Below are 57671 nucleotides of genomic sequence, written 5' to 3'. Positions count from 1 at the left end.
GGCGACAGCGGGGTAACGGCAATAGCCGCATATGCAGGCTCTAAACGAACCGGCGATCAGCGCGTGAAAACATTTAATAACGCCAAAAATGCCGAGGCGTGGGCTTCAGGACTGAAATATGATGCGAATAATATTTATCTTGCGGCGAATTATGCCGAAACACACAATATGACGGCGCTTGCAGGCAACGATAGTGCGGTAAGCGATAAAGCAAAAAATCTTGAAGCTATTGCACAATATCAATTTGATTTCGGCCTGCGCCCATCTTTGGCTTATCTGCAATCAAAAGCAAGAAAAAATGGGCAGGTGTATACTCAGCTAAAATACATTGAAATCGGGTCATATTATTATTTCAATAAAAACATGACGGTCTATGCAGATTATAAATTGAACTTGTTGAAACATAACGATGCTTTTGTTAAGGCAAGAAATATTAAAACGGATGATATCCTTGCGCTTGGCATAATTTATCAGTTCTGATATTAAGACTGCAATGTGTTCTTTAAACTGTATCCACAGTTTATGATTTAAAAATTAACGGAGATCGTGTTTGATCTCCGATGTATGCCTGGCACAACGCATTTTTATAAAATTATTTTATGGGTTTTAATGCGGTCATTATAATCTGCAACACTGGTGATGTTGAGAACCATGCCTTTTATTACCTGCTTTGTCGTTGTTGTACATAACTCTTCGCCAGGCAAAAGGACGGGATCTGCTGCGCATTGCTCGCCTGTTTATACTTCTTACTTAAACTTACTTCTCTATTAAGATGCTTAGAGACAGAGCATTTTATGTTTGTCGGCATCAGGCAGGAAATTGATGAAAAATGCAAAATGGCTGGCGGTAATAGCCATTGCCGCCCTTTAACACCGGTTAAATCTGGTACGAGTGCAACAGCCGCAACAGCGAGTGGCTATATTTACTGGCGATGTCTGCCACCGCTCTGTTCGGGTGATGTCGTTCACCATCGACTCAGCGACGAAGCCTGTGGGGTTGCAGAACAAGGCTTACAGCCCTGCGACGTGAAGTCAAAACCCGGTACGATAAGGAAGAAAAGCGTTAATCGTCCAAAGCATGTTAAGTTAACCTGTAAGTCTGGTTTGCCAAACCAGACACGCATATGACTAACAGCTTGATCTCAGTGTATGTTTTTATATTACTGCATGTCTAAAATCCTATCTCAAAAATAGGTATTACCTATGCATGTTTTGTTTTTTGCTCAATTCCTCCCGAAATAGTTGTTAAATCCATTATTTATCAAATTATTAAACAATTTTTCACTTTGCTGTAAAGCCTTTCAGCAGAGTCTATGCTTATACAAAGTACCGGAAAAAGGGGCGGTTGCGTAATAACCCTGCGGAAAGCGGGTTGAAGTGATAATCATTATCACTAACATAGCATTATACCGTTCAGATTTGCGACGTGAGGTAAGCGATGGAATCTTTTAATCCGCAAGATTTTACGTGGCGCGGGCTGAGTATGACGCCTGCTGCCGCAGAACATATCCGTGCACTAACTGAAAAGCAGGATGGCGTACTGGGTGTCCGACTGGGCATTAAACAGACCGGCTGCGCCGGTTTTGGTTATGTGCTTGATACCGTAACGGAACCCAATGCTGATGATTTACTGTACGAATCTGATGGCGCGCGTCTTTATGTACCGCTTCAGGCGATGCCTTTTATTGACGGCACTGAAGTGGACTACGTGCGTGAAGGTTTAAATCAGATCTTCAAATTTCATAACCCGAAAGCTCAGCACGAATGCGGCTGCGGCGAAAGTTTCGGGGTATAGGCGGTACTATGTCACGTAATACTGAAGCAACAGACGATGTCAAAACCTGGACCGGCCACCTCAATTATAAAGAGGGGTTTTTTACCCGCTTAACCACTGATGAGTTGGCTAAAGGTATCAACGAAGAGGTGGTGCGTGCTATTTCCGCTAAACGTAACGAGCCGGACTGGATGCTCGAGTTTCGCCTGAACGCATTTCGCGCATGGCTGGAGATGGATGAACCCCATTGGTTGAAAGCCCATTACGATAAGCTCAATTATCAGGATTACAGCTATTACTCCGCGCCGTCATGCGGAAACTGTGATGATAACTGCGCCTCGCAGCCCGGTGCCGTACAGCAAACGGGCAGCAATACGTACCTGACAAATGAAGTAGAAGAGGCGTTTAATCAGCTTGGCGTGCCGGTACGCGAGGGCAGAGAGGTCGCCGTCGATGCAATATTTGACTCCGTTTCCGTTGCCACGACCTATCGCGAAAAACTGTCGGAGCAGGGCATCATCTTCTGTTCATTCGGCGAAGCGATTCACGATCATCCGGAACTGGTCAAAAAATACCTTGGCACAGTGGTGCCTTCCAATGACAACTTCTTCGCCGCGTTAAATGCGGCCGTAGCATCGGATGGCACCTTTATTTATATCCCGAAAGGTGTACGTTGCCCGATGGAGCTGTCGACCTATTTTCGCATCAATGCGGAGAAGACCGGGCAGTTTGAGCGTACCATCCTGATAGCCGATGAGGGCAGCTACGTGAGTTATATCGAAGGCTGCTCGGCGCCGGTTCGCGACAGCTACCAGCTGCACGCAGCGGTTGTGGAAGTCATCATTCACAAAGACGCTGAAGTGAAATACTCGACGGTGCAAAACTGGTTCCCTGGCGACAATAACACCGGCGGGATCCTGAACTTTGTAACGAAACGCGCGCTGTGCGAAGGCGAAAACAGCAAGATGTCCTGGACGCAGTCGGAAACCGGTTCTGCGATTACCTGGAAGTATCCGAGCTGCATTCTGCGCGGTGACAACTCCATCGGCGAGTTCTTTTCGGTTGCGCTGACCAGCGGTCATCAACAGGCCGATACCGGCACCAAAATGATCCACATCGGCAAGAACACCAAATCGACCATTATTTCCAAAGGTATTTCCGCCGGGCATAGCCAGAACAGCTATCGCGGGCTGGTGAAGATTATGCCGACGGCGACCAATGCGCGAAACTTCACACAATGTGACTCAATGCTGATCGGTCCGGATTGCGGCGCACATACCTTCCCGTATGTCGAGTGCCGCAACAACAGCGCCCAGCTGGAACACGAAGCGACCACCTCACGCATCGGTGAAGACCAGTTATTCTACTGCCTGCAGCGTGGCATCAGCGAGGATGATGCTATCTCAATGATTGTTAACGGTTTCTGTAAAGACGTGTTCTCCGAGCTGCCGCTTGAGTTTGCGGTCGAAGCGCAAAAATTGCTGGCTATCAGCCTTGAACACAGCGTCGGTTAAGAAGAAAGGACTAGAAATGTTAAGTATCAAAAATTTGCAGGTAAGCGTTGAAGATAAAGCCATCCTGCGTGGTCTTGATTTGGACGTACGTCCTGGTGAAGTGCACGCCATTATGGGGCCAAACGGCTCCGGGAAAAGTACGCTCTCTGCCACGCTTGCCGGGCGTGAGGATTATGAAGTCGTTGGCGGTAGCGTAACGTTTAAAGGGAAAGATTTGCTGGAATTATCACCGGAAGATCGCGCGGGCGAAGGGGTCTTTATGGCCTTTCAATACCCGGTGGAAATCCCCGGCGTCAGTAACCAGTTTTTCCTGCAAACCGCACTGAATGCGGTGCGCGAATACCGTGGCCAGGAGGCGTTAGATCGCTTTGATTTTCAGGATCTGATGGAAGAGAAAATGGCGTTGCTGAAAATGCCGGAAGATTTGCTGACGCGGTCGGTTAACGTTGGCTTTTCCGGTGGCGAGAAAAAGCGTAACGATATTCTGCAAATGGCGGTGCTGGAGCCGGCGCTGTGCATCCTCGACGAAACCGATTCCGGGCTGGATATTGATGCGTTGAAAATCGTCGCCGAGGGGGTGAACTCTCTGCGCGATGAAAAGCGCGCCTTTATTATCGTCACGCACTACCAGCGGATCCTTGACTATATCAAGCCTGACTTTGTGCATGTGCTTTCACAGGGGCGCATCGTGAAATCAGGTGATTTCACGCTGGTTAAGCAACTGGAGGAGCAGGGCTATGGCTGGCTTACCGAACAGCAGTAACGCACTACAACAGTGGCATCACCTGTTTGAGCTGCAGGGCGGTGCGCACTCCGACGCGGCACAGCAGCACCTGCAACAGATGCTGCGTTTAGGCCTGCCGACGCGTAAGCAGGAAAACTGGCGCTACACCCCGCTGGATGGGTTGCTTAACAGCCAGTTTGTCAGCGCCAGAGGCACCGTGGACGTGCAGCAGCGCGATGCATTGTCGCTGCCGGTAGACGCTATTCGCCTGGTGTTTGTTGACGGGCAGTTTAACGCAGCGCTCAGCGATGAAACTGCGGGCTGTGGTTTTGATATCTCGTTTGATGATGCTCGCCGGGAATTGCCTGCGCCGGTGCAGCCAGACGTCTTTTTGCATTTAACCGAAAGCCTGGCCCACAGCGTGACGACGATTACGGTTGCGCCAGGCCAGCGGCCGGCAAAACCGCTGCTGCTGATGCATATTACGCAGGGGCTGGCGAGCGAAGAAATGAACACGGCGCACTATCGCCACCACCTGGTGCTGGCGCAGGGGGCTGAAGCGACGGTCTATGAACACTATGTCAGCCTGAACGACAGACCGCATTTTAGCGGCTCGCGCCTGACCATGAGCGTGGCGGACAACGCTCATCTGCGCCACGTAAAACTGGCATTTGAAAACCCGCAGAGCTACCACTTTGCGCACAATGATCTGTTCCTGGGGCGGGATGCGACGGCGGAGAGCCACAGTTTCCTGCTTGGCGGCGCGGTGTTGCGCCACAACACCAGCACGCAGCTTAACGGTGAAAACACCCAGTTACGTATCAATAGCCTGGCGATGCCGGTGAAGTCAGAAGTGTGTGATACCCGCACCTGGCTTGAGCATAATAAAGGCTACTGTAACAGCCGCCAGCTGCATAAGACGATAGTCAGCGATAAAGGGCGCGCGGTATTCAATGGCCTGATTAATGTTGCGCAGCATGCTATCAAAACCGACGGTCAGATGACCAATAACAACTTGTTGCTGGGTCGCCTGTCTGAAGTGGATACCAAGCCGCAGCTCGAAATCTATGCCGATGACGTGAAGTGCAGCCACGGTGCGACGGTCGGGCGCATCGACGACGAACAGATGTTCTACCTGCGTTCCCGCGGCATTGACAGGCAGGCGGCGCAGAAAATGATTATCCATGCCTTCGCAGCTGAGCTGACCGAAGCTATCAGCGACGAGGCGTTAAAACAGCAAGTGCTGGCGCGTATCACCCGGCGCTTGTCAGGGGGCGAAGCATGAGTTTTCCTGTGAACAATGTGCGCGCAGATTTTCCCACGTTGCTGCGTGAAGTGAACGGACTCCCGCTGGCCTATCTGGACAGCGCGGCCAGCGCGCAAAAACCCCATCAGGTCATTGATGCCGAGGCGGAGTTTTACCGCCACGGGTATGCTGCCGTGCACCGGGGTATCCACACCCTGAGCGCAGAGGCGACCCAGCGGATGGAAAACGTTCGCAACCAGGCGGCGGCGTTTCTTAACGCCCGTCTGCCGGAAGAGATTGTGTTCGTGCGCGGCACGACCGAGGGCATCAACCTGGTGGCGAACAGCTGGGGGAACAGCCAGGTGCGCGCCGGGGATAACATCATCATCAGCGCGATGGAGCACCATGCCAATATTGTGCCCTGGCAAATGCTCTGCGAGCGTGTCGGCGCAACGCTGCGCGTGATCCCGCTAAACCAGGACGGCACCTTGCAACTGGAGATGCTGCCCACGCTGCTGGATGAACGCACGCGGCTGGTGGCCATCACCCATGTCTCGAATGTGTTAGGCACTGAGAACCCGGTGGCGGATATCATTACACTTGCTCACCAGTACGGCGCGAAGGTGCTGGTCGATGGTGCGCAGGCGGTGATGCACCATCCGGTAGATGTTCAGGCGCTGGATTGCGACTTTTATCTCTTCTCCGCCCACAAGCTTTACGGGCCGACGGGGATTGGCGTGCTGTATGCCAAAGAGGACATTTTGCAGGCGATGCCACCGTGGGAAGGGGGTGGTTCAATGATAGCTACCGTCAGCCTGACCGAGGGGACAACCTATGCCAAAGCCCCGTGGCGCTTTGAAGCGGGAACACCAAACACCGGCGGAATTATTGCTTTCGGTGCCGCCCTTGACTACGTTAACGCGCTGGGTCTGGAGGCTATCGGAGAGTATGAGCAGACGCTGATGCGCTATGCGCTGAACGCATTGCAGGATGTGCCGGATCTCACGCTTTATGGCCCTGTGCAACGCCAGGGCGTGATTGCGTTTAATCTTGGCAAACATCACGCTTACGATGTCGGGAGTTTCCTTGATAACTACGGTATTGCGGTGCGCACCGGGCACCATTGCGCCATGCCGCTGATGGCGTTTTATAACGTTCCTGCCATGTGTCGGGCCTCTTTGGTCATGTACAATACGCAAGAAGAGGTGGATCGCCTGGTCGCTGGCCTGAAGCGTATTCATCAGTTACTCGGCTAACGGAGGGCGAAATGGCAGCATTACCCGATAAAGAAAAATTACTGCGCAATTTTGGTCGCTGTGCCAACTGGGAAGAGAAATATCTCTACATTATCGAGCTGGGGCAGCGTCTGCCTGAACTCAGCCCTGAGGCGCATACTTCGCAGAATATGATTCAGGGTTGCCAGAGCCAGGTGTGGATTGTGATGCAGCGTAATGACGATGGTGTGATAGTGCTTAGCGGTGACAGCGATGCGGCAATCGTCAAAGGGCTTATCGCTATCGTGTTCGTGCTTTATCAGCAGATGACGGCGCAGGATATTGTGGCCTTTGATGTGCGTCCATGGTTCGAAAAAATGTCGCTTGCTCAGCATCTTACACCTTCTCGCTCGCAAGGCCTTGAAGCAATGATCCGCGCTATTCGCGCTAAAGCCAGCAACCTTAGCTAAACTTAAAAGACAGCTTTCATCCTGTGTGCGAGGCGTCCCCCGCCTCGCTGGACTTCAGCATTCTGGCACCTTGCCAGTGAATAACAGGAGCTCAGCATGAAACGCGCGTCTTTGATTTTCTTATGCCTTTTCGGCGCTCTAAGCGCCTCTTCACTGGCGCGTTCGGCGGAATTTCAGCTTTCACCGAACGGCAGCCGTCTTATCGGACAAAATCAGACTTACACAGTACAGGCAGACGATAAAAATCTGCAGGCTATCGCCCGGCATTTCGATACGGCGGCGATGTTAATTCTTGAAGCGAACGATACTATCGCCCCGGTTCCTGCGCCGGGCACGCAGGTGATAATTCCTTCCCAAATGCTGCTACCCGATACGCCCCGCGAGGGGATTGTGGTGAATCTGGCAGAGCTACGACTCTATTACTTCCCGCAAGGGGAAAACAGTGTGCAGGTGTATCCGATAGGGATTGGCTTGCAGGGGCTGGAAACACCCGTTTCTGTAACCCGGGTCAGCCAGAAGATCCCTAACCCAACCTGGACGCCTACAGCGGGGATACGCGCCCGTTCACGGGCCGCAGGTATCGAACTGCCCGCCGTTGTCCCGGCAGGGCCACACAACCCGCTGGGGCGCTTTGCGCTGCGTTTAGGAATCGGTAATGGGGAATATCTCATTCATGGCACTAATGCGCCTGACAGTGTCGGCCTGCGTGTCAGTTCAGGGTGTATTCGTATGAACGCGGCTGATATCGAAGCGTTATTTGCCCAGGTCGCTACGGGAACCCGGGTCACCATTATTAATGAACCGGTAAAATATGCGGTGGAGCCTGATGGCAGGCACTATATCGAAGTGCATCGTCCCTTATCGCAAAATGCCGGGGATAATACTCAGACGCTACCGATAACCTTCTCTCCGGCGCTTGAGAGCTTTATCAAACAGGCCGGGGGCGACAGGCAAATGATAGAGAAGGCGCTTGCACGCCGGGCGGGGTATCCGGTGGCAGTTCCTTCAGGAAAATCTGTGCCGACCAGTTTGTTATCTGTCCAGGCAGGCAACACGGTACAGGCAATGGATGCGGAAGCTGCAGGGGAGGTTATTGCGCAGTAGCAAACGCAGAGGGGAAATGTGGGGCAAAAAAAATGGCGCTCAATGAGCGCCATTTCATCACAGGAACTCTTACTTACGGTAAGAGTGAGCCTGGTTGTCCAGACGCTGGTTAGCGCGAGCTGCGTCGTCTTTAGCAGCCTGAACGTCGGAACGGATTGCGTTCACGTCGTTGCTCAGCTGGTCAACTTTAGCGTTCAGAGTCTGAACGTCAGAAGACAGCTGATCGATTTTAGCGTTGCTGGAGCAACCAGCCAGCAGAGTAGAACCCAGGATTACCGCGCCCAGTACCAGTTTAGTACGATTCATTATTAATACCCTCTAGATTGAGTTAATCTCCATGTAGCGTTACAAGTATTACACAAACTTTTTTGGGTTGAGAATATTTTTTTGATGGGAATCCACTTAAATTTGATCGTTCGCTCAAAGAAGCATCGACTTTGTATAAACAAGGCAAAAGGCGAGAGAAAACAGGGGATTTCCATCGGATTCATCTTACATAATGGCACGCTTAAATAGTGAAATCCGATTTGCTTTTTTATTTGCGCTGACTACGAGGAATATAAAAAAAGCGCCACGAGGGCGCTTTTTTTAGTAGTCTAAAAAGTCGGCTGGTTATTACAGCACGTGAACAGATGCTGTGTTGGTGGTACCGCTCGGAACCAGCGCGCCGGAGACCATAACCACGATATCGCCTTTGTTTGCCAGGCCGCTTTCCAGCGCCGCCTCTTTACCCAGACGATAGAAATCATCGGTAGAGGAGATCTCTTTTACCAGCTGCGGCACGACGCCTTTGCTCAATACCAGCTGGCGTGCGGTCACTTCATTGGTGGTCAGCGCCAGAATGGTCGCATCCGGGAAGTATTTACGCACAGCGCGCGCAGACTTACCGCCATGGGTCGCAACCACAATCAGCGGCGCTTCCAGTTTTTCGGCGGTTTCTACCGCGCCACGGCACACGGCTTCGGTGATACGCAGCTTACGGCTGTCATTGTTGTAATCCAGGCGGCTGGACATGACGCGATCGGTGCGCTCACAGATGGTCGCCATAATTGAAACGGCTTCCAGCGGATATTTACCTTTCGCGGATTCACCGGACAGCATCACGGCATCGGTACCGTCGAGAATGGCGTTCGCCACGTCGCCAGCTTCAGCACGGGTCGGGCGCGGGTTTTTGATCATGGAATCCAGCATCTGGGTGGCGGTGATAACCACTTTGCGTGCGCGGATACATTTTTCGATCATCATCTTCTGGGCGAAAATCACTTCTTCCACCGGGATTTCTACGCCCAGGTCGCCACGCGCAACCATGATGCCGTCAGACGCTTCGAGGATTTCGTCGAAGTTGTTCAGGCCTTCCTGGTTTTCGATTTTGGAGATGATTTGGATGTTATCACCGCCGTGCGCTTTAAGATGCTCGCGGATTTCAACCACGTCAGAACGCTTACGGATAAAGGATGCGGCAACAAAGTCGACACCTTGCTCGCAGCCAAAGATCAGGTCTTGCTTATCCTTTTCAGCCAGCGCCGGCAGAGCGATAGATACGCCTGGCAGGTTCACACCTTTGTTTTCGCCGAGGTCGCCGTTATTCAACACTTTGCAGATAACCTTGTTACCTTCAATCGCGGTCACTTCCATGCCGATCAAACCATCGTCAACCAGCACGGTATTGCCCACGCTCAGATCGTTGGTGAAACCTTCATAGGTCACCGCAACGATGTCAGCATTGCCGACTACGGACTTGTCAGTCGTAAAGGTGAAGGTCTGGCCGGCTTTCAGAGAAACATCGTTGCCGCCTTCCAGTTTAATGGTGCGGATTTCCGGACCTTTGGTATCCAGCAGAATTGCCGCTTTTTTACCGGTTTTGCTCATCACGTTACGCAGATTTTTAATGCGCTGACCGTGCTCAGCATAGTCACCGTGAGAGAAGTTCAAACGCATGACGTTCATACCTGCGTCAAGCATTTTCCCCAGCATCTCTTCGGATTCGGTTTTCGGACCGATGGTGCAAACAATTTTGGTCTTTTTCATGACAGTTCTGGTCTTTAAGTTTGAGTTGAGAAGGATATGTAAATCATGCTCCGGTGAGCCAGAGGCTGCGGAGACAAACTTGTGTTGCGAATGTTGTGACGTCCCCGTTTAAGGATAGGTGACATCAAAAAAGCGTGCAGAGTAATATGTGCCTGAGTTTCAGCCCAACCGGGAAGAGTGTGTTGTAAGTTATGTGTTTTACAGTTCAATCAGCTGAAACCATTCAAGAGTGAATAGGCCGCCATTATACGACGAAAAAGGGGCAATGGAAAACAAAAACACCGTTTCAAAACGTATTCGTGCAGTTTCACAATGAAGTGTTATCAACGTGTTAACTTAGCACAAAAAAGAAAAAGGTGTTTTGGCTGCCAACGTCCAGGTTTTACCCTGAAAACCGTAAAGGTTGCGGTAAAAAACGCTACATTTAGTACCGCTTCGCTTAAATTTACTGCAACCTTTATCGGCAAAAAAACGTTATGCTGTAACGTTTTAGCTGTTCAGAATGCGCAGCGCTTGCTCATGCAGATGTGGACAGCCTGATGCAAGAATTTGCCCACCGGCTTCAGGGCGATTACCGCTTAAGGTGGTCACGACGCCGCCGGCTTGCTCAATAATTGGAACAAGCGCAACGATATCATAAGGTTGCAGGGAAAACTCCAGGCATAAATCAATTTGCCCGGCGGCAAGCATGGCCATCGCATAACACTCGCCGCCATAACGGATCATTAATGTGCTGGCTTCCAGCGCGGCAAAATTCACATTTGGAAAACGCGATACCGGTTCGGGAGAGGTGGTGTGTAAAATCGCCTGATCGAGCGAGATACCTTTACGAGTCTGTAGCTGGAATGTTCCCAATGGGCCACGGTATCCGGCCTGCTGGCCATCGGCCCAGAAGCGTTCGCCGGTAAAAGGTTGATTCATCATGCCCATATGGCCGCGCCCCTCTACCGTCAGGCCAATCAATGTGCCCCACACCGGAAGACCACAGAGAAAAGGGCGGGTGCCATCCACCGGGTCCAGCACCCATCGCACCGGGCCGGAGCCGGTGGTGCCGAACTCTTCGCCCATGATCGCGTGGTCAGGATAGCGCGCCGTGATCAGCTCACGCATCACCCGCTCCGCTTCGCGATCGGCATCGGTTACGGGATCGAAACGATAGCCTTCTTTAGGCTTGCTGCTGACATGCAGCGAGCCTCTGGAGCGGAAACGCGGCAGCGTTTGTTTGTCGGCTGCATCGGCAAGTTCATGCAGAAAAGCAATATCGGGTATAACCTGGTTCATCACCTGACCTCCGGTCGCGCTTATGCGCCTGATAAATGATTTCTGATGTAATTCCTGTGCAGGTTGTAACACATAACGACGCCTGATTCCTGCACGGAAGAGTAATAACGTTTGCATCAATCCACGCTTATCTATATTTTTATGCAAATAATTTGCATAAAAAGGTGGTGTCATGTTTAAGAAATGGTTGCAGGCAGGTTGTTTTTTGGCGGCGCTCTCCGGCAGCGTTTTCGCAGCTCAACAAACTTATGTTGTGGGGGCTGGCGGCACATATCGTCCGTTTGAATTCGAAAATAGCCAGAAACAGCTGGAAGGTTTCGATATCGATATTATTAAAGCCATCGCCAAAGCGGAAAATTTTAATATCAAACTTATCAATACGCCGTGGGAAGGGATCTTCGCCACTCTTGGCTCAGGTGACCGTGACATCATTATTTCAGGCATCACGATTACCGACAAACGTAAGCAAATGGTAGATTTTTCCGCGCCTTATTTCCCGGCGGAGCAATCCATTGTGGTTCCGGCTACTTCCGACGTCACCTCACTTGCTTCGCTGAAAAATGAAAAAGTCGGCGTGGTGAATTCCAGCACGGGAGATATCGTGGTGTCGGATGTATTAGGCAAAAACAGCACGGCAATCAAGCGCTTTGATAACACGCCGCTGATGTTACAGGAGCTGTTTGAAGATGGCGTCAGCGCGGCAGTGGGTGATGTGGGCGTGGTGAAATACTATATCAAACAGCACCCGGAGAAGCAGTTTAAGCTGGTGCCAGACGCGAAATTCGAGCGTCAGTATTTCGGTATTGCCGTGGCAAAAGGCAATAGCGAATTGCAGAAAAAAATTAACAGCGGTCTGAAAAAGATAGTGGCAGACGGCACTTATGCCGCGATTTATAAAACCTGGTTCGACGATAACGTACCGGCATTACCTGCGCAGTAAATCCATTCTTTTATTACGGCTACCGTCTAACTCGTCGCTAGCCGTCTTTTTCAGGGAACATCTATGTCTGCTTTTCGCTGGGAGATTATCCAGGAGTACGCGCCGCTATTTATGGAAGGCGCCTGGATGACCATCAAATGTACGCTTATTTGTGTCATTTCCGGCACCCTGTGGGGGCTGACGCTTGGGCTTGGCCGTATGGCGCACGCCAGCCATGGGCCGTGGAAATATGTGCTGCGCTACCTGGTGCAATTCCCGGTGCGGTTTTACGTTAGCGCTTTTCGCGGGACGCCGCTCTTTGTACAGATTATGGTGGTGCACTTTGCGCTAGTGCCGCTATTTATTAACCCGCGTGATGGCCTGCTGGTAACCAGCGGATTGATGAGCAGTGATGTAGCCCGCAGCCTGCGTTCTGATTATGGCGCGTTTCTGTCCTGTATTGTCGCCATCACGCTGAATGCCGGGGCGTATGTATCGGAAATTTTCCGCGCCGGGATCCAGTCTATTGATAAAGGCCAGATGGAAGCATCACGCGCGCTGGGGATGCCGTGGTGGAAAACCATGCGCAAGGTGATTTTACCGCAGGCGTTTCGTCGCATCCTGCCGCCGCTTGGCAATAATGCTATCGCTATCGTTAAGGATTCTTCGCTGGCGTCGGCGATTGGCCTTGCGGATCTGGCCTATGCAGCGCGAACCGTTTCCGGCGCGTATGCGACTTATTGGGAACCTTATCTGACTATTTCACTGGTCTATTGGGTTATCACGTTCCTGCTCGCGCAGCTGGTCAACCGAATGGAAAAGAGGTTTGGCAAAAGTGATTCACATTAAAAATTTGCATAAGCATTTTGGCGAAAACCATGTGCTCCGCGGTATTGATTGCACCATTCAGCCCAAAGAAGTTGTCTGTGTCATTGGCCCATCCGGTTCCGGGAAGAGCACTTTTCTGCGCTGTATGAACGCACTGGAAAGCGTGAGTGAAGGGGAGGTCGAAGTAAACGGCTTTGCAGTTCACGATGTGAAAACCTGCCTTAACTCGCTGCGGGAAAGCGTGGGAATGGTGTTTCAGCGCTTTAACCTGTTTCCACATATGACCGTGCTGGAAAATGTGATTATGGCGCCGGTGAGTCTGAAAAAGATACCGCGCGCGCAAGCGGTGGCACTGGCTGAAAGCTTGCTGGCTAAAGTGGGGTTGAGTGACAAGCGCGATGCCTGGCCTGCCAGTCTCTCCGGTGGGCAGCAGCAACGCGTCGCTATCGCCCGCGCGCTGGCTATGGAACCTTCTATTATGTTGTTCGATGAACCGACCTCTGCCCTCGATCCTGAGCTGGTGGGTGAAGTGTTGCAGGTCATGAAAACGCTGGCAGCGGAGGGAATGACGATGGTCATCGTCACCCATGAGATGGGGTTTGCCAGGGAAGTCGCTGACCGGGTCATCTTTATCGATCAAGGTGTCATTCAGGAAGAGGGCAGCCCGCAACAACTTTTTAACGCTCCGGTTAACCCGCGCACGGCCACTTTTCTGAGTAAAGTGCTTCAGTAAGCATCAATTTGCGCAAGCACAGCCCGAAGCTTGCGCAATTTTCAATAGCAGAAAGTGCAAAGCATGCCGCATAGCCGTAAAAGATACTGTATATGATATATGCACAATATCTTATCTGAAGAACGCATGGAGATAATTATGTCTATTACTGTTCTCGGTTATGCTGCACAGTCAAACAAAGCGCCGCTGGTGCCGTTTCATTTTGAGCGCCGCGATCCCCGCCCTGATGATGTCGCCATAGAAATCCTCTACTGTGGCGTTTGCCATTCGGATCTTCACCAGGCACGAAACGATTGGGGGTACAGTCAATATCCCCTGGTGCCGGGCCACGAAATCATTGGCCGTGTTACTGCGGTCGGTGCCGAAGTGAATAAATTCAAACCCGGTGATTTAGTTGGCGTCGGGTGTATGGTTGATTCATGTCGTGAATGCTCGCCCTGCCAGCACGGGCTGGAACAATACTGTGAACAGGGCTTTGTCCAGACTTATAACGGAGTCGACCGGCACGATCATCGTCCGACATTTGGTGGTTATTCCCAGTCTATTGTCTGTACGCAAGATTTTGTCTTACGCATTCCGGAAAATCTGGATGTTAAATCCGTTGCGCCGCTGCTCTGTGCGGGCATCACAACCTGGTCTCCCTTGAAGCATTGGGGCGTGACGAAAGGAAGCAAAGTGGCGGTGATTGGATTGGGTGGGTTGGGGCATATGGCGTTGAAACTGGCCCATGCGCTGGGGGCGGAGGTGACGTTGTTTACCCGGTCTGCGGCAAAAGAGGCTGATGCGCGTAAGCTCGGCGCGCATCATGTGGTGCTCTCAACAGATGCCGGGCAGATGGACGCAGTAAAAGGAAAATTCTCCTTAATTATTGATACGGTTCCTTATACGCATGATATCAATGCTTATATGTCGACACTAACTCTTGACGGAACGCTGGTTTTTGTTGGGTTGGTGGGGAAAATCGAGCCAACTATGGACACCACGCCAATGCTGTTTGGCCGTCGATCCGTTGCAGGTTCATGCATCGGTGGTATTGCTGAAACGCAGGAAATGCTTGATTTCTGCGGTGAGCACAATATTACCGCCGATTCGGAAGTGATTCGAATGGATGAAATCAACGACGCGTTTGAACGACTGCTGAAAAGCGATGTGAAATACCGCTTCGTTATCGATATGAAAACGCTGACAGCATGATGAAGAGTAGATAAAAACTGGAATGGTGCGTCCGAATGGACTCGAACCATCGACCCCCACCATGTCAAGGTGGTGCTCTAACCAACTGAGCTACGGACGCACTGATAAGGAATGGTGCGTTCAATTGGACTCGAACCAACGACCCCCACCATGTCAAGGTGGTGCTCTAACCAACTGAGCTATGAACGCAATGTTGTGGGTGACAACGGGGACGAATATTAGCGGCAGGTTTGGGATGTGGCAAGTAGAAAATGGCAAAATTCTTCCCGGAACCACTCAATTGCGGAACATTTATGCAAGAATGGTCAAGGTGATGAAGTGAAAGAATAAATTTTAAACAAATGGCATGTCATTTCAGGTTGTCGCTATTTTTAACAGGAGATTACGGGTTACTTAATGACCGGCATTATTTTGTACTGCAAAAGCTTTTAAGGCCGCGTTTATTTTCTGTGCAATTAAACGTTTGGCATAAACAGTAAACCTGTAAAGCTTTTTGCAAACAGCAAAGCAGGGCGAGAGTACCTCGCCCTGGGTATAAAGGTGACTACTCTATAATATGGGTATAGTGATCACGAGCTAACGTGAAAAAGAGCGCCAGGTGTTTGTCATCAGCATCGCTGGTGGGATCATTGGTTTCTCTTTTTCTCCGGCCAGCAAGTTCAAGATTGGCGATATGTTTAACGAAAATGGGAAAACTATCGGCATTTGCCGTAATAAGATTTGCCTTCAGCATAGGGTCATTCTGGATTAAATTTCTCACGCTGGTTTCATCCAGCGATATTCCCGGCTTATAATATTTATCAATCAGTGGTAAAAAATCTCTCCACAAGGGGTTGTCTACTATATTGCCCTCATCGAGCAGTTGGTTAATTTGCTGAAGCCCGCGCTGTGCATCAGCGACGTTAAATTCGTTATTCGCAAAATCACTTTTGAACAATTTAACGTAATTGATATCAAGCGTGCTGGCAGCAATATGCGAAGCTTCGTGAAGAATCATATGTTCCTGCCGCATTTCTTTGTAATCAATATGTTCCTCACCCGGGCTACCCGGTAGATAACTGTCATTCATCACAAAAACCCGTCGGTAAGCATCACCAGGCATGACAAATGCAGAAGGTAAAGTTGCAAGGTAATTCTTGTTAGTAATTAAACTGTGGTAGAGTCCAGGAATGTCAGGGTCTGATTGTTGCCGGGTGGAAACAATGGCGAAATTAGAATAACCCATGTCGATAGAATCACCGAGGAAATCGTTCACGCGTGCCATAAGCAGTTTCAACCGTCCGGCAGTTTTATTTAATACGTCTTCATTATTTATATCGAAAGCATAAGATAAATAGTCACGAATTGTTTTTTTGTAGTTTTTATTATTGAGTTTGGCAAGAGCCTTATTGAGGCTGGATCTTGCTTTATCTATGTTTTCAAGAAGCTGGATACGCGTTTTTGTTATATATGCAGGTGCACGTAACGCGGCATCTTCGCTTGTGGCAAGACCATAAAAAATATCGTAAGGTTGATCGTGAAAATAAAATGATAACGATTGTTTTATTAAATTTTCAATTGTCTCAAAGTGGAAATATGAGTTTGTTTCCGCAAGGGGCAAGAAACCCTGAAGAGAGTGGTCGGACTTCAATGCTTCTCCCTCAATCTGCTGATCGAATGTCCAGCGAGCAGAGGGCTGTTCCGTACAGTAATAGCGGCCTGGTTCGTTCGAAGCGAGATCTACGGATAATTCATCGGGGAACAATGTTGGACTTTCTTTTTCCGTACGACATGTGTAAAAATGAAGGTCTATTTCGCCCTCCTGGTATATTTTGGATGCCGCTTCTACCAGATCAGTTGAATGTGCAGATGAAGAAAAGAGTTGAATAACATTTTTGTTGTAGCGTTTTGCAAGGTGGTAATGATTGACTTCAGCGCCTGAAAAAGAAGTGATTATATAATTACTCATTTCTTCGCCAGCTGCAATTTCTTCCGTGGGCATGATTTTTCCGGTTAAAAAATCGTCAGCGTTTCCTCTATAGGGATATAACGCCTGTCCTTCTGCGGCATAAAAGGTGACATAAATATTGCCCGGAAGTTTACTCTTACTCGACAAGCTTTTCCCATGACCAAATATATAAATGTCATGCGGTGCGTTTTGCGGGTGATATAAATTAAATGAAGGGTATTCAATGCGTGTAACTTTACCGGGTAGACTCGACAGCCGTGTCGCGCCAATAGGTATGAGCTTACCTTGCCTTTCATCAAATTTTAACACTTCAGAAAAATCGAACCCTGGAGCTGTACTTTCATAAAGGTCCGCTTCCCTACAATATTTTAGTACAGTCACGCGAGAGTGGGGTTTGCGGACAGGAGCGATCTGACCGGATCGGGGATCATAATAGTAGACCTGGCGAATATCACTTTGTTCGCCCAGTGCGATCAGTTTGTCATTGTTACCGAAAAACTCTGCGGCATAGTAGTTATCTCCGCTTTTATAATAGAACTTATTAGCTACTGTTCTATATAAATTTTTGTAATCCGGAATGCTGGCAGGTAATAAATTTTCTATATCAGAAGTGGTAAGAAGTTCAATTTCATTATCGGGTGAGATAATGAGATCTGTACGCGTTAAACTGTTTTCCAGAACATCTATAACTCCACGGCGTTCACCATATCGTCTGACCCATGGATGAAGTATGGACGTATCACGTTCGCTAGTAGAGGTTAGGTAATAAAGATCCTGGGTGATTAATGTTAAAAAATCTTCAGAATTAAGTGCAACCTGCGCTCTGATCCCGGGATCGTAGTTTAGTAAGTAACAAAACGTTTTCCAGTCCATTGATATATCTGCCAGTTTATCCAGATATGGGGTATATAAAGGAGAGTTACGCACATAATCAGAAATTGATTCATAGAGTTGAGAATTCATTCCTTGACTTCTACCGACATAGCGCATTTTATTTTGTAAATATTGATAAGCATTTTCTATATTTATATAAACACCATCGTTTCTGGGAAGGTCAAAAGAGAGTGTGGTTGCTTTTGTTGCACGTAACGTCTCGGCGAGAATGGCTCCGGTAAGTTCTTTGATTAGCATGGTGTTCGCATTATCACCCGTGTCAGTCAAGTCGAGGTTTATGTATATATTACTGGGATCTTCGGGATGTATAAAAACTAAATTACCAGAAGCTTTATCATATATAGGATTTGTGTTCTCGGGATGAGATATAACAGCCATGGCTTTAACTTCACGCTTGTTCAGCTCTTCATGCACAATTTTCAGGCGCGCACTTAACGATCGCTCAACATCACTAAGGAAGTTGGGCGTATCTTTTCTGAATGCTTCGATTAAATAATCCTCTACGATAGGGTGATCATGATTACCCGAATTAAGAGAATCGATGACGCCAGGCAAAAGAACATCTTTTAAATAATCAATTTTTCGGTTAGCAGCCTGGATACCATCTTTTATATAAGGACTATAGCGAAAAGGCATCTCTTTAACATTGAAAATATCAATGCGATATTTGTCATTTCTGAGTATATGTTCCGGGAACAGGGCTTTCTGTGCTGCCCACCTTATTGCACCAAAAGTGCGTCCTGTATTCGGTACTTCAATATAGTCGGGTGGCAGTGAAACATACAAATCGTCAGATTGTTGCAAAGTTGTGGTCAACTCCTCCAGATCTTTAATATAGGGTAGTTTATTAAACGGGCGTTTCTTAAGGTAAAGAATGGCTTCTTCACTACTTATATTGAGATTTTCGGATATGAACGTTGAAAGATCGACTATTTTGATTTTGTCGTCAACGTGTTGAATAACAATGGTGGCAATATTTTTTTCCAGGTGATGAAAGTCGCTGCGTCCGGAAAGTTTTAAGCAAGGAAACCTTGTTGGGTTATCGATTTTATTACTTGATTCAATAATCTCGGCATTAAAAAAATCATCTGCGTACTGGAAATAATATCGGTTAGTGTCACTATCCTGATATAACCACGGTATCTCATTTTGCCGTACAAGACGGAGTTTATCGTATGCCGGAACACGATCACTGGTCATTCCCTCCTGGACATGGCGCTGAAGCCTTTTCTCCAGCCCCTTCTCAATGACCACCCCCTGACATCCACCGCCTGGAGCCCTTGCCCTGCGGCAGAGTGTTAATTCTTCATAATCAAATAAAGGTTCTTCAGGCTCATCCCTGACACGAAGCCAGGTGTCATCATCCAGCCAGAATTTTATTCTCGACTTTCCGCCAAATGAAATTAAATTTATCTCATCAGATGTATAATAGTTAACTTTAAAGTACCGCTTGTCGAGTGCAAAAATTGTATTGACTCTGGCCAAGTCAGAATAAAGGCCAGGCCCAATTCGATCATGTAATCGTTGGTTCACTTCTCTGCCATAAGCATCCAGAAACTGCTGACCACTCTCTTCTATAAAAAAAGGTTTTTCGTTATCATTAATCTTTTTTATTCTGGAGGTAAAAAGCGAATACTCATGCTTTTGCAAGGTAAAATAATTGTTCTTTAATTTAATTGCCGCGTCATCGTAATCGGGCAAGGTTATTTCACCTGACCCTGCGGTAGGATTATGCTTATCAACCCGATAATAAGCGTAGTTATGTTTCATATAAGCGTTGCCATAACTATCATAACTCAATCCGTCATCCTTTATAGGACCGGGTTGAATTTGTTCTGCTTCATAACCCGCATCTTTTTGCTCAAGCAATATCTTAAGGTAGTCATCAGTCGCTACGGATTTGCGCTCAAATTTCCAGCCATACTCGTCCCGCACCAGCAACCGCATTTGCTGTTCAGGGTTGGTATTACCGGCAGTATAAACCACAATATCTTTGCCAATTTTTATTTTTCTCGATGGAATAAAGTTTATACCCATATAAACGCCGGTAATTTCGTTATTGTCAGGTAATTTAATCGTATAAACATCATCCTCATCCACTGTAATATCTACATCCCGGACCATTTCTGAAAGCGATATTTTATGGATTTTCAAGTTTTTTTGCTCTTCGGATTTAATATGTTTCCCCTCTGCATGGCTAAAGTCCCATTTCTCGTTTAGATGATTATAACTAATTATCCGCGTATTTCCTTTTTCATCCTTAACAATAGGAACTTCATCATAGGTCGTTTCAAGAGGGTACTCTTTATTTGCCACATTGATATAGACCTTACCACCTCGGGTATAGACGAAACGTTTCTCGAAAGGGGAAGGTTTTTTTACGGTCACTTGTTTGGGGAGGGTGAGTTCCGGGCCTTTCAGGGTGGGAAGTTCTACGCGCATAAGTTCTAATGTTTGTTGAAAAACATCGATAAGAACAGGCACGCTTTCGCCTTTATTTTTTCTGCTTTCAATAATTTCGGCGGCTAATATTAGTGCGGGGCCGACCATGTTTTGTAATATGACAACGGGCAGAAATATTTTAGAAAAAGACATAGCGGTGTTGATTGCCATATCAACAGGGCCAGCTAAATTTCGCAACGTTTCAACATGTTTGTCAGACGGGCAATCCATGCCCTTGATATCAATGTGATAAAGTTCCTGCCACGCTTCGAGATTTTTTGTCAGTGGTGACTGCAATGCTTCTCCTGCCCATCGCAGAATTTGTGAAATCGAAACCTCCTTCTCGCCGAGGCATGCAAGTTCGGGTAATTCTATCGCTGTCACCATACCGTGCCCCGGGACGAACACCCTTGATTCTCTTCCTCGCCCTGACCCCATCCGATCCTCCGGGGACAGAAAGACATCATCCCGCGAATCGGGAAAGAAGGGGCCTTTACTGTTTTTCGATTGCTGTTGTGGTTCCCTAAAGAATTTACGGTGTGGCTTATACGGCATCACTGCGGCGGTGGAATGCTCTGTTGTGGACTGGCTCTGTGGTGATCTGGCCGCCGTTGTACTTGTACTGTCGCCGGTAGTATTGTGTAACGGCATTCTGATAACCGGCGGCTCCGGCGCTGCGGCTCCGATATAGAGTCCCGTTGCCCCTAAAGCCGCTCCGGCCACAATTTGAGCTGGGAGGGAGTTTGGAATGGAAGGCGGTATAACAGGGTGGAGCGGTGGAACAGCTGGAGGAGGCAGGACTGGCGTGAGGAGAACCGGTGATATGTCCAGACTTAATGTATCCGAACGACTTATTGAGCCTGAATGAGTGTCAGAACCTCCTTCGCGTCCGGTTTCTGTGTTTTCAGCAGAACTGGATAAGTCTTCATATTCAGTTTCCCGGCTGTGCACAGATTCTGAATCGGTCAAATCTTCATACTCGGTTTCCTGACTTTGTGCGGAATCGGTATCGGTTAATTCTTCATATTCTGTTTCAAGACTTGTTTCTGAACCTGAGTCGGTCAAATCTTCATATTCGGTTTCGCGGTCAGAAACCGAATCTCTCCCGGAGTTTTCCTCTGAGCCACCTGAGTGTCTGCGTGGGGAATATTTGTTGCTTTCAGGCGATTCTGCAGGTTGTTTTTCTTTATCTGCGCCAGGAGTATTTTCAGGCTCACGTCGGTTTAATTTCCCCCGGTCGCGATGAGGAAAATGCAGATGCAACAGGTCAGAGTGTTTCGGTTTTGAACGGGTCGCTTTCCCGGCGGCGTGTTGTGAGGCATAGGCGTCAACCCACGCATCACCGGAGATATTGCGCGCCCGGGCCAGCAGGTACCAGATATCGAGCGAAAGCTGGGTCAGTAGACTGTCTGAATTAAGCATCAGATGTGCGCGGAAGGCCGGGTCAAACCGGGTCAGGAAGGCCGCAATTTCGGGTGTCAGCACCTGAGCCGCGACCCGCTTGTACGCCGGGCTGTGTTTCAGATACCGCTTGCTGACGGCCTGTAAGTTTTTTAGCTGCTCCCGGGAGAGCTTTCTTTGCGCCAGGTTTCCCGCCATTAACACCTGCGCATCTTTGATCGGCAGATATATGCCGTTATTCAGCCTGGTATTAATAATTGGACTAGCCAGGCCGGTGGCGTTAGCGGTTTTCTCAATAAGCGAAGAAGTCAGTTTCAGTTGCGCTTTGTCATCAGGATTAATTTTATGCGTGCTGATATACGTATTTCCGTCATCCGGAGAAATAAAAGCGACCGGACCACGCAACTTTTCCGCTTCGCTCAGTTGCACATGATTGCCGCCCACAAGATAGATATTATCTTCCTGCAATCGTTTATATATTCTGTACAACCGTTTACGCAGGGAAACCGCAAATTCTGACTGGAACTCATTACCTGAAAGACCTGTGGCTTCATCAAGGTAAGTTTTCACTGTTCCCCAGGCGGGGGCGTCAAAATAAAGATTTTGCACCAGCGATGTTAATATCTTCTCTTTCAGGTAGCCAATTGTACCCTGTATAGTGTGCTGCAACGCCTTTTCATCGGGTGAGCGTACAATATTATTATTAGAAATTTTATATAAAGTTAATTGTGAGCCATCAATACGGTGAGGATAGAGCGCTCTGGCAGCAAGCTGGGCATCCGGGGCGCGAGGCTTACTCACTCTGGCAGCGGGTATGGGGGCGATATAATGATTTTCCAGCGCTCCGGTAATCCGTGTTGCTTCATCTGCTTGCTCGATGCTTTTGAGATGCCGCCAGGGGAATTTCTCTATATATAATGCAGCCACATCTTTGCTGACGTGTGTATTTTCTGCCAGGTAGCTTTTAAGCGATTTAATTTCAATACGATGGTTATTTTTATCGATAACAAGTGTATCGATATATCTGTTTTTAGCAAAAAAATCACCTTTATCATATACAGCCAGACAATCGACCCCGGCCGGATTAGCGCGGTCTTTTGCATCGATTATCACAGCTTGAAAATACCTGTAATTATAATAAAAATAATCATTTTTACTGCGCGAATCAAACCACAGCACAGGTAATGCGAAGCGTTTTTTCTCGATAAGTTCTGCCTTATCAGGAAGAGTGAAAGCGTCGTTATTAGTGATTTTTACCTGCAATTGTTGGTGTAATTGTGTTTCCGTCACGACCGGCAGATTTCCTGAACCGGTGGGATAATGAAAGGGAAGGGGAGTATAAGTTATGGATGCATTACTCTGCCTGACGCGCAATACTGTATCACCTGCTGCCCATAACAGAATATCATTCTGGCGCAGGAAGGGAGTGTCGACGTGTTTGATGCGAATGAGTTTGTCTGAGTATTCACGAACGTCATAATTATTCTCATTAACACTAAATATCAGGCTGTGATCGTGCCCTCGGCTTAAACCCGGAAAGGGGAGTGGATTAACGGGCTTAGCGGAGCTGGTAAAGCCATACAAATGCAGATAACGTACCGTATCACGCTCGATAATAAAAGGTGCAACAGAAGAAAGCTGGGCCTTTACTTTTACGTTTTCGAGCGGAGAAATTATATCCTCGGCATGCTTCAGTAACATTGCACCCATTTTATACTCAACGAAGGAACCAGGATAATCGGTTAATGTCAGATAATTTTTCTGCGTCTGCGGATCATAAATATATTCTACATTGAAGTACATATCCCCTTTTTTCAGGAATTTCACCCCCTGCTCATCTGTGACCAGCCCGTCAGTTTCACTTATTTTATCGACGGGGAACCTCGGTGCTATTTTAATGCAACGTTCATTAGTCTCCAGAAGGCGTCTAAGGGGGGTATCCATTTTTGCCGTCGCACGCTCAAAATTCCAGCCATAATCACTATACAGAAGTGTCCGGTAACGTACGGCAGGATGGCATACGGAATATATCTGAGGGGTGACGGTCTTTATCACTTTACCGGTATAGCCTGCTGCGCCGATGGGTATAAAATGACCGCTGACAAAGAGTCCCCGGCTATCAGGTTTCCCCGGCGCGGTAATATTGACCACTTCTCTGGTATTATCAAATATTACTCGTGATCCGGAAGGTAATTTTCCCAGCGACCTGCCCGTTTTTTCTGACCATTTCTGATTATGTTCTGAATAACCCACATTATCCGCCTCGCGGACATATTCCCAGCCCATTTTTATCTGGTTATAACGTATAAAGCGGCATCGCCCCTGGTTATCGACAATATAGGGTGTGCCATCAGGCATCGTCCGCAGCAGAAAATCCTGTGAACCGAGGCGAACATACAGGTAACCAGCATGGGCGATAAAACGACGCAGGATGTCGATACCGTCTACAAGCGCCTTTTCCTGACGGTACAGCAGCAGGGTTTCTGGCGTCGTTAGTGTGGAGAGCAACATAGTCATCAGGTGAGATAGCTGTTGTTGCTGTGTGATATCCAGAGGCTGGCCATGCATGCTTTCACTCAGCATCGTCAAAAGCGGTGCGATCATAAGGTTTGCCACCGCCTCCTGCCTGATTCCCGGAAAGCGTGTCACGATGCCGTCACGCGCGTCATTTAATACCGGTGACAGGGCGGATGGCGAAAGTCCGGCGTGACTGAAACCTGCAAGTGCGGCCGCCTCGGGAAGTATTGACTCCCGCACTCCCGTCGCATCCGGATTAGGGCTGAGCGCGCTGTTTTCATTCTCACAACTCCAGCGGCTATACAGTGCTGCGCCTAATGTGCCGCAAGCGGCAACGGAGATGACGCCAAGTGCAATGCCGATAGCAGAGCACCCGGTTGGGGCGGCCTCCTGTGTTTGTTGCGCCAAAAAAGCGGTCTGCTCTGCTTCGAGGTCGCGACGCTCTATTTTCGCTGAAGGAGGCTCCCGGGTGAGACGATGGCTTAGCCACTGACAGGCACGCTTCGGCATCCACAGGAGACGGCTGCGCAGACCCGGTGTGGCGCTCACGGATTCAAGTCCAGCTAACACCGGGGAGGAGTAATGATTGTTTGCGGGTTGAGAGGAAACGTCAGACGATAAAAATTTATATCCGGGGATGAGAGCTTCTGGCATGGAAAATTCCTTTTTATGGTTTACGCCAGACAAAAATACCGCCATGCGTAAGCGATCATCATATAAAAAACAATCGGGTGAGAGAGGTGAAACCGATCGTTTTCTGCAGGGACCTGTTGCGGTGGGAAGCAACACAGGCATATATATAGATTCTGAAAGTGAGATGCAGTTGGAGGAAATATGTGTCAGATGCTTTATCAACAGAATTTATACCACAAGGAATAATAGGCAGAGAATAATCGCCCGCTGCAGAGAGACGCAAACAAAAAGGTTAAGTGCTGTCAACAAGATCCTGGAAAAATAACAGGCAAAGGATTTATTAGGCTGGATTTATTTTGAGCACAATAAATGCCTTATATAACGATAAAATTAATTCTAAACATTATGCAAACACCTATCCAGGGCGAGACTTCATCGCCCTGGATAGGAAAGGTGGCTACTCTATATTATGGATATTATGGCCCTGTACTAAGGAGAAAAAGAGCGCCAGATGTTTGTAATCCGCTTCGCTGATTGGATCACTGTTTTCTCTTTTCCTTCTGTCAGAAATTTCAAGATTGGCGAGGTGTTTTACAAAAATGGCAAAACTATCAGCATTGCTTGTAATTAGGTTTGCCTTCAACATGGGATCATCATGGAACATTTTTCTGATGGTAAAGTCATCAGGCGTTTTTTCAAATTTATAATATTTTTTCATTATCGGCAAAAATTCTCTCCACAATGCGTTAGTTCTAATATCCTCCCTGGTCAGGAGCCGATTTATATACTTGAGTCCGCGTTGAGCATCAACAATATTAAATTCTTTATTGGCAAAATCTTCCGGTACTAATTTAACATATTGAATGTCCAGTGTTTCGCCTACGATATGCGACGTTTCATGGAGTATCATATGTTCCTGATTCATATCTTTATAATCAACGCCAGCCTCCTTTGAAGTGAGTGGAAAATAACTGTCATTAAGTATGAAAACCCGCCTGTACGCATCACCGGGCATAACGAATGCTGACGGGAGCGTTGAGCGATAGTGCTTATTATCAATAGTGCTGTGCCAGATGCCGGGGATATGTTCATCGGCTGTTTGGCGGGTAGAAACAATTGCAAAGTTCGAGTAATCCATATCGCCAGATTCATCAAGGAAATCATGAACACGTCTAATCATTAGCCTCAGGCGTTCAGTGACTTCCTTTAACACTTCATCATTAGTTGTATCAAAAGCATACGATAGATAATCACGGATTCGTGTGTTATAAGTCTTATTATTAATTTTTGATAAGGCTTTATTGATGCTGGTTTTCGCTTTCCATATATTAGTGATTAACTGTGCGCGGGGTTTGTTAATATAACCAGGTGCATGCATACTGGCTTGTGGGCCAGCCTCAAGACCATAAAAAATATCGTAAGGTTGGTGGTAATAATAGTGTTCAATCGACTGGCGAATTAACTTTTCAACGGTATCAAAATGGAAGTAGGACGTCACTTCACCGAGTGGTAAAAAATTTCTCAACTTTTGGTCGGCTTTGAGCGGATAGGCTTCTACTTGCTGATCAAATGTCCAGCGAGCAGTGGGTTGCCTGGTGCAAAATTTTCTCTGCGTGTCGCTTATTTGGGGATCGGCAACCACCGGATCAGAGGGGGATATCGGGTTTTTGTCAGGTGTGCGACAGGTATAATAATGAAGATCCACCTCGCCTTCAGGGTACAATTTGGCTATTGATTCAATTAAGTCCGATGAGTGTGTAGAGGATGGAAATAGCTGCACTATGTTTTTGTTATACTGCTTAGCCATGTGGTAATGATTGATTTTGGCGTCCTCAAAAGCCGTGATGGCATAATCATCTACCTCCTCACCCGGCGCGTACGCTTCTGCCGGAAAAAGCTTTCCGCTCAGGAAATCATCTGCGTTTCCTTTGTAAGGGAATAAAGCCTGGCCTTTTGCTGTATACCAGGTGACATAAATATTGTCGGGGAGTTTACTTTTTCCCGCTAAGTTTTGTCCATGTCCTAAAATAAAGATATCATGCGAAGCGCCTTGCGGGTGGTATAAATTAAATGAGGGGTACTCAATACGCACGACCTTACCTGGCAGACGAGCCAGGTGGGTGGCCCCGGTCGGTACTAATTTGCCAAGGCTTTCATCAAACCGTAACACTTCCGAAAAATCAAACCCCGGTGATATACTTTCATACAGATCGGCTTCCCTGCAGTATTTCAATATATTGATTCGTGAATAAGGTTCACGAATAGGTTTAATGTTTCCCGAGCGTGGATCGTAATAGTAGACTTGCTGGATGTTTTCCGGCTCACCTAACACTATTAATTTATCAGTTTTGCCAAGGAATTCTGCTGAGTAAAAAGCATGCCCTTTTCTTAATAAGATTCTGTCATCCGGAGTTTTGAATATATTCCTGTAACCAGGAATGTCCTGTAAAAGCGAAGCCGTGACCCGTTTTGTGTGGAGAGACGGGGTTTCATCATCCGGAGAGATGATAAAATCTGTCATTTCCGCTTTATCTTCCTGGGCGCTCATCACGCCGCGCCGCTGTCCGTATCTTCTGACCCAGGGATGAAGGATTGACGAATCATGGTCGCTGATGGAGGTTAGATAATGCAGGTCCTGGGTGATTAACGTCATAAACTCTTCCGAGTTAAGCATGATTTGCGCTCTGATCCCAGGATCGGTATCGACTAAATAATCAAATGTTCGCGAGTCTACTGAGATGTCCGCAAGTTTGTCCTGATAATGTTGATATAAAGGAGATTTGCGTACATATTCCGCAATGGTTTCATGTAAACGATGGCTGAGAGCTTCATTTCTTCGAGCCAGTCGAATTTTATCTTTTAAAAAGGTCCATGCGTCATTGATATTGATAAAAATCCCCTCGTCTCTTGGTAGCTCCCAGGCAATCGTAGCAGCTTTTGTCGAACGCAGCGACTCCGCAAGAATGGCGCCCGTGAGTTCCTTGAGCGCGACTTCATTTGCGTTATTACCTACATCTGTTAAATCCAGATTAATATACATATGATGAGGCTCATCAGGATGGATATAAATTAAATTGCCCAGAGCCCTTACATACCTCGGATTTGTACTGTCGGTGAGATCAAAGACAGATAATAGTTTAAAACTACGTCTGTTTAAATCCTCCTGTACCATCTTTAGACGTGAGGAGACTGAATTTTCAATATCAGCTAAAAAATTAGGTGAGTCTTTTTTCAGTGCTTGAATCAGATAATCTTCAACAATGGGATGATCATGACTTTCCGGATTAAGCGAATCTATAACCCGTGGTAACATAACTTCTTTCAGATAATCAATTTTTCGGTTGGCAGACTCTATACCCTCTCTAATATAGTCTGAGTGGCGCGATGTTAATTCTTTACTGTCATAAATTGCGATCCTGTATTTCTGGTCACGGATGATATGCTCCGGGAACAAGGCTTGTGCTGCGGCGCGCCTTAAAGTGGCGCTGTTGAATTTTCTACTGGCGGCTTCACTTACAGGGGGAGGTTGCGAAACATATAATTCATCTGACTGCGCCAAATCCGTACTTAACTGTTCAAGGTCATTGATATAAGAGAGCTTCCTGAAAGGTCGTTTCTTTAGATAAAGACTCGCTTCCTCTTTACTAATATTTAGCTTTTCAGCAATAAATGTCGGCAGATCAACAATTTTTATTCTGCCATCAATCCGCGTTATAACAATAGTGGCAATTTTTTTCTCCATGTTATTAAAGTCGCTTCGCCCTGTCAGTTTTAGACAAGGGAAACCTGTCGGGTTTTCCATCTTATTGCTTGCTTCAATAATCTCAGCATTGAAATACTCATTATCATGGTTGAAATAAAACTGATTCGTTTCCAGGTCCTGATATAAATAGGGGATGTCGTCATACCTTACCGCGTGTAATTTTGCGGCCGGAGGAACACGATCGCTGCTCATTTCTTCCTCTAACTGCCGTTCAAGGTGCCTTCTTAGACCTGCCTCCATAATAATGCCTGAGCATGCCCCTCTACCTGGTGCTCTGGCACGGCGGCAAAACGCGAGTTCCTCAAAATCGAAAGCAGGCTCCTCCGGCTCAGAACGTATTCTGAGCCATGTATCATTATCGTACCAGTAATCTATCGTCGACTTCCCGCCATAGGTCATGATGTTCATTTCATCAGTGGAGTATCTGCTGACAGTAAAATAATGCCCATTAAGGGCAAAAACGGTATTTTTCCTCGCCAGATCGCTATAAAGCCCTGGACCAACATGATCGGGTAACGAGTGACTGACTTCTTTACCGTAGGTATCAAGAAATTCCCAGCCGCCTTTCTCCATATAAAAAGGCTTTTCTTTATCGGCAATCGATAACATTTTTGATGCAAACAAAGTATCTTCATGTCTGACCAGCGTAAATCGATTATTTTCAAATTTTATAACAGCGTCTTCATATTCGGGGAGGGTCACTTCCCCGGACGCGGTGTTCGGGTTTTTCGTATCAACATTGTAATAAGCGTGATTATATTTAATGTAGGCATTATGATAAGCATCATAACTTAATCCCTCATCCTGTATCGGACCGAACTTTATCTGATCGGCCTCATTGCCAGCATATTTACTGTCGAGAAGTATTTGGAGTTGTTCATCGATTTCAACTGATTTTCTTTCAAATTTCCAGCCATATGTCCCCTGTACAAGTAACCGCCCAATGCCACCGGTTCGATCATTATTTATCGTATAGGCTACAATATCTTTACCAATTTTATATTCTGTGGCTGGAATGAAATCCATGCCAGTGTAAACACCTGTCATTTGTTCATTGTTAGCAAGCTGAATGGTGTAAATACCATTATTATCCATTGTTATATCTCTGTTCTTAACCATGTCAGAAAGCCGAATTTTATGAATGTCTTGATATTTTTTTGCTTCATTTTTTATTTTTATACCGTCCGGGTTAATAAGCTCCCATTTTTCATTGTGAGGGTTGAAGTTAATAAAATTTGTTTTGCCTGTGTCATCGTGAAATATTGGAACTTCATCATAAGTAGTTTTAAATGGATACTCTCTGCCTTTGATGTTAATGTACCTTCTGCCAGCGTTTATATTTTTGAATATTGTATAAAAAGGATTGGCTTTCGAGCTAAATGTTTTTTTCAATAAGTAAGCGGGGGTTTTAGGACCTTTAAACGTGGCGAGATCAACGCGCATATAACCTAGTGTCTGCAAAAATAAGTTTGTAAGCTGTTCTCCGCCTATTTCCTTCAGATTTTTACCATCTGCGACGTCGGCGGTAAATTCCAGCCAGGGGCCAACCAGGTTTTGTAAAACGGTGACTGGTGCAAAGGGTTTGGCGAATGATAATGCTGTGTTAATCGCCACATCTATAGGGACTGTTATGGTTTGTAACCACTCGGCATCTTCCGGAGTGGGACAGTCCCCGCCCAGGTAATCAATATGGTAAATTTCCTGCCAGGCTTCGGCATTTTTTGACACGGGGAACTGAAGCGTTTGCCCTGCCCACCGTAAAACCTTAGTAAATGAGACATCTTTATCCCCCAGACATTCCAGTTCTGGTATCACGATAGATGTCACTTCACCGTGCCCAGGGACAAGGACCTTCCCCTCTTTCCCTCTTCCTGAGCCAACTCTTTCCTCAGGAAGAAAAACGTCATCGTGCGAGTCGGGAAAGTATGGGCGTCCGCTATTTTTTGTCTGCTCCTGCGGTCGCCGGAAAAATTTTCGGTGTATTTCGTGAGGTATAACCTCTGTTATTGGCTCGTCGCTCTTTGCTGGACTGCTTGTCGTAACGGTCTCATTGCCGCGGGGAGGGCTGATATTTATGGCGGGGGCCTCGGGGGCTGCTGCTCCGAGGTATATTCCCACTGCGCCCAGCGTTAGTCCGCCAGCAATTTCGGCCGGAAGGGTATTGGGTATGGGCGGCGGAGCGAGAGGGTGAAGCGGTGCGACGATGGGCGAGGGAATCGACAAACTGAGTGTATCTGAGCGGCTTAGCGATCCGCTGCCTGGCGTATCTGCACGCCCGGTTTCTGAGCTTACATCCGTATCGGTCAACTCATCATATTCGGTTTCCCGACTCTGCACGGATTCGCTGTCGGTTAATTCTTCATATTCTGTTTCCTGGCTCTCTGCGGAATCGGTATCCGTCAGCTCTTCGTATTCGGTTTCAAGACTTGTCTCAGAATCAGTCAAATCTTCATATTCCGTTTCCCGACTCTCAACAGATTCCGGCTGTGAATTTTCTCCCTGTTCACTTTCTGGTTTTTTCCGGGTACTTTCTGGTTTATTTTCCTCTCCTGGCTTAGGGTTATTCTCAGGTCTGCGCCGTTCAGTTTTGATGCCGTGATGGTGAGGAATATGGATATGCAACGGTGAGCTCAATTCGTCGGATTTAGAATGCTTTGCCTGCATGCTACGAAGCGAGGCATAAGTGTTAATCCAGCTATCTGTTGTTGCATTATTACGTGCCGAGGCCAACAGGTACCAGGTATCCAGTGAAAGCTGGGTCAGCAAGTTATCTGAATTTAGCATCAGATGCGCCCGATAAGCGGGATCAAACCGGGTGAGATAGGCGGCTATATCCGGAGTCAGCGACTGTCTTGCCAGCGTGCTGTATGCCGGGCTATTTTTCATATATCGCTTGCTTACCGCCTGCAAATTTTTTAACTGCTCCGGTGATATTTTTCTCTGCGCTAATTTTCTCGTCATTAACGCCTGCGCATCCTTCACTGGAAAATACATACCGTTATTTTGGCGGGTATTAAAAATATTATAGGCGAGCCCGGTGGTGTTGGCTGTTTTTTGAATAAGATCTGCGGTCAGTTTGATTTGTGCTTTGTCATTAGCGTCTATTTTATGTGTGTTGATATATGTATTTCCGTCCTCTGGCGAAACATACGCCAGTGGTCCGCGTATTTTTTCCATCCTGACTAATTCTACATTTTTTCCGCCGACCAGATAAATATCATTTTCTTTTAGTTGATTATAAATTCTGCACAGCCGTTTACGTAATGAAACGGCAAACTCAGACTGAAACTCATCCCCCGGAATCCCTGTGGCTTCATCGAGATATGATTTCACTACCTTCCATGAAGGGGAGTCATAATAAAGATTTTGTACTAAAGAAGTTAATATTTTCTCTTTAAGGTAACGAACTGAGTTTTGTACGGTATCTTGTATTGCCTTTTCGTTGTCCGAACGCGAAAATTTATTGTCAGATAGCTTGTGTAAAGTTAATTGTGCTGAATTGATGCGATGAGGATATAATGCTTTGGCAGCAAGGATGGCATCCGGAGACTGTGTTTTTTTTACTCTGGTGGTTGGTGCAGGGGCGACATAATAGTTTTCCAGTGCGCCGCTAATACTTCCCGCTCGCTCAGCGATTGCAATGTTTTTATTATGCCGCCATGGGAATTTTTTAATATATAGCTGTGCCACATCTTTACTGATATTTATGTTTTCAGCGAGGTATCCTTGCAGCGATTTTATTTCAATGCGATCTTTTTTCTTGTCAATAATAAGTGTTGTTATCTCGCTGTTCCTGCTGTAAAAATTGCTTTTTGCATACACAGTGAAGCAATCTATACCTGCCGGGTTCGCACTCTCTTTGGCATCAATAAGCGTTGCTGGAAAATATCTTCCATTATAATAAAAATAATCATAACTGCTGCGTGAATCAGACCACAATATTGGCAATGCAAACCGCTTTTTTTCGATGAGATTGACTTTGTCAGGTGTTACTGCGATTGAGTTATTAGCGATATTATCCTGCAGTTTTTGATTCACTTCCAGTTCTATAACGACAGGCAGTTTCCCTTGCCCGGAGGGATACTGAAAAGGAAGGTTAGTATAAAAAAGAGAAGTATTACCATATCTGACACGTACTAATGTATCACCTGCAGCCCATAACAGAATATCGCTTTGGTGCTGATAGGGCGTATTAACGTTTTTTATCCGAATTAACTTATCTGAATATTCGCGAACCACGTAATTATCATCATTGACGCTAAATATCAGGCTGTGATCGTGGCCTCTGCTCAGGCCGGGGAAAGGAAGCGCGTTGATGGCTTTTGCTGAGCTGGTGAAACCATTTAATTGCAGGTAGTGGATCGCTGCGCGTTCAATAATAAATGGTGCGGTTGAGCTAAGCTGTGCTTTTACTTTTATGTTTTCAAGAGGAGAGAGCATATCTTCCGCACGCCTGAGCAATATCACGCCTTTCTTGTATTCGATATGCGAACCCGGGTAATCAGTTAATGTAAGATAGTCTTTTTGGGTTTCAGGATCATAGAGCGAGTCAACATTGAAATATGCATCGCCCTTTTTCAGAAATTTTCTGCCCTGATTATCATTGTTGAGTCCGCTATCGGCTTGTATTTTACTGACAGGAACACGAGGGGCTATTTTGTTGCAGCGATCGCGGTTTTCAAGCAGATTTTTTAGCGACTCATCCATTCTTGTTGTTGGGCGCTCAAAAGACCACCCATAGTTGCTTTGAATGATAACCCGGTGACGCACGTCAGGATGGCATGCGGAATACGCCAGCGGTTTCGGGCTTTTCGTTGCGTTGCCGGTATACTCCTCTGCCATAACAGGTATAAATTGGCCGCCGATAAAGAGTCCCGGGGTATCCGGCATCCCCGGTGAAATAATAGTGATAAGATCCTCGGTATTGTCGAATATCATCCGCGCACCCGCAGGCAGTGCCGTCAGCGACCTGCTGCGCTTTGCCGCCCATTTCCGGTTATGCTCTGAATAACCCTGATTATCTGTTTCACGGACAAACTCCCAACACATCTCTTTCTGATTAAAGCGAATAAATCGGCAGCGTCCTTCGTTATCAACAACATAAGGCGTACCGTCGGGCATCGTACGCAAAAGAAAACCCTGCGAACCGATAATCGCATAGGGATAACCCTGCCAGGCGATAAAACGCTTCAGGATCTCAATGTTGGCTTCAGGCTTTTTATCCGGGCGATACAATAACAGGCTTTCCGGCGTGGTTAGCGTTGACAGTAGCACATTCACCAGCACGGATAATTTCTGCCTGGCAATATCCGCAGGCAGGCCTTGCATGCTGCCACCGAGCATCGCAATCAGCGGCGTGAGCATGAGTTGCGTAACCGCTTCTGGCCTGATGCCCGGAAAGCGCGCAATTACGTCGTTACGCGTGGCATTCAGCACAGGAATCAGTTCTGAAGATGGCTGCATCACCTGGGCGGGAGCGACCAGCGCAGCCGTTTGCGCAAATGCTGTGTCTGGTGAGTCTTGCGCGCTCATCGCATGGCCGGGTTTTCCGTCTCCCCGGCGAATTAACAGCGCTGTGCCCAGGGCTGTGACGGCGGCGGCTGAGATAATGCCAAGCGCAATGCCTGTCGCGGAACATACTGACCTGGCGTGATTTTCCTGCGCCTGTTGCTGCAAAAAGGCGGTCTGTTCCGCTTCGAGGCTGCGGCTTTGGCGTGCTTTTGTAATCCACTCCAGTTTCTCCTGGGAGGGGGCTTTATCTCGCAGGCAGTTCGCCAGCCACTGGCAGGCGCGCCCGGGCATCCATAGCAGGCGGGAGCGTACACCTGCTGTCGCGTTGACGGATTCGAGTTCTGTTATCAGGGGGGAAAAATAGGTGGTGTTGGTAGGATGGGAAGAAGCGTCTGACGGTAAAAATTTATGCTCAAGAGAGAGTGCTTTTGGCATAGAAAATTCCTTTTTAAGGTTTATGCCAGACAAAACTACCGTTATGCTCAGATGAAATTCGTACAAAAAACAATCAAATCATGATGCTCTGATAATGGAATGTTCTGCAGGTCACGTCGCGACGTGAGCGGCCGCGGTTTTAACATAGATTCTGAAAGTGGTAAGAGCAGGCCAAGGGGAGATTGTGTTAACCAACCAGGAGAGAGTAGCCGCTTTGTCGCGGCTACCCTTGTCTTAGCGCGCTGCGCGCTGCAGGATCCAGGACGAAGGCTGGCGCTGTATAAAGCGCATACGCAGCATCATCAAAATAGCCGCACAGGTCAGGCCAATAATAAAACCAAACCAGAACCCGGCAGGCCCCATCGGTTCCACCACCCAGTCAGTCAGTGCCAGGATGTAACCGGACGGTAACCCGAGCACCCAGTAGGCGGTAAAGGTGATAAAAAAGATCGAACGGGTGTCTTTATAACCGCGTAGCACGCCACTGCCAATAACCTGAATCGAATCGGAAATTTGGTAGATGGCTGCCAGTAACATCAGATGTGAAGCCAGGGTAATAACCTGGATATTATCATTGTAGAGCAGGGCGATTTGCTCGCGCAGCATAACGGTAAACACTGCGGTTACCGTTGCCATACACACGCCGACGATGATACCGGTGCGTGCGGCGATTTGCGCATCGATTGTCGAACCCTGACCCAGGCAAAACCCCACGCGGATCGTGACTGCGGCGGCAAGGGACATGGGTAAGACGAACATTAGCGAGCTGAAATTAAGCGCTATCTGATGCCCGGCCACATCGACAATGCCCAGCGGAGAGACAAGTAAGGCAACCACCGCGAACAACGTGACTTCAAAAAACAGCGCCAGCGCAATAGGCAATCCCAGTTGGGTAAGGCGTTTTAACACCTCGATGTCTGGCCTGGGAAAGTGCTGATTCTGCTGAATATCCCGCATCGAACCGGCGCGTTTAACATAGGAGCGCATGCAGAAAAACATCACCCAGTACACGGATGCGGTTGCCACACCGCAGCCGACGCCGCCCAGCTCAGGCATGCCAAAACGGCCATAGATAAAGGCATAATTCACCGGAATATTAACCAGCAGACCAAGAAAACCCACCACCATGCCCGGTTTGGTACGGGCAAGGCCTTCGCACTGATTACGCATCACCTGAAAGAAAAGATAGCCCGGCACGCCCCACATGAGGGCACGTAAAAAGCCGACGGCTTTTTCAGCCATCAGTGGATCGATATTATGCATGGAACGAATGATATGACCGGCATTCCACAGCACCAGCATGATTGCTGCAGAGACCAGCGCGGCCAGCCAGAAGCCCTGGCCTACCTGATGCGCAATACGTTCGCGCCGCCCGGAACCATTGAGTTGAGCAATGACTGGCGTCAGCGCCAGCAGCAAGCCATGACCGAATAAAATAGCGGGAAGCCAGATAGATGTTCCAATTGCGACGGCTGCCATGTCCGTGGCGCTGTAGCCCCCGGCCATAACGGTATCGACGAAGCCCATCGACGTCTGGGCGACTTGCGCAAAAATTACCGGCAGGGCGAGTGCCAGCAACTGACGCGCTTCTGTTACATACTTCTGCACGAGAACACCTTTATATTGTTGTTATAAGCAAGAATGGAACGATTATTGAGAAAGGAGCTTTTCCATGTGCCAAACCTGGCCGCCCTGCGATGTAGGCGACACCTGTTCAAATACTACCTGTTAAGGCACGCTTTTGCCATGTTAAGCATTAGTATTAGCTGGCTTTTTGCACCTCTGAGAAAGTTCAACAAACCATCGACGCGGCAGGAATCTGTGCCGCCTGGTGAATGAAACTGGCAAGGGCTATTTTCAACTGTTATTGTGCGTGAAGAAAACGGCAACGCCGTATGAATGGGAACAGGAGTAGGAAGTATGTTTACTGGTATTGTGCAGGGCACGGCAAAAGTGGTGTCGATTGATGATAAACCCAATTTCCGTACTCATGTTGTGGCGCTCCCCGAACATATGCTTGATGGTATTGAAACCGGGGCTTCCATTGCCAATAACGGCTGCTGCCTGACGGTAACCGCCATCAACGGCAACCTTATCAGTTTCGATCTGATGAAAGAGACGCTGCGTATTACCAATCTTGGCGAATTGCAGGTTGGTGATACGGTAAATGTGGAACGCGCGGCAAAATTCAGTGATGAAATCGGCGGGCATTTAATGTCGGGTCACATTATGACCACTGCCGAGATTGTGAAAATTCTGACCTCTGAAAATAACCGCCAGATTTGGTTTAAGTTGCAGGACCCTGCATTGATGAAATACATCCTTTATAAAGGATTTATTGGTATCGATGGTATCAGCCTGACGGTAGGCGAGGTGACCAGCAGCCGCTTCTGCGTGCATCTGATCCCGGAAACATTGCAGCGCACCACGCTTGGCGCGAAAAAGCTGGGGCAACGCGTGAATATCGAAATCGATCCGCAAACCCAGGCTGTGGTCGATACGGTTGAACGTGTGCTGGCAGCGAAAGACGTCGCCATCATCAGCAGCGAAGAGTAATTCGCTAACCGCCTGACACTAAAAAAGGCCGCAGCATCAGCAAGCGGCCTTTTTTTACAGGCGAATCTTAACGCGCGACGCGCAACCCGCCCTCTGCGCCGCGACTAAACAGCACCTGCCAAAGCTGAATATCGCGAGCGCGGAAAGCGCCTGCACATGCATTCAGATAGTAACTAAACATACGTTTAAAACGTTCCGAATAGTTGTCGGCAATCTGCGGCCATGCGGCAAGAAAACGCTCATACCATGCCATCAGCGTACGGTCGTAATCAGCGCCGAAATTATGCCAGTCTTCCATCACAAAATGCGTTTCGCTGGCTTGCGCGATATGGCGTACGGAAGGCAAACAGCCGTTAGGGAAAATATAACGGTTGATCCACGGATCGACGTTAAGATCGGTTCTTTTCGAGCCAATAGTATGCAGCAAAAAGAGGCCGTCCGGCTTGAGGTTTCGGTCAACGACGGTGAAATACTCAGCATAGTTTTTCGGCCCGACGTGCTCAAACATGCCCACGGAAACGATGCGGTCAAACTGCTCGTTCAAATCGCGGTAGTCCTGCAGGCGGATATCCACATCCAGCCCTTCGCAGCGCGCCCGCGCCATTTTTTGCTGCTCAGCAGAAATCGTCACGCCGACCACGCTGACTGCGTAATTTTTAGCCATAAACTCGGCAAGCCCGCCCCAGCCACAGCCAATATCCAGTACGCGCATACCAGCCGTTAACTGTAACTTTTCGCAACAAAGCTTGAGTTTGGCCAGCTGAGCCTCTTCCAGGGTGGTTGCGTCTTTCCAGTAAGCGCAAGAATATTGCATTTGCGGGTCCAGCATGCGGGTAAACAAGTCATTACCTAAGTCGTAATGCTCTTTACCGACAATCCAGGCGCGTTTTTTGCTTTGCAGATTAAACAATCTTGCTGCGGCGATGCGGAGTGTGTCTTTAAAATGGCGTGGAAGCTGGTTTTCCAGCCCGGCGCGTAAAACCTTGCTAAAAAAGATGTCCAGGCGTTCGCACTCCCACCAGCCATCCATATAGCTTTCACCGAGGCCGAGTGAGCCTTCCTGTAAAACGCGTTTAAAAAAATCAGGATTTTTCACCTGAATATCTGAAGTTGCGGGTCCGTTGATGCGGATACCTGCGCGGCTCAGTAACTCGTTTGCTATACGGAACCAGTTGTCATCCCGTACGCTAACTTCTTCTATACATGATGAACTCATACTTTCTCCATCACTTGTCCGTGACCAGAACCTTAAAACAGCGTAGACGCTATTTTGGCGGTTTGTGGAAAATCTCACGCTCAGGCCGTGAGGATGATATCCGACGTAGAACAGAGGAAGGGAGGGACCCTTGCCGAAAGGCCTTCCATGGGCAAACGGACGCATTCCCGCGTCCGTTACTGCATAATATTTATCGTATTTATTTAACAACCGAATTTAGTATAGGCTCCAATATCGGTTGGTTCAACAGAAAACGCTTAGCAAACTAATTAATTTGCATCAATATAGTCGTCCGCGCAATTACCCGTGCGAGGATGCGGAGGCCATCTGTTGCTGTTTATTATCCTTTCCTTCATAGCGATGCAGGCGATAGCCCAGCGCGACCAACAGAACCATCGCCATCATCACGCTGGTGGTGGTGAACAGTGGCGTCACAATAAGCCATGAAACCACCAAGCTTGCTATGAAACACAGTCCGAGTTGCAGTGTGTTTTGCAGCGCCGCCGCGCGACCGGTTGCCTGCGGGAAGGGGCGCAACGCCTGCGCAACCACAATCGGGTAGATAGCACCGTTCGCCATCGCCATCAGGCAGAACGGTATCAGTAATGCCGTGAGCGACACGCCCGGCAGCAGGCCCACGGCCCAGGTTGCAATAACACTGACGGCAAAACCGCCCAGCAGCCACGGCAGCATGCGTTCCCCTTGCCATTTTTGCAGCGCGGCACGGCAGCCATATCCGCCGATCAAAAAAGCGATAGTTTGCGGAACGTAACTCAGTCCGATTACCGACGGGCCATAGCCCATCTCATGCAGGATAAATGGAGAACCGGTAAGCCAGGCGAAAAAACTGGCCGAGCAGGCTGCATAAATCATCACGTTGCCGCAGTAGGCGCGAGTGCGCAGCAGATCCATAAAGGTCAGCTTCTCCTGGGGCTGCTCAGTATGCGTTGCAGACGGTTTCAGTCTCAGGGTCGGGATCATCAGCACCACCGTGATGGCCAGCAGCGTGGCAAAAATAGCCTGCCAGCTAAAATGCGCCAGCATCCAGGCCCCTAATAAGGGAGCCAGCGCAGGCGTTAAGCCGACCAGCGGCATAATGGTGGCGAAAATACGGTTTACGCGTTGCGCAGGATAATGGTCGGTCACCAGCGCCTGCCAGCTGACGGTGGCGGCGCAAACGCCCACGGCCTGCACAAAACGCAGCACCAAAAGCAGCGTGGCATCGCGCACCCACAATGTTCCCAGGCAACCGAGCGCAAAAATCCCCAGCCCGGCCAGCAAAACAGGTTTGCGGCCCAAACGGTCAGACAACGGCCCCCAAATCAGCTGCGCGATGGCGAAGCCCGCGAGGAACAGACTGAGTGTGGCGCTGACGACAGCCGGTGAGGTGTGCAAATCTTGCTGTATCGCGCTAAACGCGGGCAGGTACATATCGGTGGCTAAAAAGCCGAGCACGCTCAGTCCCGCGAGCCAGACCAAAAATCCTTTGCCAGGTTGCATCACAGTATCTCTTCTTTAAACAGGTATTCAGGGGTGTCGAGTGTAGGGAGTGCATTCCGGCTTGTGAAACGCTAATATTTGCGCAGTGGTTTCAAATTTTTTGCAGGCAGATTATGTGGTCCGAATATTCTCTTGAAGTGGTGGATGCGGTGGCGCGCAATGGCAGTTTTAGCGGGGCTGCACAAGAGCTGCACCGCGTACCTTCAGCCGTCAGCTATACCGTGCGTCAGCTGGAAGAGTGGCTCGCCGTGCCTCTGTTCGAACGGCGTCACCGGGATGTGGAACTGACGCCTGCCGGGGTATGGTTTTTGAAAGAAGGGCGTTCTGTTATCAAAAAAATGCAGATCACCCGCCAGCAGTGCCAGCAAATTGCCAACGGCTGGCGCGGGCAGTTGGCGATAGCCGTAGATAACATCGTTAAACCGGAACGCACGCGGCAGCTGATCGTCGATTTTTACCGCCACTTCAGTGATGTCGAATTACAGGTCTATCAGGAAGTGTTTAACGGCGTATGGGATGCGCTGGCCGACGGGCGCGTGGAACTGGCTATCGGGGCAACCCAGGCCATCCCGGTCGGGGGGCGATATGCCTTTCGCGACATGGGAACATTAAGCTGGAAGTGTGTTGTCTCCCGCAGGCATCCATTAGCGGCGATGCGCGGCCCGCTCAGCGATGAGACGTTGCGCAACTGGCCATCGCTGGTTCAGGAAGATACATCACGCTCATTGCCTAAACGTATTACGTGGCTGCTGGACAACCAGAAGCGCGTGGTGGTACCCGACTGGCGCTCTTCGGAAGCGTGCCTGTCGGCAGGGCTGTGTGTTGGTATGGTTCCGGCGCATTTTGCCCGCCCGTGGCTCGACAGCGGTGACTGGGTGGCGCTGGAGCTGGAAAATCCATTTCCTGACGCCGCCTGTTGCCTGACATGGCAACAAAACGAGGCGTCGCCCGCGCTGAACTGGCTATTGGATTACCTGGGAGATAGCGAAACGCTGAACCGGGAGTGGTTGCGGGAGCCATAACCACTCCCGCGCAGGATATTAGCGGCGATAGTCGCGAAACGGGCCATCGGCCACAGAGCGGCGTTCAATCAGTCGCGGGTGGACTTCAATGGACTGCGACTCTTCGCGTTTGTTGACAATCCTGTCGAGCAACATGGTAAACGCGGTTTCGCCCAGAGAATCTTTCGGCTGATGAATGGTTGTCAGCGAGGGCGTAAAGAAACGTGAGTTGCGCACATTATCATACCCGATCACAGAAATGTCCTGCGGCACCCGCAGCCCCATTTCATCGGCGGCGCAGAGCGCGCCCATCGCCATAATATCGCCGCCACAGAAAACGGCGGTAGGGCGGTGCGTTTGCGCAAGGATCTGCTGCATCGCCCGGTAACCGGACTCCGGCTCAAAGTCGCCTTGCACAATCCAGTTTTCCGGGACGGTAATGCTGGCTTCTTCCATCGCTTTCATAAAACCTGCCAGACGGCCCGCGCCGGTATTGCGCTCAAGCGCGCCCGGGATCACGCCGATTTCACGATGGCCGCGCTCCACGAGGTATCGCCCGGCCATATAGCCGCCTTCAAAGGCGTTATCAATCACCGAATCGGTAAAATCGGCTTTGGCTTCGCCCCAGTCCATCACTACCATCGGGATGTGACGATACTCTTCCAGCATGCTCAGCAGCTCTTGTGGGTATTCGGAACACATCACCAGCAAGCCGTCGACGCGCTTTTGCGCCATCATCGACAGGTAAGCCTGCTGTTTCTCAAGGCTGTTCCAGGCATTACCGAGGATCAGGGTGTAGCCTTTCTGGAAACACTTCTTCTCCACCGCTTCGATGATCTCGGCAAAGTAGGCGGCCTCGCTGCTGGTAGCCAGTAAACCGATAGATTTTGTATGGTTCACCTTCAGACTGCGCGCCACGGCGCTTGGCGAATAGTGCAGCTCTTTAATGGCTGCCCATACTGCATTGCGCGTCTCTTCGGCGACGAAACGCGTCTTGTTAATAACATGTGATACGGTTGTAGTGGAAACGTTTGCTCGTTTCGCTACGTCTTTAATCGTTGCCATCAGATGTCACTCCAGACCATATCATAAGCTCCTGAAAGTACTTAAGGTAAACGTTTGCCTTTACTCTCCCTGTACCCGGAAAAAAGGGTGCGGTACGCCGGGAAAACGACACTGGACGTCAGGAGGGGAGTCAATGGCCGGTACGCTAATAAATTTAGCGTCGAATTTTGGCTGATCTTAAGCAAAAGGGGAAGCGTTAATAGAGAGCAACCCTGAAATCCAGCAAGATTTTTGGCTTTAATTGTGCAAAAATGCGTTAACTCACTTTTTGTGGGGTAATTAAAATGGAGAAAAATTGATGAGCACCGACCTGAAGTATTCATTAATCACCACCGTTATTGTTCTGAGCCTGATCGTTGCCGGTGGCCTGACCGCTGCACTGCATTGATTTACCAGAGGGAGAGTCATCTCCCTTTGTTCTTTTTGCCCTCCCTGCCGATTGTTCCTCTCCCTGCAATACTCTTTTGTTTTTTTGCTGCTGTTGTTTTTTGTGACCTCTGTCATACTTTTGCCTTCTGCGACAGTATCGCGAGACGATGAGTCTTATCTGGAGTCACTTTATGAAAATTAATTTTCCCCTGCTTGCGCTGGCGATCGGTGCTTTTGGCATCGGCACCACCGAGTTTTCCCCGATGGGATTGCTGCCGGTTATCGCCCGTGGCGTTGATGTTTCAATTCCGGCGGCAGGGATGCTGATCAGTGCATACGCCATTGGCGTGATGGTGGGTGCGCCATTGATGACGCTGCTGCTTTCGCACCGTGCGCGGCGTAATGCGCTGGTCTTTTTGATGGCAATTTTTACTCTGGGTAATGTCCTGTCGGCACTGTCGCCGGATTACAGCACGCTGATGATCTCCCGGATAATTACCAGCTTAAACCACGGCGCATTCTTCGGACTTGGTTCGGTGGTCGCCGCAAGCGTTGTGGCAAAAGAGAAGCAGGCAAGTGCGGTCGCCACGATGTTTATGGGGCTGACCATCGCCAATATCGGCGGCGTGCCCGCTGCGACGTGGCTGGGCGAAACCATTGGCTGGCGCATGTCGTTCCTTGCCACGGCGGGGCTTGGCGTGGTGGCGATGCTCAGTCTGTTTTTCTCGCTGCCCAAAGGCAGTGCCGGCGAGCGCCCGGATGTGCGTAAAGAGCTGTCGGTGCTGATGCGACCACAGGTATTATCCGCACTGCTGACCACCGTGTTGGGCGCCGGAGCGATGTTTACCCTCTATACCTATATTTCGCCCGTGCTGCAAACCATCACTCACGCAACACCGGTGTTCGTGACGGCAATGCTGGTGCTGATTGGCGTCGGTTTCTCTATCGGTAACTATCTTGGTGGTAAGCTTGCCGACCGTTCGGTTAGCGGCACGCTGAAAGGTTTTTTACTGCTGCTGATAGCGATTATGCTGGCGATCCCGTTGCTGGCGCGCAGCGAAGTGGGTGCCGCCATCAGTATGGTGGTGTGGGGAGCCGCGACGTTTGCCGTCGTACCGCCACTGCAGATGCGGGTGATGCGTGTGGCGCACGAAGCGCCGGGTCTTTCATCCTCGGTGAATATCGGTGCCTTTAACCTCGGCAATGCGCTTGGCGCTGCTGCCGGTGGTGCGGTTATCTCCACAGGCATGGGGTATGCGGCGGTGTCGGTGATGGGAGCGATTATCGCAAGCCTTGGACTGCTGCTGGTGCTGTTCACAGGGCGTCCGCAGACGAAAACTGCCTGCGCGGCGATGGAGTAAAAATCAGGAGGGGTAACCCTCCTGATGCATTGCGTTATGCCGCGAGGTTTTGCGCCACAAACTGCCAGTTAACCAGCGCCCAGAAGTGCTCCAGATAGTTCGGACGGGCGTTGCGATAATCAATGTAGTAAGCGTGTTCCCATACATCAACGGTTAACAGCGGGGTCGCACCGGTCGTCAGCGGTGTACCCGCATTCGATGTAGAAACAATGGCCAGGGAACCGTCCGCATTTTTAACCAGCCACGTCCAGCCGGAACCGAAGTTTTTCACTGCCGCGTCAGTAAACTGGGCTTTGAATTGCGCAAAGCTGCCAAAGGCTTTGTTCAGCGCCTGCGCTACATCGCCGGTCGGTTCGCCGCCCGCATTGGGAGCCAGGCAGTGCCAGTAAAACGTGTGGTTCCAGACCTGGGCCGCATTATTAAATATACCGCCCTCGCTGCTTTTAATGATCTCTTCGAGCGTTTTGTCGGCAAACGGTGTGTCTTTAATCAGGTTGTTGAGATTATTGACGTAAGTCTGATGATGCTTTCCGTAGTGGTAGTCCAGCGTTTCTGCTGAGATATGCGGCGCCAGGGCGTCTTTTGCATATGGTAATGCAGGTAATTCAAACGACATTGCTTCTCTCCTTATTCTATTTTATGCACTCAAAAACCCTAATGAGTGTAAGGATAGAGTAGCAAATCAGGAGGCCCGGCAAAAGAGAGAGTTACCTGCCGAGGCACGGCAGGTGAGGGAAGATCAACGAATGTTTTTGGGGGTCACAACACGGCGCGCTCCGACATAGTGGCGCTGCCAGTAGTCTTCACTCAGCGACGTGACCTGAATATCCTGGCCGCTGCGCGGTGACTGAATAAACTTGCCGTTGCCGACATACACACCGACATGATCCGCACTGCCTCGCCCACGCGTGCGGAAGAACACCAGATCGCCGCTTTCCAGTTCGGCCACGTTGACCGGTGCCGCGTCGCGCAGGTGATACATTTCATTGGCCGTGCGCGGAATGCGGAATTTGACGATATCTTTATACGCATAATAGACCAGGCCGCTGCAATCAAAACCTGTGCTTGGCGACGTCCCGCCCCAGCGATACGGTTTACCAATCTGATTCATCAGCCTTGATATCGCGTTTTTCTGCGCGCGTGCGATGCGGGATTTATGCGCATCAGCAAGGGTTGCAGGCTGCGTGCTTTTGCTGCGAACACAGTGCGGGCGTTTGCCTTTGCGCGGCGTACACTCAAGCGTCCTGGCGGCGGTTAGATCAAGGCTGGATTTCGTGCGGCCTGTTGCGTGCTGAGTGGTTTTGCTGCGGGAGGTAGCGCGTTTTTTTGCTGAGGTTTTTTTTGTTCCTGCGGTACTGCGACTGTTTTTCTTTGCTATCTTTGGCGTGGTTGCTTTTTTCTTACGCTCGTCGTTTTTTGCCAGATGCGATTTTTGTACGGCCGATGCCCGCGCCTGTTCAGAGGCGCCAGCCAATGGCGTGAAACTGAGTGTGGTGAACAACAAAGCACAGAGCGTGATTGAAGCGTGTTTTATCCGCGCCACTGAGCAATCCCCTGTTAGGGCAGGCATTCAATAATGCATGCATATTATTTTAATGCCCCCGATTCTAATCCATAAAAAGCACAAAAGTTAATACTCTTTTTGCATCTGAAATTCCGTTTCGTTAAGGCGCGCAAAAAATGCGCCCGGGCCTGGGCTTTGGCGAAGTGTGCGAAACGTTGGCTTAGGCCATCTTTTTAAAGCAACTTTCGCTTACAGACGATAAAATGCAGGCTGGTGAACAAAATGTTATTTTCCGTTACTTGTCTGAACCGTTACACTATCCGAATCTGCCGTAGAAGTTGAAGGAAGCATGACAATGAGCACTACTCTTGAAAAAATCCAGCGCCAGATCGCTGAAAACCCGATTCTGCTGTACATGAAAGGTTCGCCGAAACTGCCAAGCTGTGGCTTTTCCGCCCAGGCTGTGCAGGCGCTTTCTGCCTGCGGCGAACGTTTTGCCTATGTTGATATCCTGCAGAATCCGGATATTCGTGCTGAGCTGCCGAAATACGCCAACTGGCCGACCTTCCCGCAACTGTGGGTGGAAGGTGAACTGGTCGGCGGTTGCGATATCATCATTGAGATGTATCAGCGCGGCGAATTGCAGTCGCTGATTAAAGAAGCCGCTGATAAGCACCGGGAAGCTCCGGCCGCGGAATAAAAACATCGCCCATAAAAAAGCGACCTTCTGGTCGCTTTTTTTTTTACGCGTCGGGTTCAGGTAGCGGCCAGCCGCCAAGGCGCTTCCAGCGGTTAACGATTTCGCAAAACAGCAGGGCGGTTTGCTCTGTATCATACAGCGCCGAGTGCGCCTGGCTGGCGTCGAAGCTTAACCCTGCAGCGGCGCAGGCTTTGGACAACACCGTCTGACCGAGCGCCAGGCCGCTTAATGATGCGGTATCGAAGGTGACGAACGGGTGAAACGGGTTGCGTTTCAGCGAGGCGCGCTCGGCGGCGGCCATCATAAAACTGTGATCGAAGGTGGCGTTGTGGGCGACCATGATTGCCCGGTTGCAGCCCTGATCTTTGATTCCCTTGCGCACCATTTTGAAGATCGCATGCAGCGCATCGTGCTCGCTAACGGCACCGCGTAACGGGTTCGTCGGATCGATACCGTTAAAGGCCAGCGCTTCAGGTTGCAGGTTCGCGCCTTCAAAAGGCTCAACGTGGAAGTGCAGCGTGTTGTCAGGCATTAGCCAGCCTTGTTCATCCATTTTCAACGTAATGGCCGCGACTTCCAGAAGCGCGTCGGTTTTGGCGTTAAACCCGGCGGTTTCAACATCTATCACCACAGGATAAAAACCGCGGAAACGGTCGCACAGACCAACAAGTTGAGCGTTATCGGACATCTGATTCTCTTGATACGGGGAAAGGGCAGCGCATTATGGCAAATTTTGCAAAGGGATGTAAAACAACGGGCGCAAAGTGCGCCCGGGGGATCAGTTACCCAGTCCGTGACCAGCGTCTTTCTCTTCGATCAGCTCGATTTTGTAACCGTCCGGATCTTCAACAAAGGCGATAACCGTGGTGCCACCTTTTACCGGGCCTGCTTCACGCGTTACGTTGCCACCGTTTTTACGGATGGCATCGCAGGCCTCGGCGGCGTTTTCCACACTCAGCGCAATATGACCATAGGCGGTGCCCAGCTCGTATTTATCAACACCCCAGTTATACGTCAGCTCAATCACCGCTTCTTCGCTTTCCGGGCCGTAACCGACAAAAGCCAGTGAGTATTTGTATTCCGGGTTTTCACTGGTACGCAGCAACTTCATGCCCAGCACTTTAGTATAAAAATCCATAGAGCGTTGCAAGTCGCCAACGCGCAGCATGGTGTGAAGTAAGCGCATAATGTCCTCTTTTATGAGTAAGTTAACGTTCCGATCAGAACATTGATTAAGTATAGCGGCGGATGGCCGCCGCTATCAATTAACAATCGAGGATCACAGGAAAGGATAATCGGTATAGCCCTCAGCGCCGCCGCCATAGAAGGACTCCGGACGCTGTGGGTTCAGCGGAGCGTTCAGCTCCAGGCGTTTGACCAGATCCGGGTTGGCAATAAAGTCGCGGCCAAAGGCAACGGCATCAATTAACCCTTTTTCAATTAACGCTTCGGCTTTTTCAACCGTATAAGCACCCGCGCCGATAATTGGGCCAGGGAAACGCGCGCGAACTTTTTGACGGAACGCGTCGGTGTATGGTTCTCCGCCTGCCCAGTCCGGCTCAGACATATGCAGGTAGGCAATACCGCGTTTCGCTAACTCTTCGATAAGATACAGCGCGTCAGCTTCTTCGTTCGGGCCATTGTCAGTGTTCTGGAAAGTACCAATCGGGGAAACGCGGATGCCAATACGATCGGCGCTCCACTCGCTGATGGCCGCATCGATAACTTCCAGTACCAGACGCGCACGGTTTTCCACGCTGCCGCCGTACTGATCGGTACGATGGTTCGACGACGGGGAGAGGAACTGATGCAGCAAGTAACCGTGCGCTGAGTGCAGCTCGACCAGATCAAAACCGGCTTCGTGAGCGTTGCCTACCGCCTGGCGGAAGTCATTCACAATGCCCGGGATTTCGCTGATGTCCAGCGCGCGCGGTTCGGAGGTATCGACACGCACAGCCTGGCCTTTTTCATCGCGCAACGTGGTGCGGGTACCGGCGCTGATAGCCGAAGGCGCAACAGGCGCCTGGCCGCCTGGTTGCAGGCTGCTGTGAGAAATACGCCCGGTATGCCACAGCTGGACCGCAATATGACCGCCTTCATCATGCACGGCGTCGGTGATTTTTTTCCACGCGGCGATTTGTTCCGCGCTGTGCAGCCCTGGCGCACCGGCATAACCTTTTGCCTGGGCAGAAACTTGTGTGGCTTCGCTGATGATTAAGCCTGCGCTGGCACGCTGGCGGTAATATTCAGCCATCAACGGTGTAGGGATATCGCCCGGCTCAATGCTGCGCAGACGCGTCAACGGCGCCATCAATACACGGTTCGCTGCGGTAATTGCACCCACCTTAAGCGGGGAGAAAAGTTTACTGGACATCACATCTCCTGAATAGACCGGTCGTCTAGAAACCGGGAAAATAAAAACGCCTGTGTTTATTAAGGCGCAGCGAGTATCAATTTAGCATGCGCCAGCGCGCTTTCCAGCGGCAGAGCGCTACGGGAAATCTTCGCCTGCAAATTTGCCCCCAGCCAGAGCGAGTAGAGCACCTGCGCCTGAGTAAGCACATCGCCCGGAAACGCCAGGCTCTGCTCACCGCGACCCTTTTCCAGCGCGCCAGCCAGCAGGGTGATTATCTGGCCTGCGCCTTTATTCATCGCCATGCGCATATCTTCTGACAAGTCACAAACCTCGGCAGAAAGCTTCACCGTCAGGCAACCGCTGATGGTGCCATGCTGGCAGAACTGATTGAGCGTATGCTGGTAATAGGCGAGCAGCCTGTCGCGATAATTACCTGCGCCGTGGGCGAAATGTTCCGCCAGTCGCTGGCAGTAAGTTGCATAATGACGCTCCAGCAACGCCACACCATACGCCTCCTTCGAACGAAAATAGTGGTAGAAAGAGCCTTTAGGCACTTCTGCCGTTTTCAGGAGTTCACTCAAACCCATACCGGTAAAACCGCGATGCATACAAAGCTGCTCGCCGGTTGCCAGTAAGTGTTCGCGGGTATCGTGTTCGGTGTTTCTGCTCATACGATCACTCTACTAGACCAATCGGTCGGTTGCAATTAGCGAACTGTGCGCTTTAAGGCTTGCGCGTTGCCATCAGGCAGTCTTCAATAGATGTAGACATAATGTTAACGGAGACAACAGTGCCGGAACAACTGGAGTTTTTCCCCGTACCGAGCCCGTGTCGCGGTATCTGTCAGTCGGATGAGCGCGGTTTTTGTCGCGGCTGTATGCGCAGCCGGGATGAGCGTTTTAACTGGCAGCAGATGAATGACGCCCAAAAGCAGGAAGTGCTGCGCCTTTGCCGCCAGCGCTGGCTACGTAAAATGCGCGCCCAGAAATCGCAACCACCAGAAGAACCTCAGCAGCCTTCACTGTTTTAAGCGCAAAAATGCGTATACTCGAAGGAAAATTACCTTTGAGGAAACAGTGATGGAACAACGTATTACCCTGGCACCCCAGGGGCCTGAGTTTTCCCGTTTCGTGATGGGCTACTGGCGGTTGATGGACTGGGGCATGTCACCTGAGCAGTTGATCAGTTTTATCGAATCACACCTTGATTTAGGCATAACGACAGTCGATCATGCGGATATCTACGGCGGTTATCAGTGCGAAGCAGCATTCGGCGAAGCGCTGAAGCTGGCGCCACATTTGCGCGCACGTATGGAAATCGTCAGCAAGTGCGGTATCGCCACCACCGCGAAGCCGCAAAATAAGATAGGCCATTACATTACCGAACGCGCCCATATTATTGAGAGCGCCGAACAGTCGTTGCGCAACCTCGCGATTGATAATCTCGACCTGTTGCTTATCCATCGCCCCGATCCGCTGATGGACGCGGATGAGGTTGCCGAAGCCTTCCTGCATCTGCATCAGAGCGGCAAAGTGCGCCATTTCGGCGTCTCCAACTTTACACCCGCCCAGTTCATGCTGCTGCAATCTCGTCTGCCGTTTACGCTGGCGACCAATCAGGTAGAGATTTCGCCGGTTCATCAGCCATTATTGCTCGACGGCACGCTCGATCAGCTGCAACAGTTGCGTATCCGGCCGATGGCCTGGTCCTGCCTCGGCGGCGGACGTCTGTTTAACGATCCTCTCTATCAGCCGCTGCGTGATGAACTGAATGCCGTGGCACAGGAGCTGAATGCGCAGACAATTGAGCAAGTTGTGTATGCCTGGGTCATGCGTTTGCCCGCGCAGCCGCTGCCCATTATTGGCTCCGGTAAAATCGAGCGTGTGCGCTCTGCGCTGGGCGCGCTCAAGCTGCAAATGACCCGCCAGCAGTGGTTTCGGATCCGCCGGGCCGCGCTGGGCTACGACGTCCCCTGACGGCGCTTTTTGCGACTTCCCGGTGAAATCGTCTACCCTGGTTTAGACTTACAGGGTAAACGCTATTTAACGGAGGTCATATGAAGCGAATAAGTCTGGCAATGTTGGTGCTGTTAAGTTGTGCCGGGGCGCAAGCCGCCAGTGAAGAAGTCGAAATGAACCTCGTCACCTCCCAGGGCGTAGGGCAGTCTGTTGGCAGCGTAAAAATCAGCGAAACGGATAAGGGGCTGGAGTTCGCGCCGAATCTGAAGGCGTTGCCGCCGGGTGAGCATGGTTTTCATGTTCACGCGAAAGGCAGCTGCCAGCCAGCAATCAAAGAGGGTAAAGCGTCTGCGGCCGAAGCCGCGGGTGGCCATCTTGACCCGCACAATTCTGGCAAACATGAAGGTCCCGAAGGGGCCGGGCATTTAGGTGATTTGCCGGTGCTGGTGGTGAATAACGACGGTATCGCGACCGATGCTGTGATCGCGCCGCGGCTGAAAAAACTTGATGAGGTGAAAGGTAAAGCGCTGATGGTACACGTGGGCGGCGATAATATGTCCGATCAGCCCAAACCGCTCGGCGGTGGCGGTGAGCGTTATGCCTGTGGAGTGATTAAGTAATTATGCCGTGAGCAGGCCGGGCAACGGGCCTGCTCCTGCCTGCGATAAATCCCCGAATGCAACGAATACCCACGATGTTTTTGGCAATCAGCGGCCAACCCTTCAGTTATCAATCTCCTGTCCGCTATCAGAATGTGACACTGTAACTTTTAAGCGTGGCAACATAGCACGATTTGCTCAGGTGCGACATTGCGGATGTAGCGCAGGCTGGCCTGTCCAGACAGCCGTTAAGGTAAAACAGATGATTATCAATCAACGCAAACATTAGGCTTCCAGCGGTAGCATAATTGCCGGTGCGTGCGGTAAGGTAAACTTGCCGGGTAAACGTCTTATTGCCCTGGCGGCGACTCGTGCAGTATTGATGCTGATAGCGGACGCTTTGGCAATTGCGTAGGTGAGTGGCGGGCAACGCTGCCTTTACGGCTGCAGGGCAAATGCGATGGGAGGGAAACAAATTTCCGCCAGGAAGAACGAATGGGTTGTCTTTGACATTCAGGCGCGGTAATACTCCCCAATACGCTGCGGCGCAGGATGGCACGCATTCAGCTGACTGCTCATAACCTGTACGTGGTTTTACTCGTTAGAGATGGCCAGAGGCGTATTCAGTGCTCTTAGTTTTACCGCTAACCCACGATTAACAGGCCGAGGGAAAGGCACAGACAGTTGAAAACAGGGAAGCTCTACCATATCGGGTGCCAGATATTGCCCGCCTACATCCAGTCACGAAGACAACGGTGCGTTCAACCATCGCAGAAAGCACCGCTTTACATAAGGAGAAAAGTAAACGATGCGCAAAAAATCAGATCGGGCAGGAGAACAACGGGAAAATTTATCGCTAAATGCGCACATGATGTTCTGCGCAGTTTGCGGTTATCCGCTGCAGGGCGGGCAGTAATCCATTTGTTTTAGAGATATAAATACTGCAAACTATTTTAAAATGAGTATAATAACTTAGCAAGCTAATTATAAGGAGATGAAATTGGAATCGCCATTAGGTTCTGATCTGGCACGCTTAGTGCGCATCTGGCGCGCTTTGATAGACCATCGCCTGAAACCTCTGGAATTAACGCAGACTCACTGGGTCACGCTGCATAATATTCATCAGTTGCCGCCCGATCAGTCGCAAATTCAACTGGCAAAAGCGATTGGCATCGAGCAGCCTTCGCTGGTGCGCACCCTGGATCAACTGGAAGATAAAGGCCTCATTTCCCGCCAGACCTGTGCCAACGATCGCCGCGCTAAACGTATCAAATTGACTGATAAAGCAACACCGATAATCGAAGAGATGGAGACGGTCATCCGCAAGACACGGGGCGAAATTCTCGCAGGGATCTCGGCGGAAGAGCTGGAGTTGTTAATCAATTTGATTGGTCGGCTCGAACGTAACATTCACGATTTACAGTCTCGCGACTGACACACAAAGCCTTGCAATCGCAGGGCTTTTTTATTTCTGAGGGAAGAGGTGTGGTCACTGACGCGACCACACGGAAAAGTTTTAGCGCGGGGAAACGGTAACCTGCCTGCCATTGCCGGTCATCACGACACGCTGGCCTGCGTAGTAACGGGTAGTCCCCTGTTTCTGCACAACCGTAACGCTTTGACCATCATCGCGACGAATTTCCAGTTCCACGCCCTGGGTCTTGTTAATCGACCCCTGAACCTGCTGACCAGCTACGCCACCAGCAATAGCACCTGCCGCAGTGGCGAGAGTACGCCCGGTTCCACCGCCTACGGTGTTACCCAGCAATCCCCCCAGCACAGCACCGCCGAGCGCGCCGATAACGTTGTTGTCCTCACCCGCCTGAATCTGCACAGGTCGGACATGAACAATGGTGCCATAAGTGACATTTTGCACCTGTTTGGCTTCCGATGCCGAGTAGACATCACCTGAGAGCGTGTCGTTATTGACACAGCCCGCTAAAGAGAGACCGATTAGCGAAACTGCCAGCGCACGTAACATCATTTGAATCTCCTGTTCACCATGAAACACTCGAGTGAGCATCCGTCATGGTTAAATTATATGGCATTTTGACAACGCCTGGTCTTACTTCAGCCAAATCACGGAAAATAATACTCACATCGAGCTTAACCACTTTTAAACGAAGCGATTATAGGCGGGCTGCGGCGCGATTTCACCACGCTTATCTGAAGATGATTGTTAAAAAGTGTTTGTTACCCATAGCATTACTGAGCACTTTATGATGGACTGATAGCCCATAGCTATGGATTACAGGAAGGCGTATGAAATCGGGTCGCTACATTGGGGTAATGTCCGGGACGAGTCTGGACGGGGTCGATGTGGTGCTGGCGGCCATCGATGACCGGATGGTTGCGCAGCAGGCCAGCCTGACGTTCCCGATCCCCGTGCCGTTAAAAGAGGCGATACTCAACATTTGCCAGGGGCAGCAGCTTACGCTTTCCCAGCTTGGTCGTCTGGATACACAACTGGGCCAGCTGTTTGCGGATGCCGTGCTGGCGTTGATGGACAAAGAGCAGCTACATCCGCAGGATATTGTGGCGATTGGCTGTCACGGGCAAACCGTCTGGCATGAGCCGACCGGTGTTGCCCCGCATACCCTGCAAATTGGTGATAATAACCAGATAGTGGCCCGTACAGGCGTGACGGTCGTTGGCGATTTTCGCCGCCGCGATATCGCGCTCGGTGGTCAGGGCGCACCGCTGGTGCCTGCTTTCCACCAGGCGCTGCTGGCACACCCGGTCGAGCGGCGCATGGTGCTCAATATTGGCGGCATCGCTAACCTCTCGCTTCTTATCCCGGGACAGCCGGTCAGAGGCTATGATACCGGGCCTGGCAATATGCTGATGGATGCCTGGATCTGGCGCCAGCAGGGTAAGCCTTATGATAAAAACGCGCTCTGGGCAAGCGAAGGCAAAGTGATTGTGCCGCTGTTACAAAATATGCTCAGCGATCCGTGGTTTGCTCTTGCGCCGCCGAAAAGCACGGGGCGCGAGTATTTTAATTATGGCTGGCTGGAGCGCCAGTTGATGCCTTTCCCGGCGCTGAAGGCCTGCGATGTACAAGCGACGCTTGCAGAGCTGACGGCGATGACGATTTCCGAACAAGTCCTGCTCAGCGGCGGCTGTGAGCGGCTGTTGGTGTGCGGCGGTGGGAGCCGCAACCCGCTGGTGATGGCGCGTCTTGCTGGTTTACTGCCGGGTATTGAAGTCTCGACCACGGATGAAGCAGGTATTAATGGTGATGATATGGAAGCGCTGGCATTTGCCTGGCTGGCATGGCGCACGCTCGCCGGGTTACCAGGAAATTTGCCTTCCGTGACCGGCGCCTCATCACCTTCTGTGCTGGGGGCGATTTTCCCCGCTAACCCGCGCCAGAATCAGAGTTAACTGAATTCCAGGCCGCTTGCGTCCCGTTAAACTGGCAGAAAGAGAAGAGGGCATTGCGCCCTCTGTGACCAGGAATGTCAGGGAATTCGAGATGAAAAAATTAGCCATCGCCTGCCTGCCCGTGTTACTTGCCGGGTGCAGCACTTACCAGCAGTTTATCGAACGCATGCACACCGATACGCTGGTCTATCAGTGTGATGAAAAAACGTTGACGGTAAAACGGAATAATCCTCGCGAGCAAGTCAGTTTTGTCCAGGATGACAAACTGCTGACGTTGCAGCAGGGGTTATCCGCCTCCGGCGTGCGCTATACGGACGGGATTTATGTTTTCTGGTCTAAAGGCGACAGTGCGACGGTCTATAAGCGCGATACGATGGTGTTGAATAACTGCCAGTTAATACCCGAGCGTTGAGATTTTCATTGAGGGGGGCATAATGAGCTTACCCAACACTGACTTCTGCGAACGACATGTCTGATAACGATCACTTGCAGCAAATCGCCAGTTTACGCCGTGAATACACCAAAGGCGGCTTACGCCGCGCCGATCTTCCTGATGAGCCATTGAAACTTTTTGAGCGCTGGCTGGAACAGGCTTGTGAAGCCCGGCTTGTCGATCCTACCGCGATGGTGGTGGCAACCGTTGATGAAAGCGGCCAGCCGTACCAGCGCATTGTGCTGCTTAAGCATTTTGACGAAAAAGGGCTGGTGTTTTATACCAATCTCGGCAGTCGTAAGGCACGCCATATTGAGCATAATCCCGCCGTAAGCCTGCTGTTTCCCTGGCACACACTGGAGCGCCAGGTGATGGTCACCGGCAAAGCCGAACGCCTGTCGACGATAGAGGTCATGAAATATTTTCACAGCCGCCCGCGCGACAGCCAAATCGGCGCCTGGGTATCGAAGCAGTCGAGCCGTATCTCTGCGCGCGGCGTGCTGGAAAGCAAGTTTCTCGAGCTCAAGCAGAAGTTCCTGCAAGGCGAAATACCGCTGCCCAGTTTCTGGGGCGGCTTTCGTGTCCCGGTTGAACAAATGGAGTTCTGGCAGGGCGGCGCGAATCGTCTGCACGATCGGTTTTTGTACCAGCGTGACAACGGTTCATGGAAAATTGACCGTCTTGCCCCTTAATCCCTGAAAAATGTTGTGTTAAGCGCTGGTACTCCGTGGCCCGGCGCTTTATTCTATCTGCCCCCCTGAAGTATCTTTCGCATCTGGCGAAAAGTCGTGTACCGGCAAAGGTGCAGTCCGTTTTATACATGGAGAATTTGATGGCAAGCAGTAACTTGATTAAACAATTGCAAGAGCGGGGCCTGGTGGCCCAGGTGACGGATGAAGAAGCGTTGGCAGAGCGACTGGCGCAGGGGCCAATCGCGCTCTATTGCGGCTTCGATCCCACCGCTGACAGCTTGCATTTGGGGCATCTGGTTCCATTGTTATGCCTGAAACGCTTTCAGCAGGCCGGACACAAACCGGTGGCGCTGGTAGGTGGCGCGACGGGGCTTATCGGCGACCCGAGCTTCAAAGCCACCGAGCGCAAACTGAATACCGAGGACACCGTGCAGGAGTGGGTGGATAAGATCCGCAAACAGGTGGCACCGTTTCTTGATTTCGACTGTGGCGACAACGCGGCTATCGCGGCGAACAACTACGACTGGTTTGGCAGCATGAACGTGCTGACGTTCCTGCGCGATATCGGTAAACACTTTTCTGTTAATCAGATGATTAACAAAGAAGCGGTAAAACAGCGCCTGAACCGTGACGATGTGGGGATCTCCTTTACCGAGTTCTCCTACAACCTGTTGCAGGGCTATGATTTCGCCTGCCTGAATGAAAAGTACGGCGTAGTACTGCAAATCGGTGGCTCCGATCAGTGGGGTAACATCACCTCGGGTATCGATCTGACGCGCCGTTTGCACCAGAACCAGGTGTTTGGCCTGACGGTTCCGCTGATCACCAAAGCTGACGGTACGAAGTTTGGTAAAACAGAAGGCGGCGCGGTGTGGCTCGATCCGAAGAAAACCAGCCCGTATAAGTTCTACCAGTTCTGGATTAACACCGCTGATGCGGACGTGTATCGCTTCCTGAAATTCTTCACCTTTATGGACATCGCGGAGATCAACGCGCTGGAAGAAGAAGACAAGAACAGCGGTAAAGCGCCGCGCGCCCAGTACGTACTGGCGGAAGAAGTCACCCGTCTGGTGCATGGCGAAGAGGGGCTGACGGCGGCAAAACGCATCACTGAGAGCCTGTTCAACGGTACGCTGAGCGCGCTGAGCGAAGCAGATTTTGCACAGCTGGCGCAAGACGGTGTGCCGATGGTGGAGATGGAAAAAGGCGCGGATCTGATGCAGGCGCTGGTGGATTCTGAGCTGCAACCATCTCGCGGGCAGGCGCGTAAAACCATTGCGTCTAATGCTGTCACCATCAACGGTGAAAAACAGTCCGACCCGGAATATGTGTTTACCGACAGCGATCGTCTGTTCGGCCGTTATACCTTGCTGCGCCGCGGTAAGAAGAATTACTGCCTGGTGTGCTGGAAATAAGCGTTACCTGTCTGAGGGAGTGAGAAATCGCTCCCTTCTTTCTATGTAGTGCAGGTGATTTTGGGCCGAGCCAGCTTCCTGATGCGCGAATCAGCCTCACAGCCGCAACCGCTGTTCGTGAATGCAACAAACACCCTCTCCAAAGGAGAGGGGTTAGCGGTTTACTTAAGGCCTTCCGCTGCCAGCGCGGCGGCAACCGCCGGGCGAGCCGCTACCCGGGCCATATACGCTGTAATATTCTTAAGGTTCGCCATTTCCAGTTTTACCGCATACGCCCAGCGCAGTACGGTAAACAGATACGCATCGGCGATGGTGAAATGGTTAGCGCTAATCCACTCTTTCCCCGCCAGCGAAGCGTCCACATACTGTAACTTTTTCTCCAGCAGCGCGCGCGCCGTCGGTTTGTAATCCTCCGGTGTATCCGGGCGGAACAGCGGCGTAAAGCCTTTATGCAGTTCGGTGGCGATATAGTTCAGCCACTCCAGCGTTTTGTAGCGTGGCAGCGTACCCGGTTCAGCCAGAAGCTGGCGGTCGGTTGCGCTATCGGCGAGATATTGCATGATAGCGACGCCTTCGGTAAGAAGTGTGCCGTCATCCAGCAGCAGGGCGGGAACCTGGCCTTTAGGATTGATAGCGAGGTAATCTTCGCCATTTTCCAGGCGTTTTTTCATCAGATCCACGCTGACCAGAGAAAAATCTTTGCCGGTTTCACGCAGCGTAATATGTGATGCAAACGAGCAAGCGCCAGGCTTATAAAACAGTTTCATTGTCTCTTCCTTTTAGCTGATTTCTTGCATAGGTTATTACGCGGGTGCATAAAAAAAAAGCCGCCAGCTTGCGCTAACGGCTTAATTTTTCTGTTTGACCCGTCCTGAATAGCGTTGACACGTTCCTGACTCAAACCCGGAGAACGTGATGATGACTGAGTTCAAACGCACCCAACGCGATTATCCTCTATCCTTTAAAATAGCCGTTGTTGAGCAGATC

Annotated in this window: 43 protein-coding genes and 2 tRNA genes (1 of these 45 running past the window's edge); 25 read left to right on the top strand and 20 right to left on the bottom strand. The window is 49.9% G+C overall.

Translation table 11 applies throughout. The annotated features are described in order from the left end of the window. The 8 genes from ACTU3N_RS21685 to ldtE all read left to right on the top strand — a co-directional run. Positions 1 to 480: the end of a porin gene (locus tag ACTU3N_RS21685; RefSeq protein WP_443088197.1), read on the top strand. 612 nt of this gene lie to the left of the window's left edge; only the last 480 of its 1092 coding nucleotides appear in the window; its start codon lies beyond the left edge, outside the window; the stop codon is at positions 478 to 480. Between the two features lie 957 nt (positions 481 to 1437). Then, positions 1438 to 1794 carry a Fe-S cluster assembly scaffold SufA gene (gene sufA, locus ACTU3N_RS21680; protein ID WP_443088196.1) on the top strand — a complete coding sequence of 119 codons (357 nt, stop codon included), beginning with the start codon at positions 1438 to 1440 and terminating at the stop codon, positions 1792 to 1794. 8 nt (positions 1795 to 1802) lie between these two features. Next, complete coding sequence (sufB, locus tag ACTU3N_RS21675; RefSeq protein WP_443088195.1) at positions 1803 to 3287, top strand: Fe-S cluster assembly protein SufB; 1485 nt, start codon at positions 1803 to 1805, stop codon at positions 3285 to 3287. A 16-nt stretch (positions 3288 to 3303) separates the two neighbouring features. Next, complete coding sequence (gene sufC / locus ACTU3N_RS21670) at positions 3304 to 4050, top strand: Fe-S cluster assembly ATPase SufC (RefSeq protein WP_443088194.1); 747 nt, start codon at positions 3304 to 3306, stop codon at positions 4048 to 4050. Next, a complete protein-coding gene (gene sufD / locus ACTU3N_RS21665; protein WP_443088193.1) occupies positions 4025 to 5296 on the top strand; it encodes a Fe-S cluster assembly protein SufD in 1272 nt (423 codons plus the stop codon). Before sufC ends, sufD begins: the two co-directional genes overlap by 26 nt. Next, a complete protein-coding gene (sufS, locus tag ACTU3N_RS21660) occupies positions 5293 to 6513 on the top strand; it encodes a cysteine desulfurase SufS (protein WP_443088192.1) in 1221 nt (406 codons plus the stop codon). The genes sufD and sufS overlap by 4 nt, the downstream gene beginning before the upstream one ends. Positions 6514 to 6524: 11 nt before the next feature. Further along, positions 6525 to 6941, top strand: coding sequence for a cysteine desulfuration protein SufE (gene sufE / locus ACTU3N_RS21655; protein WP_443088191.1), 417 nt, complete (start codon positions 6525 to 6527; stop codon positions 6939 to 6941). A 96-nt stretch (positions 6942 to 7037) separates the two neighbouring features. Continuing rightward, on the top strand, positions 7038 to 8045 hold the full coding sequence (gene ldtE, locus ACTU3N_RS21650; RefSeq protein WP_443088190.1) for a L,D-transpeptidase LdtE: 1008 nt from the start codon (positions 7038 to 7040) through the stop codon (positions 8043 to 8045). A gap of 69 nt (positions 8046 to 8114) precedes the next feature. Here the strand turns inward: ldtE and ACTU3N_RS21645 are convergent, their stop codons facing one another. The 4 genes from ACTU3N_RS21645 to ACTU3N_RS21630 form a co-directional block, all read right to left on the bottom strand. After that, positions 8115 to 8351, bottom strand: a complete 237-nt coding sequence (locus ACTU3N_RS21645; RefSeq protein WP_007374746.1) for a major outer membrane lipoprotein — start codon at positions 8349 to 8351, stop codon at positions 8115 to 8117. A gap of 309 nt (positions 8352 to 8660) precedes the next feature. After that, a complete protein-coding gene (gene pykF / locus ACTU3N_RS21640) occupies positions 8661 to 10073 on the bottom strand; it encodes a pyruvate kinase PykF (RefSeq protein ID WP_443088189.1) in 1413 nt (470 codons plus the stop codon). A 14-nt stretch (positions 10074 to 10087) separates the two neighbouring features. Further along, a complete protein-coding gene (ynhH, locus tag ACTU3N_RS21635) occupies positions 10088 to 10282 on the bottom strand; it encodes a protein YnhH (protein ID WP_443088188.1) in 195 nt (64 codons plus the stop codon). Between the two features lie 280 nt (positions 10283 to 10562). Further along, on the bottom strand, positions 10563 to 11354 hold the full coding sequence (locus ACTU3N_RS21630) for an inositol monophosphatase family protein (protein WP_443088187.1): 792 nt from the start codon (positions 11352 to 11354) through the stop codon (positions 10563 to 10565). A 172-nt stretch (positions 11355 to 11526) separates the two neighbouring features. On the opposite strand from ACTU3N_RS21630, the gene ACTU3N_RS21625 reads away from it, so the two are divergent. The 4 genes from ACTU3N_RS21625 (at position 11527) to ACTU3N_RS21610 (ending at position 15028) form a co-directional block, all read left to right on the top strand. Next, the gene (locus ACTU3N_RS21625; protein WP_443088186.1) at positions 11527 to 12294 is read left to right on the top strand and encodes a basic amino acid ABC transporter substrate-binding protein; all 768 of its coding nucleotides are present in this window, start codon (positions 11527 to 11529) and stop codon (positions 12292 to 12294) included. A gap of 63 nt (positions 12295 to 12357) precedes the next feature. Continuing rightward, a complete protein-coding gene (locus ACTU3N_RS21620; protein ID WP_443088185.1) occupies positions 12358 to 13122 on the top strand; it encodes an amino acid ABC transporter permease in 765 nt (254 codons plus the stop codon). Further along, entirely contained in the window at positions 13109 to 13834 is a 726-nt protein-coding gene (locus ACTU3N_RS21615; protein ID WP_443088368.1) for an amino acid ABC transporter ATP-binding protein, read from the top strand. The genes ACTU3N_RS21620 and ACTU3N_RS21615 overlap by 14 nt, the downstream gene beginning before the upstream one ends. Before the next feature lie 138 nt (positions 13835 to 13972). Then, a complete protein-coding gene (locus tag ACTU3N_RS21610) occupies positions 13973 to 15028 on the top strand; it encodes an NAD(P)-dependent alcohol dehydrogenase (RefSeq protein WP_443088184.1) in 1056 nt (351 codons plus the stop codon). Positions 15029 to 15051: 23 nt separating this feature from the next. Here the strand turns inward: ACTU3N_RS21610 and ACTU3N_RS21605 are convergent. The 5 genes from ACTU3N_RS21605 to mdtK all read right to left on the bottom strand — a co-directional run bounded on the left by ACTU3N_RS21605 (position 15052) and on the right by mdtK (position 36180). Then, positions 15052 to 15128 (bottom strand) — tRNA-Val (locus ACTU3N_RS21605). 12 nt (positions 15129 to 15140) lie between these two features. After that, positions 15141 to 15217: transfer RNA gene (locus ACTU3N_RS21600), tRNA-Val, on the bottom strand. 355 nt (positions 15218 to 15572) lie between these two features. Then, entirely contained in the window at positions 15573 to 24884 is a 9312-nt protein-coding gene (locus tag ACTU3N_RS21595; protein ID WP_443088183.1) for a putative adhesin, read from the bottom strand. 436 nt (positions 24885 to 25320) lie between these two features. After that, the gene (locus tag ACTU3N_RS21590) at positions 25321 to 34572 is read right to left on the bottom strand and encodes a putative adhesin (protein WP_443088182.1); all 9252 of its coding nucleotides are present in this window, start codon (positions 34570 to 34572) and stop codon (positions 25321 to 25323) included. 234 nt (positions 34573 to 34806) lie between these two features. Continuing rightward, entirely contained in the window at positions 34807 to 36180 is a 1374-nt protein-coding gene (gene mdtK, locus ACTU3N_RS21585) for an MdtK family multidrug efflux MATE transporter (RefSeq protein WP_443088181.1), read from the bottom strand. A gap of 312 nt (positions 36181 to 36492) precedes the next feature. Between mdtK and ACTU3N_RS21580 the strand changes: the two genes are divergently transcribed. Then, the gene (locus ACTU3N_RS21580; RefSeq protein WP_443088180.1) at positions 36493 to 37128 is read left to right on the top strand and encodes a riboflavin synthase subunit alpha; all 636 of its coding nucleotides are present in this window, start codon (positions 36493 to 36495) and stop codon (positions 37126 to 37128) included. A gap of 67 nt (positions 37129 to 37195) precedes the next feature. On the opposite strand, the gene cfa is transcribed toward ACTU3N_RS21580, so the two are convergent. After that, positions 37196 to 38344 carry a cyclopropane fatty acyl phospholipid synthase gene (cfa, locus tag ACTU3N_RS21575; RefSeq protein WP_443088179.1) on the bottom strand — a complete coding sequence of 383 codons (1149 nt, stop codon included), beginning with the start codon at positions 38342 to 38344 and terminating at the stop codon, positions 37196 to 37198. Positions 38345 to 38644: 300 nt separating this feature from the next. Continuing rightward, entirely contained in the window at positions 38645 to 39844 is a 1200-nt protein-coding gene (gene punC / locus ACTU3N_RS21570) for a purine nucleoside transporter PunC (protein WP_443088367.1), read from the bottom strand. A 113-nt stretch (positions 39845 to 39957) separates the two neighbouring features. Here punC and punR point away from each other — a divergent pair, with 113 nt between their 5' ends. Then, on the top strand, positions 39958 to 40866 hold the full coding sequence (gene punR / locus ACTU3N_RS21565) for a DNA-binding transcriptional activator PunR (RefSeq protein ID WP_443088178.1): 909 nt from the start codon (positions 39958 to 39960) through the stop codon (positions 40864 to 40866). 18 nt (positions 40867 to 40884) lie between these two features. Here the strand turns inward: punR and purR are convergent, their stop codons facing one another. After that, complete coding sequence (purR, locus tag ACTU3N_RS21560) at positions 40885 to 41910, bottom strand: HTH-type transcriptional repressor PurR (protein WP_443088177.1); 1026 nt, start codon at positions 41908 to 41910, stop codon at positions 40885 to 40887. 298 nt (positions 41911 to 42208) lie between these two features. Between purR and cydH the strand changes: the two genes are divergently transcribed. Both cydH and ACTU3N_RS21550 read left to right on the top strand, forming a co-directional pair. Further along, complete coding sequence (gene cydH / locus ACTU3N_RS21555; RefSeq protein ID WP_443088176.1) at positions 42209 to 42298, top strand: cytochrome bd-I oxidase subunit CydH; 90 nt, start codon at positions 42209 to 42211, stop codon at positions 42296 to 42298. A 172-nt stretch (positions 42299 to 42470) separates the two neighbouring features. Then, positions 42471 to 43640 carry an MFS transporter gene (locus ACTU3N_RS21550; RefSeq protein WP_443088175.1) on the top strand — a complete coding sequence of 390 codons (1170 nt, stop codon included), beginning with the start codon at positions 42471 to 42473 and terminating at the stop codon, positions 43638 to 43640. Between the two features lie 34 nt (positions 43641 to 43674). On the opposite strand, the gene sodB is transcribed toward ACTU3N_RS21550, so the two are convergent. Beyond that, entirely contained in the window at positions 43675 to 44256 is a 582-nt protein-coding gene (gene sodB, locus ACTU3N_RS21545; RefSeq protein ID WP_443088174.1) for a superoxide dismutase [Fe], read from the bottom strand. 123 nt (positions 44257 to 44379) lie between these two features. Next, positions 44380 to 45183: a C40 family peptidase gene (locus tag ACTU3N_RS21540; protein ID WP_443088173.1), complete on the bottom strand. Its 804-nt coding sequence runs from the start codon at positions 45181 to 45183 to the stop codon at positions 44380 to 44382. Between the two features lie 316 nt (positions 45184 to 45499). Between ACTU3N_RS21540 and ACTU3N_RS21535 the strand changes: the two genes are divergently transcribed. Beyond that, the gene (locus ACTU3N_RS21535) at positions 45500 to 45844 is read left to right on the top strand and encodes a Grx4 family monothiol glutaredoxin (protein WP_443088172.1); all 345 of its coding nucleotides are present in this window, start codon (positions 45500 to 45502) and stop codon (positions 45842 to 45844) included. 43 nt (positions 45845 to 45887) lie between these two features. Here ACTU3N_RS21535 and rnt read toward each other — a convergent pair whose 3' ends face one another. The 4 genes from rnt to ACTU3N_RS21515 all read right to left on the bottom strand — a co-directional run bounded on the left by rnt (position 45888) and on the right by ACTU3N_RS21515 (position 48871). Next, positions 45888 to 46532 (bottom strand): ribonuclease T, encoded by a 645-nt coding sequence (gene rnt / locus ACTU3N_RS21530; protein ID WP_443088171.1) that lies wholly within the window; start codon positions 46530 to 46532, stop codon positions 45888 to 45890. Positions 46533 to 46622: 90 nt separating this feature from the next. Beyond that, positions 46623 to 47030, bottom strand: coding sequence for a lactoylglutathione lyase (gene gloA, locus ACTU3N_RS21525; protein ID WP_443088170.1), 408 nt, complete (start codon positions 47028 to 47030; stop codon positions 46623 to 46625). A 93-nt stretch (positions 47031 to 47123) separates the two neighbouring features. Then, complete coding sequence (locus ACTU3N_RS21520; RefSeq protein ID WP_443088169.1) at positions 47124 to 48221, bottom strand: alkene reductase; 1098 nt, start codon at positions 48219 to 48221, stop codon at positions 47124 to 47126. A 56-nt stretch (positions 48222 to 48277) separates the two neighbouring features. Further along, positions 48278 to 48871 carry a TetR/AcrR family transcriptional regulator gene (locus ACTU3N_RS21515; RefSeq protein WP_443088168.1) on the bottom strand — a complete coding sequence of 198 codons (594 nt, stop codon included), beginning with the start codon at positions 48869 to 48871 and terminating at the stop codon, positions 48278 to 48280. A 119-nt stretch (positions 48872 to 48990) separates the two neighbouring features. On the opposite strand from ACTU3N_RS21515, the gene ACTU3N_RS21510 reads away from it, so the two are divergent. The 4 genes from ACTU3N_RS21510 to slyA all read left to right on the top strand — a co-directional run bounded on the left by ACTU3N_RS21510 (position 48991) and on the right by slyA (position 52192). Next, positions 48991 to 49230: a DUF1289 domain-containing protein gene (locus tag ACTU3N_RS21510; protein WP_443088167.1), complete on the top strand. Its 240-nt coding sequence runs from the start codon at positions 48991 to 48993 to the stop codon at positions 49228 to 49230. Between the two features lie 49 nt (positions 49231 to 49279). Beyond that, the gene (locus ACTU3N_RS21505) at positions 49280 to 50176 is read left to right on the top strand and encodes an aldo/keto reductase (protein ID WP_443088166.1); all 897 of its coding nucleotides are present in this window, start codon (positions 49280 to 49282) and stop codon (positions 50174 to 50176) included. Between the two features lie 80 nt (positions 50177 to 50256). Further along, a complete protein-coding gene (gene sodC, locus ACTU3N_RS21500; protein WP_443088165.1) occupies positions 50257 to 50778 on the top strand; it encodes a superoxide dismutase [Cu-Zn] SodC in 522 nt (173 codons plus the stop codon). A gap of 979 nt (positions 50779 to 51757) precedes the next feature. Beyond that, the gene (gene slyA / locus ACTU3N_RS21495) at positions 51758 to 52192 is read left to right on the top strand and encodes a transcriptional regulator SlyA (protein WP_443088164.1); all 435 of its coding nucleotides are present in this window, start codon (positions 51758 to 51760) and stop codon (positions 52190 to 52192) included. Positions 52193 to 52273: 81 nt separating this feature from the next. Here slyA and slyB read toward each other — a convergent pair whose 3' ends face one another. Then, positions 52274 to 52741: an outer membrane lipoprotein SlyB gene (slyB, locus tag ACTU3N_RS21490; RefSeq protein ID WP_443088163.1), complete on the bottom strand. Its 468-nt coding sequence runs from the start codon at positions 52739 to 52741 to the stop codon at positions 52274 to 52276. Positions 52742 to 53019: 278 nt separating this feature from the next. Between slyB and anmK the strand changes: the two genes are divergently transcribed. From anmK to tyrS, 4 genes are all read left to right on the top strand, one after another. Continuing rightward, entirely contained in the window at positions 53020 to 54144 is a 1125-nt protein-coding gene (gene anmK / locus ACTU3N_RS21485; RefSeq protein ID WP_443088162.1) for an anhydro-N-acetylmuramic acid kinase, read from the top strand. 91 nt (positions 54145 to 54235) lie between these two features. Further along, a complete protein-coding gene (gene mliC / locus ACTU3N_RS21480) occupies positions 54236 to 54556 on the top strand; it encodes a C-type lysozyme inhibitor (RefSeq protein ID WP_443088161.1) in 321 nt (106 codons plus the stop codon). Positions 54557 to 54612: 56 nt separating this feature from the next. Then, positions 54613 to 55269 (top strand): pyridoxamine 5'-phosphate oxidase, encoded by a 657-nt coding sequence (gene pdxH, locus ACTU3N_RS21475; RefSeq protein ID WP_443088160.1) that lies wholly within the window; start codon positions 54613 to 54615, stop codon positions 55267 to 55269. Between the two features lie 140 nt (positions 55270 to 55409). Further along, complete coding sequence (gene tyrS, locus ACTU3N_RS21470; protein WP_443088159.1) at positions 55410 to 56684, top strand: tyrosine--tRNA ligase; 1275 nt, start codon at positions 55410 to 55412, stop codon at positions 56682 to 56684. A 161-nt stretch (positions 56685 to 56845) separates the two neighbouring features. Here tyrS and gstA read toward each other — a convergent pair whose 3' ends face one another. After that, positions 56846 to 57451 carry a glutathione transferase GstA gene (gene gstA / locus ACTU3N_RS21465; RefSeq protein ID WP_443088158.1) on the bottom strand — a complete coding sequence of 202 codons (606 nt, stop codon included), beginning with the start codon at positions 57449 to 57451 and terminating at the stop codon, positions 56846 to 56848. Positions 57452 to 57671: the final 220 nt, after the last annotated feature.

It is taken from the genome of Vagococcus sp. WN89Y (assembly GCF_052220145.1).
Lineage (GTDB): Bacteria > Pseudomonadota > Gammaproteobacteria > Enterobacterales > Enterobacteriaceae > Kosakonia.
This window is presented reverse-complemented; position numbering and strand designations above follow the sequence as displayed.

Coding starts and splice junctions, on each gene's coding strand:
- sufA (WP_443088196.1), top strand. CDS start 1,438: ATGGAATCTTTTAATCCGCAAGATTTTACGTGGCGCGGGCTGAGTATG.
- sufB (WP_443088195.1), top strand. CDS start 1,803: ATGTCACGTAATACTGAAGCAACAGACGATGTCAAAACCTGGACCGGC.
- sufC (WP_443088194.1), top strand. CDS start 3,304: ATGTTAAGTATCAAAAATTTGCAGGTAAGCGTTGAAGATAAAGCCATC.
- sufD (WP_443088193.1), top strand. CDS start 4,025: ATGGCTGGCTTACCGAACAGCAGTAACGCACTACAACAGTGGCATCAC.
- sufS (WP_443088192.1), top strand. CDS start 5,293: ATGAGTTTTCCTGTGAACAATGTGCGCGCAGATTTTCCCACGTTGCTG.
- sufE (WP_443088191.1), top strand. CDS start 6,525: ATGGCAGCATTACCCGATAAAGAAAAATTACTGCGCAATTTTGGTCGC.
- ldtE (WP_443088190.1), top strand. CDS start 7,038: ATGAAACGCGCGTCTTTGATTTTCTTATGCCTTTTCGGCGCTCTAAGC.
- ACTU3N_RS21645 (WP_007374746.1), bottom strand. CDS start 8,351: ATGAATCGTACTAAACTGGTACTGGGCGCGGTAATCCTGGGTTCTACT.
- pykF (WP_443088189.1), bottom strand. CDS start 10,073: ATGAAAAAGACCAAAATTGTTTGCACCATCGGTCCGAAAACCGAATCC.
- ACTU3N_RS21630 (WP_443088187.1), bottom strand. CDS start 11,354: ATGAACCAGGTTATACCCGATATTGCTTTTCTGCATGAACTTGCCGAT.
- ACTU3N_RS21625 (WP_443088186.1), top strand. CDS start 11,527: ATGTTTAAGAAATGGTTGCAGGCAGGTTGTTTTTTGGCGGCGCTCTCC.
- ACTU3N_RS21620 (WP_443088185.1), top strand. CDS start 12,358: ATGTCTGCTTTTCGCTGGGAGATTATCCAGGAGTACGCGCCGCTATTT.
- ACTU3N_RS21610 (WP_443088184.1), top strand. CDS start 13,973: ATGTCTATTACTGTTCTCGGTTATGCTGCACAGTCAAACAAAGCGCCG.
- ACTU3N_RS21595 (WP_443088183.1), bottom strand. CDS start 24,884: ATGCCAGAAGCTCTCATCCCCGGATATAAATTTTTATCGTCTGACGTT.
- ACTU3N_RS21590 (WP_443088182.1), bottom strand. CDS start 34,572: ATGCCAAAAGCACTCTCTCTTGAGCATAAATTTTTACCGTCAGACGCT.
- ACTU3N_RS21580 (WP_443088180.1), top strand. CDS start 36,493: ATGTTTACTGGTATTGTGCAGGGCACGGCAAAAGTGGTGTCGATTGAT.
- cfa (WP_443088179.1), bottom strand. CDS start 38,344: ATGAGTTCATCATGTATAGAAGAAGTTAGCGTACGGGATGACAACTGG.
- punC (WP_443088367.1), bottom strand. CDS start 39,844: ATGCAACCTGGCAAAGGATTTTTGGTCTGGCTCGCGGGACTGAGCGTG.
- punR (WP_443088178.1), top strand. CDS start 39,958: ATGTGGTCCGAATATTCTCTTGAAGTGGTGGATGCGGTGGCGCGCAAT.
- purR (WP_443088177.1), bottom strand. CDS start 41,910: ATGGCAACGATTAAAGACGTAGCGAAACGAGCAAACGTTTCCACTACA.
- cydH (WP_443088176.1), top strand. CDS start 42,209: ATGAGCACCGACCTGAAGTATTCATTAATCACCACCGTTATTGTTCTG.
- ACTU3N_RS21550 (WP_443088175.1), top strand. CDS start 42,471: ATGAAAATTAATTTTCCCCTGCTTGCGCTGGCGATCGGTGCTTTTGGC.
- sodB (WP_443088174.1), bottom strand. CDS start 44,256: ATGTCGTTTGAATTACCTGCATTACCATATGCAAAAGACGCCCTGGCG.
- ACTU3N_RS21535 (WP_443088172.1), top strand. CDS start 45,500: ATGAGCACTACTCTTGAAAAAATCCAGCGCCAGATCGCTGAAAACCCG.
- rnt (WP_443088171.1), bottom strand. CDS start 46,532: ATGTCCGATAACGCTCAACTTGTTGGTCTGTGCGACCGTTTCCGCGGT.
- gloA (WP_443088170.1), bottom strand. CDS start 47,030: ATGCGCTTACTTCACACCATGCTGCGCGTTGGCGACTTGCAACGCTCT.
- ACTU3N_RS21515 (WP_443088168.1), bottom strand. CDS start 48,871: ATGAGCAGAAACACCGAACACGATACCCGCGAACACTTACTGGCAACC.
- ACTU3N_RS21505 (WP_443088166.1), top strand. CDS start 49,280: ATGGAACAACGTATTACCCTGGCACCCCAGGGGCCTGAGTTTTCCCGT.
- sodC (WP_443088165.1), top strand. CDS start 50,257: ATGAAGCGAATAAGTCTGGCAATGTTGGTGCTGTTAAGTTGTGCCGGG.
- slyB (WP_443088163.1), bottom strand. CDS start 52,741: ATGATGTTACGTGCGCTGGCAGTTTCGCTAATCGGTCTCTCTTTAGCG.
- anmK (WP_443088162.1), top strand. CDS start 53,020: ATGAAATCGGGTCGCTACATTGGGGTAATGTCCGGGACGAGTCTGGAC.
- mliC (WP_443088161.1), top strand. CDS start 54,236: ATGAAAAAATTAGCCATCGCCTGCCTGCCCGTGTTACTTGCCGGGTGC.
- pdxH (WP_443088160.1), top strand. CDS start 54,613: ATGTCTGATAACGATCACTTGCAGCAAATCGCCAGTTTACGCCGTGAA.
- tyrS (WP_443088159.1), top strand. CDS start 55,410: ATGGCAAGCAGTAACTTGATTAAACAATTGCAAGAGCGGGGCCTGGTG.
- gstA (WP_443088158.1), bottom strand. CDS start 57,451: ATGAAACTGTTTTATAAGCCTGGCGCTTGCTCGTTTGCATCACATATT.